The following is a 57,671-nucleotide window of genomic DNA, read 5'->3' on the forward strand; positions in this document are numbered from 1 at the left end:
CGGTTCAACATATTGCTGAAGCATCCACTACCGGACATGCCACCAATATTATTGCCGGCATGGGCGTTTCAATGCGCTCAACCGCAGCGCCGGTTCTGGCTGTTTGTATCAGTATTTTGCTGGCGTATGCACTGGCTGGCTTGTACGGTATCGCGATCGCCGCAACATCAATGCTGTCGATGACCGGCATCATTGTTGCACTGGATGCGTACGGCCCGATTACTGATAACGCAGGTGGCATTGCAGAAATGGCAGAAATGCCCGACTCAGTTCGAGCTATCACTGATCCTCTGGATGCAGTTGGTAATACGACTAAAGCAGTTACCAAAGGTTATGCGATCGGCTCAGCCGGATTAGCAGCATTAGTGCTGTTTGCCGACTACACCCATGCATTGGAACATGCCGGCTTTGAAATATCCTTTGATTTATCCAATCACATGGTGATTATCGGGTTGTTTATCGGCGGTATGATTCCTTACTTGTTTGGTGCCATGTCGATGGAAGCTGTCGGACGTGCCGCCGGATCGGTGGTGATCGAAGTTCGTCGCCAATTCAAGGAAATTCCGGGCATCATGGAAGGCACAGCCAAGCCAGATTATTCGCGTGCCGTGGATATGCTGACCAAATCGGCAATCAAGGAAATGATGATTCCTTCATTATTACCTGTGCTGATTCCTTTGTTGGTCGGTGTGATCCTAGGACCGCAAGCCCTAGGCGGCGTATTGATGGGTTCGATCGTAACTGGTTTGTTCGTAGCGATTTCGATGACAACCGGCGGCGGTGCTTGGGATAATGCCAAAAAACATATTGAAGACGGACATTTTGGCGGCAAAGGCAGTGAAGCCCACAAAGCCTCAGTAACAGGGGATACCGTAGGTGATCCTTATAAGGACACGGCTGGCCCTGCGATTAATCCATTGATCAAAATTATCAACATTGTGGCACTGCTGATTATTCCTCTGCTATAAATAGCATTGATTAATTAACCAATCAACTTAAGCACATCAGGCAACTGATGTGCTTTTTTTATGGGGAGATGTAAATTTATTTTGTGTCCGAGACAGACATGAATGATCCGATTTTGACAAGAAATCTCGTTACAGAAATGTACAGGATAGTTGTACCAGAGACTTTATAAAACCTTTTTCTCAAATTCTATCAATCGGTATCGATCACCTATCGTTGTATGGCTGTATGAGCAAACCGAGCTCTATAGGTTCCTATAGAGAATCATAATCACCCATACAACTGTCTTCTCAGTCCACACCTGTTCAATATAACCGCACTGATTTCCTCAATTGAAATGCGCGTGGTCTCTAAATAGGGAATATCGAATTGATGAAACAGCGATTCCTGCCATTGTAATTCTCGCTGACATTGCGCGAGCGATGCATATTCGCTATTTGGGCGGCGTTGCTGCCGAATGAAATGTAATTGCGCTGAGGTTAGTGTTAAACCAAACAATTTTTTTCTGACATTTTCCAATACCTTCGGGATCTGCTGTACCGTCATGTCATCCGGGGTTAGCGGATAATTCGCGGCAGCGATACCATACTGCAACCCTAAGTAAAGACAAGTCGGTGTTTTACCGGAACGTGAAACGCCGATCAGGATAATATCGGCTTCGTCAAAATGCTTGGGATTGACGCCATCATCATGCGCCAGCACATAATTAACTGCGGCAATGCGCTTGAAATACGACAGTTGATCCTGACCGTGGGAACGCCCGGCCATACGCGCAAACGGCTGCTCCAGTTCTTCTTCAATCGAACGAATGAAGGTCTCAAAAAAGTCATAAATACGGCAATTCGCCTGTTTGATGACTTCGAGAATTTCCGGTTTCAGCAAGGTACTAAACACCAAAGGACGGTGACCATCGTTTTCAGCAGCTTGATTAATCTGTGTTAATACAGTTCTGGCTTGTTCGATATCGTCCAGAAACGGCATGTTGACGATGCTCCATTGGATACCATCAAATTGCGTTAGCAGGCTGTGTCCAAGCGTTTCCGCCGTGATGCCAGTACGGTCGGATAAGTAGAAAACAGTGCGTTTTTGCTGCGTCATTATTTGTCCAGTTTTGCCAGATCAAGCCAAGTCTGCATAACCGAATCGGGATTTAACGATAGGCTGCTGATGCCCTGCTCAAAAAGCCAGGCGGCAAAATCCGGAAAATCAGAAGGGCCTTGCCCACAGATACCAATATACTTTCCTTGCTTATGGCAAGCATCGATGGCCATTTTCAGCAGTTTCTTGACCGCCGGGTTACGTTCGTCAAACACATGAGAAACCAGACTTGAATCGCGATCAATTCCCAGTGTCAATTGCGTCATATCATTGGAGCCAATGGAAAAACCATCAAAGAACTGCAAAAACTCTTCCGCCAATACTGCATTGGAAGGAATCTCGCACATCATGATCAGCCGCAAACCATTTTGGCCTCGCGCCAATCCTTGCGATGCAAGCAACAAGGTTACTTGTTCGGCTTCTTCCACCGTACGGCAAAACGGGATCATGATCTCGACATTGGTCAACCCCATTTCATCGCGCACTTTGCGTAACGCTTGACACTCGAGCTCAAAACAATCACGAAAATCATCCGACACATACCGCGAGGCGCCGCGAAAACCGATCATCGGGTTTTCTTCGTGGGGCTCATAAAGATCCCCTGCAACCAGATTCGCATACTCATTTGATTTGAAGTCGGACGTGCGCACAATCACGGTATGCGGATAAAATGCCGCCGCCAGCATAGCAATGCCCTCAACCAATTTCTCGACATAAAAGCCAATGGGACTTTGATAACCCGCAATACGGTTACTGATTTTCTGTTTCAAATCATTGGGCAACCGATCGAATTCCAACAACGCCTTGGGGTGAATACCGATCATGTTGTTGATGACAAATTCCAACCGGGCCAATCCAACACCTTGATTCGGCATGCGTGAGAAAGAAAAAGCGTGCGACGGATTGCCTACATTCAGCATCATTTTGACCGGCAAATCCGGCAACTGACCGGTATCGGACGTGGTATGTTCGAATGGCAGCAAACCTTCATAGACAAATCCAGCATCGCCTTCCGCGCAGGAAACCGTCACATCCACTCCGTCTTTGATCGACTCGGTTGCATCGCCACAACCGACCACCGCCGGAATACCCATTTCCCTGGCGATAATCGCCGCATGGCAGGTGCGTCCGCCACGGTTGGTGACAATTGCCGACGCACGCTTCATGATCGGTTCCCAATCGGGGTCGGTCATATCCGTCACGAGGACATCGCCCGGCTGTATGACATGCATCTGATCGACCCCCGCGATCAAACGCGCTGTTCCCTGACCGATCTTGCTCCCAATTGATCGGCCTTCGGTCAGTACCGTTCCTTTACCATTGAGTTGGTATCGATCCAGAACCGTTGTGGATCGGCTTTCTACGGTTTCCGGGCGCGCCTGCACAATGTACAACTGCTCATCCAGTCCGTCTAATGCCCATTCGATATCCATCGGACGACCATAGTGTTGCTCGATGATCACAGCTTGACGCGCCAATGCTTCCACTTGTACATCCGATAGAGAAAAACGCGTTTGGCGCTCATTTTCAACATCGCGCGTCAGCGTGAATGAATCTGCCGCATCTTTATTATCGCCATAAATCATTTCTATCGCTTTGGTGCCTAGACGTCGCGATAGAATGGCTGGCTTTCCGGCTGCGAGTCCACGCTTGTAGACATAGAATTCATCCGGATTGACAATGCCTTGCACGATGGTTTCACCCAGCCCATACGCTGATGTGATGAAAACTGTATCGCGAAAACCGGATTCAGTATCCAAGGTAAACATCACGCCGCTCGCGCCCAGATCGCTCCGCACCATTTTCTGAATTCCGGCAGACAAATACACCTTATCGTGAGGAAAATTCTGATGCACGCGATACGCAATCGCCCGATCGTTATATAGTGAAGCAAACACAATCTTGATTGCTGCCATGATTTGTTCCAGCCCGCGAACATTCAGCAATGTTTCCTGCTGGCCGGCAAATGAGGCATCGGCCAAGTCCTCAGCAGTCGCTGAAGAACGCACAGCAAATGAAACCTCATCGCGATTTGCGTCATCCGTAACCAGTTTTTCGTAAGCTTGCGCCACTGCCTGTGAAATAGAAGCTGGCAACGTGGCATTTAGCACCCAGCCGCGAATAGTTCTGCCGACGGTAGTCAGCGCATTAATGTCTTCAACATCCAGTCCATTCAGTAAATGATTGATACGGTCAGCCAATCCATTACTGGTCAAAAATTCACGGTACGCTTCGGTCGTAGTTGCAAAGCCTATCGGCACATTAACACCTGCTTGTGCAAGATGACTGATCATTTCTCCCAAAGAGGCATTCTTACCGCCCACCAAGCCTACATCTTTCATCGTCAATTGATCAAACCAGGCAATATATTGTGTCATTATGAAATTCCTATCAGCAAATATATTAATAAGTAATCTTTCAATTACGCTGACGCGACCCGCCGGGCCTTACGTTTGTCTCATTCTTTAATAATGGGCAATGTCCAGAAGTCACGTGACGGCATGTCAAATTATCGAGCAAATCGTCAGCCTGCCGTAAATAGCTCAAGAATGTCTGCGCCACAATCGACAACTGCTTGCCGGATGAATAAGCAAAATACCAATGACGTTCAATCGGAAATCCTTCAACATCCAATATCGCAAGCTGCCCAATCTGCGCATCAAGCGCCAGTGTATGTTGCGACAATACGGCAATACCCAATCGGCCCGCGACGGTTTGCTTAATCGCCTCGTTGCTACCTAACTCCATGCGAACTTTTAACTTTTTATTATGTTCCGAAAAAAAATGTTCGGTAGCTATTCTTGTTCCGGAACCTGGCTCACGCATAATAAAAGGCTCATCACAAATACGCTCTATGGTGATCTTTTTTTTAGTTGCCAGTGGATGATCCGCAGATGCAAGAACAACCAACGGGTTATCCAAAAAAACCTCGGCCACTGCATCAACACCATCTGGAATTTGACCTAAGATATAGAGGTCATCTTGATTATTCGTTAATCGCTCCAGGATATGCTCTCGGTTCGTCACTTTCAATGCAACGTCTATACCAGGGTATTTCTGGCAAAACATGCCCAATAATCGCGGCACGAAGTATTTCGCAGTGGTCACTACCGCAAGCCGAAGTTTCCCTGATTTCAGCCCCTTCATGTCGGAAGCAATCATCTCGAAACGGGAGAAATGATCGAAAATACCCAGGCAGGTTTTATATAACTCATTTCCCGCATCAGTCAGATAGATTTTTTTACCAACTTGCTCAAACAAAGGCAAACCGATTTCTTCGGTCAATTTTTTGATTTGCATCGATACTGTCGGTTGCGTCAGAAATAATTCCTCAGCCGCTCGGGTAAAACTCTTCAATCGAGCAATCGCCTCAAAAACCTCAAGTTGCCGCAATGTGCTATGGCGCATGAAGCCTCCTTTTATTCCGGATATATAGATAGGAGTCTATTATAACTATCGAAACAATTGATTGTTATTTATCATTTAGCGATTCTACACTATATGTGACCCGCTGTTAGCACACCTCCTAACTAGAAGTATATAGCGTGGTTTTTTATAAATTACTTGGAGAATATTATGGCTTCACAAACGATGAAAGAAGGTAAAGAACGTTACACATCAGGGGTTATTCCTTACAAAAAAATGGGTTATTGGGAACCTGCTTATGTACCCAAAGATACGGATATTGTCGCCATGTTCCGTATTACACCACAGCCCGGTGTGGATCATGAAGAGGCGGCGGCTGCAGTTGCAGGTGAATCTTCCACCGCGACCTGGACTGTAGTATGGACTGACCGACTAACCGCTTGTGAGCTATATCGTGCTAAAGCATATAAATCTGAACTTGTTCCAAACACAGGTCCGGGCACTGATAACGAAGCCCAATATTTTGCTTATATCGCCTATGATCTAGATTTGTTCGAAGAAGGCTCGATCGCAAATTTAACCGCCTCCATTATTGGTAACGTATTTGGTTTCAAAGCAGTTAAAGCACTGCGCCTTGAAGATATGCGCATTCCAGTAGCTTACCTCAAAACTTTCCAAGGCCCTGCAACAGGTATTGTGGTTGAGCGTGAACGCTTGGATAAATTCGGTCGCCCATTACTCGGCGCCACCACCAAACCAAAACTGGGCCTCTCGGGCAGAAACTATGGTCGCGTGGTATATGAAGGTCTTAAAGGTGGCTTGGATTTCATGAAAGATGATGAGAATATTAACTCACAGCCTTTTATGCATTGGCGCGATCGCTTCCTGTATTGCATGGAAGCAGTAAACAAAGCAGCTGCCGCTACAGGTGAAGTGAAAGGTCATTATTTGAATGTTACCGCCGGCACCATGGAAGACATGTATGAAAGAGCGGAATTTGCAAAATCCTTGGGCTCAGTCATCATCATGATCGATTTGGTGGTCGGTTATACCGCGATTCAGTCGATGGCAAAATGGGCACGCAGAAACGACATGATATTGCATTTGCATCGCGCGGGTAATTCGACTTATTCACGTCAAAAAAATCACGGCATGAATTTCCGTGTGATATGTAAGTGGATGCGTATGGCAGGTGTCGATCATATTCACGCAGGCACGGTTGTTGGTAAGCTTGAGGGCGATCCGCTTATGATCAAGGGCTTTTACGATACCTTGCGTGAAACACGTACTGAAAAAAGTCTGGAACATGGATTGTTCTTTGATCAAGACTGGGCATCATTGAATAAATGTATGCCGGTTGCTTCAGGTGGTATCCATGCAGGCCAGATGCATCAATTGATCGATTATCTCGGCGAAGATGTGATACTGCAGTTCGGTGGCGGCACCATTGGACACCCTCAAGGCATTCAGGCTGGTGCAGTAGCGAACCGTGTAGCACTCGAAGCTATGGTTATGGCGCGCAATGAAGGTCGGGATTACGTGAAAGAAGGCCCACAAATTCTTGCAGATGCTGCGAAATGGTGCACACCGCTCAAACAAGCATTAGATACGTGGAAAGATATCACCTTTAACTACGACTCCACAGATACGGCTGACTTCGTGCCGTCCACAACTGCAAACGTTTAACTATTTCAGGAGTAGCAATTATGATGACCAATGTAGGTAATATAGTTACACAGGGGCAATTTTCTTTCCTGCCCCCGCTGACCGACAAGCAAATTTCAGCACAGCTCAAATATGCGCTGAACAATGGTTGGGCCATCGGGATTGAATATACTGATGATCCGCATCCCCGCAATACCTATTGGGAAATGTTCGGCAATCCAATGTTTGATTTAAAAGATCCAGCAGGAATTTTGCTGGAAATCAATAGTTGCCGCAAAACTTTTCCAAACCACTACATTCGCGTAACTGCATTTAACTCGGTACGCGGAGTAGAGAGTCCAACCATGTCTTATATTGTCAACAGACCTAAGAAAGAGCCAGGGTTTAGTTTAGTGCGTCAAGAAGGTGCTGGACGGAGTGTTAGTTATACTATTCATTCCTATGCAACCGATAAACCGGAAGCCGAGCGCTACTAGCCGTAAAGCGTAGAATTTCTCTCTCTTCTTTAAGAAGAGAGAGAAATAGTTAAAATGCAAACATTGTTAGCATTAGAATTTAATGCTGTTAAGTATTAAACAGAAGTCATCTAAAGGATTTAATTAATATTGATTGTGATTATGTCAATATTTATCCCATGAGCCATCAATGAGTGATTAAACATGCCTAAGCAATCTAAAAACTTAACTTCATCTAAAGACGCATCGATTGATTTGGATGCAGAGTTCCGAAATACTAATATCCAGGAAGTTCTGGATAAGCTAGATCGTGAGTTGATTGGCTTAATCCCTGTGAAGACTCGTATTCGTGAGACTGCATCGTTGCTGCTGGTAGATCGTGTTCGCAAACAACTAGGATTATCTGCGGGCGCCCCCAGTTTGCATATGTGTTTTACTGGCAATCCGGGTACGGGAAAAACGACAGTAGCTCTACGCATGGCAGAAATCTTGCATCGCTTGGGTTATGTGCGTGAGGGACACTTGGTTTCGGTGACCCGGGACGATTTAGTCGGTCAATATATCGGTCACACTGCCCCCAAAACAAAAGAAGTGATAAAAAAAGCGATGGGCGGTGTTCTTTTCATCGATGAGGCTTATTATCTTTATAAACCAGAAAACGAGCGCGATTATGGCGCAGAATCCATAGAAATTCTGCTGCAAACGATGGAAAACAATCGCGATGACTTGGTTGTAATCCTGGCAGGTTATAAAGATCGCATGGATAAATTCTTCCATAGCAACCCCGGGATGCGCTCCCGTGTCGCGCATCACATCGACTTTCCGGATTACGGCGCAGAAGAGTTAGTTGCGATCGCAAAGTTGATGCTAGAAAGCCAAAATTATTGTTTCAGCAAAGCTGGAGAAGAGGCCTTTGGAAAATATATTCGCTTGCGTATGAAATCGGAGCATTTTGCCAACGCTCGCTCGGTTCGTAACGCTCTTGATCGCGCTCGACTGCGTCAGGCAAATCGATTATTTTCTGGAACCAAGAAATCATTATCCAAAAATGATCTTGTTACAATTGAAGCAGAAGATATACTCGCCAGTCGCGTTTTTCTTGAGGCGTCGCCTGATAGTAAATCCAAGGTCAAAAAAACAGACTGATAATAATTTGAAACAAAATCTTGATAAGATGGAGACGTTAACTCGACCCTGGCGCATTTTCCCCAAAAAGATAGATGCAGCTTGTTATAACCGTGGACGACTTGCATTGCTTCGATTAGGCTATCCACTGCGCGTCACATTGCAACAGCATCGTGGATTAGAAGTCATTTTGGATCGTACCGAGTGGTTATGTGTCGACAGTAATGCAGAGGATCAGCCTGTCCTGGCATGGCGTGATTTCAAGATTCATGGACGTAATAATCTACACCGGCCTATTGCCTGCGAGTTATGGCTATATCATAGTTGTGCCGGTCTTATCATGGGATCTGCTCTGGATGATTTAAACACAGCGCTCGAAACACTCACGATTGATTTAAGATAAATGCACACCCCTTAAAATAGAGGATATAAATGCCACTCGTAGATATGCGCGATATGTTGCATCATGCTTATCAGAATAACTACGCAATTGGTGGTTTTGGATTGGTAAGCCTGGATTTCCTGGAAGCCATTATCGCGGCAGCCGAGTTGTGCCGCTCACCTGTCATTCTCAATCTTTCCGAGCCGCTTTTCGGCCAGCAGGACTTCAGATTAATCCTACCGGCAATTGAACGTGCAGCACATCAAGCTAAAGTTCCGGTTGCAATCCACTTTGATCACGCAAAACGGCACGAATCCATCGTAGAGGCGATTAATTTGGGCTGCAATAGCGTCATGCTGGATGTATCTTCTCAAGCATTTACTGTGAATATAGCCCAAACCAGCCATGCGACAGAAACGGCTCACGCATGTGGCGCCGCAATTGAAGGAATGCTTGGTTTTGTCGGCGGCACGGAAGGTGAAAATGCTATCAACCACTTAGGTGAGGCGATTTATACCTCGGCTGAAGAAGCCAAAGTGTATGTTGATCGTACTCACGTTGATTTTTTAGCTGTTTCCATTGGCACTGTCCATGGTCGTCAGAACAGTCGAACCAAACTGGACTTCAAACGCTTAAAACGAATTAATGATGAACTTGGGATTCCGTTAGTATTGCATGGCGGTAGTGGATTAATCGAAGATCAATACCATAAGGTAATTTTAAATGGTGTTGCTAAAATCAACTGCTACACAGAGCTTTCCGATATTGCTGCTGCCACCATTCGCTCCAACGTTCAATCACGCACTAAAAAAGGTTATATCGAAGCGATGCAAGATGTTAAGAACAACCTCCTCGAACGAATCAGCCTATACATGCATCGCTGGGGTTCGGCTGGCCGTGCCGCAGAAGTACTAATCCAATGCCGCGCTTGGCAGCCTGTAGAACAGACTATTGTTTACAATGTCCAAAAGCGCTACTTGCAACAAATTCACGCCTTAATCGAACAGGGCCGAGAAACATTAAGCGCCATCCCTGGCGTACGTCAAGTTTTCGCAGGCTGGGCATTATCGGTATCGGATCAATATCATCTATGCTGGCGTATTCAATTTGCTACTACTGATGCCAGCAATAATTTCCAATCCCATGCGGAATATATTGCTTTTATTCATCAACTATCGCGCATATCAGAGCCCGATAAAATCAATATCACATTTGCCGCAACCTCACTCGGAACAAATTCCTGTTTAGAAGAAATCAAAATTCCTCAAGCACAGCATTTAGCATAAAAGCGGATGCCACTAAGCAATATGTGGCAGCAATGGTCCGATTTAAGAGCTTATTTGGATTTCCATGTACAATCTCATCGTATTTACTAATAGGCTATTCATTTTTGCCTATGGAATATCAGGATAGATGGTTTTATCCTATAGATCCTATAGCAATAGTCGTCTGAAATTTGCTTCTGCTATAGCACAACGAAATAACATAGAAAGGAGATGCTCATGAAAACTGTTACAATTCTTATCGTTACAGCCATAATCCTGGCGCTGACCGGTTGCGCAACCATGACGGACACGCAACGTGGCACAGCACAGGGAACCGTGATTGGTGCAGGTACAGGAGCTGCGATTGGGGCACTTATTGGTGGTGGAAAAGGTGCTGCCATTGGAGCAAGCTCAGGAGCCCTGCTTGGTGCAGGTGCCGGTTATATGTGGTCACAACGCATGGAAGAGCAAAAAAGGGAAATGGAGACAGCCACCGCAGGCACTGGCGTGCAAGTCACACAAACCGAAGACAATCGCCTCAAGCTGAATATTCCCAGCGATATCTCTTTTGACACCGGCCGGGCTGACATCAAGCCAGGGTTCAGGCCCATTCTCGATAACTTTGCAACCAGCTTAGTCGGTAATGAAGGCGCGACCGTCAAGATCATTGGGCATACTGACAACACCGGCAGCGATGCAGTCAACAATCCATTATCGGTTAACCGGGCCGCCAGCACACGCGATTATCTGGTAAGCCGAGGCGTATCCATCAACCGCATCCAAATTGATGGTCACGGTTCCCGCGAACCTCTAGTCGAAAATAACACATCAGAAAATAGAGCGGAAAATCGCCGCGTGGAAATTTTTGTGGCAGAAAAGCAACCAACGCCAGAAGCAGCGCCTGCACCATCTAAACAGTAAAATCCGTTAAGTGCCGCCAGATTAGTCGGTGGCACCACCAATAAATCTTGGGTTATTTTTTGAAAAATCCCGACAAATGATTTAACAATTCTTCTTCTTTGTAAGGCTTGCCAAGAAATATATGAACGCCTAAATCCTTGGCAATCTTACGATGTTTCTCAGCGGTTCGTGAGGAGATGATGATCATTGGGATATGCGCTGTTTCCGGGTTCGAGCGCACCTTTTCGATCAATTCAAAACCGTTCATTTTAGGCATTTCCAGATCAATCAGCATGACGTCAGGGATGATTTCCTGAAGACTTTCGATCGCTTCGACACCGTTTTTCGCAATCACCACGTCGCAACCTTCACGTTCCAAAAGACGGCAGGTTACTTTGCGTACAGTCAGTGAATCGTCCACTACCATGATAGTAGGCGATTTGACTGATTTTTTGTGTATGGCGGGAGTTAATTCAGGTACCGGAGTGCTGAGCGTCTTTTGCACATCGCTGCGTTGCATCAATTTGACTGGATTCAGGATCAGAATAATTTCACCATCACCGGTGATGGTGGCACCTTCGATACCTGGCGCTTGAGCGAGCTGTGAGCCGGTACTTTTGATCACCACTTCGGTATCGCCTAGAAATTCATCAGCGTGGATTGCCAGATATTGGGTGCCGCTATGCAGAAATAATACTGGGTTGTGCTGAGCAATCTCCGGACTATGATCGGTTTCGCCTAATAAATGCGATAGATGGGAAAATGGATATTTCTTTCCGTTAAATTCAACACAATGTTCCTGATAGGTTTTCTTTAATTCATCGTGATCAAATTCCCGATGATGCTCCACAATGAAAGCCGGAATCGCATAGATTTGTTTTCCGGCGCGGATCATGAATGTCTGTGCCACGGACAGCGTAAGCGGCAGATAGATCGTGAAGCTTGTGCCTTGATAAGGAACGAAATCGACGCTGATACGGCCGTTCAGCATCAAAATTTCATTCTGGACGATATCCAGCCCAATGCCGCGACCGGAAATTCCGGTGATGGAATCGGAGGTTGACAAACCTTGCGCGAAAATCAATGACATGGTGGTATCGCCGTCAATAGCTTCCTTCTCCTGAACCAATCCAAGCCGCTGCGCTTCCTCCCGGATACGCGGAAGATTCAGGCCACGGCCATCGTCACTGAGCGTGATGATCACCTCATTGCCTTCTTGACGCAATTGCAGGGTTATTTTCCCGGCATCGGGCTTGCCTGCCTGTTGTCTCTGCTTCGGTTCTTCGATGCCATGTGCGATGGCATTACGTAGCAGGTGCTCGAGCGGGGGGTTAATTTTCTCTAACACATTGCGGTCAATCTCAACTTCCGCGCCGAAGATTTCCAGATCTACTTCTTTTCCCATATCTTCGGCCACTTGCCTGGCAATGCGGTAATAACGCTCGGCATAATTGCTAAACGGTATGGTACGAATCTGCAGCAAGGATTGCTGCAGCTGGCGGTTGATAACGGATTGCTGTGCAACGGATTCTTCAGCAACATGATGTGTGGTACGCAAGCTTTTTTGCACGGTGATTATGTCATCAACACTCTCCGCCATTAGTCGCGTCAATTCCTGAAAACGGGAGAAGCGATCGAATTCGAGCGGATCAAACGTGTGTTCGCTTTCATGTTGTTGCGCAAGGTGCGATTGCATTTGAGTTTCCGCCTGAATTTCCACTTCGCGCATCTGATCGTGTAAGCGGTGTGTACTTTCGGCAAGATCCTGCAAAGACTGTTTAAAACTGTTGAGTTGCGCTTCAACTTTAGATCGTAGAATACTGGCTTCACCGGAATCATTCATCAGTCGATCAATAAGCTCAGAATTGATGCGTAAAATGGCCTTGGATTGAAGTAGCTCAGCTTTCTCAGGCAAAGCCTGATTTTGTGCTGATGTATCCACTGCACTATTGATATTAACTTGCTCCGAGACCCCTGGGGTGCCAATACTTTGCAGCTGTTCAATCTGGCTACTGATGATGTCAAATTCACTTTCTAGCTGATCCAACGCAGAATCCGACATATCATGCTCATGGAAAGCCGTTTCGACATGGCTTTCCATAGCATGAATCAAGTCGCCCAGCACTACAGCTCCCGTCATGCGGGCACTGCCCTTCAGGGTATGCAATAACCGTAACATCGCACGGTGAATGTCGTCATCCCTCGGCAACATGCGCCAAGCTCGTAATTTGCTGCCGATTTGCGGAATGATGTCATAAGTCTCTTCAAGAAATGCTTGCAGCAGTTCCGGGTTGATCTGCTCGACGGCATCGAGAAGCGGCACAGATTCAGCTGACGTGGAGAGCAATGATGACTCCGGCAATGCCGCCAACTCTTCGGGTTTCACTGCGGGTTCATCGGTATTGGCTGCAAAACCAATGACCTCAGCTTCAGCTCTTTGAACCAGCAATTCTTTTGCTGTCAGTAATAATTCTTTGGCATCAACATGGGTAGTGCCCTGTTCGCGCAAATCTCTGCACCATCCGGCATAAGCCTGGCGCGCACGGGTAATCAAGTCTACTAATTGATCGCTAATCGGTATTTTCTCATTCAACCAATGATTCAGCACTTGCTCCAGATTCCACGCGACATCACTCATTTCCTCCAGCTTGACCATGCGGCCGCTGCCTTTAAGTGTATGAAACCCACGTTGCAAACTGGTAAGCGCATCATGATCGTAAGCACCAATGCGGCACTTCTGCAGATCATTACCGAGTTCTGCCAACAGCTGATTCGCTTCTTCAAGGAAAATTTCGAGCAACTCCGAGTCAACATCTGTGCTTGCCACTTCGCTGCACACTGTTTCCAATTGCGCTTCGGTGACAGGCGAAACTTGTATTGCTGGTGTCGATTGCGATGCTCTAGTGCGGCGCATTGCCACCATTTGGAATAATGCAAGTGCTTCCTCGACAATCTGGATACTATCGGATTGCCCACTTCTGAGCGCTTCAATAAAGAAACCCAAGCTACTTAATCCATCCACAAGCAAAATCTGTTCTGACTCAACGATTTCATAATCTGGCTGCAACAGTTTTTCAACCAAATTCTGACAAAGCCTCAATAACGTTTGAGCACGCTCCAATTCCAGCATAACCAAAGCACCTGCAATTTGCTTGAATAAGCTTGAAAGCAAAACTAGTCCGGATCGTTCGCTTGGCTCAAAAAAGAATTTATCCAGAATACTCTCGATTTGCGCAAGATTGGTCAGCATTTCTTGCGCAACTTGCGCCAGTAAATCTTTGTCCTGCGTGCTATTTTCTGACGCATCAAAAAAAGGAACAGCAGGTAATTCGTTAATGTTGACATCACCGGCAGTAACGCCATGCAAACGCAAAACCAGAATATCGATCTGGCGTGGCAGTTCTGGCGACAACTTGTAAAAATCATCGAGGATGCTCTCAATCATCAATAAAGCAGTAGCCATTTCCATGGCCAATTCCTCGTCCATATCTTGCGGCTGTGCATGCAAATATGCGGCGGTATCACTCATTGCATCAATCAGCTTGATTAACGGCGCACACTCCGTTTGCTGCGCTTGGTGCAAGAGCCAATCAATATACTCTGACAACGCAACTAAACTCTCTTGATGCCCCGCACAAAACTCCCGCCAAATATCATTGGTTTGCATCAACGTACCACGCAATCTTTCCAATAATGGATTTAGAAATTCCGACTGCTCAAATGTCAGCGCATCGGTAGCTGATAGGCTTGGCCAAGCAAAGCTGCGCTTGATATCATCAATACGCTGCCCGGTCGATTCACTATGAATAAGGTGATACAGCAATTCACGCATTAACACCGCAGTGTTACCCAGTGTTCCAGCAGCCAGATGACGAATCGCTTGCTCGATCTTTCCGCACAACCTCCGGATCATGAGGTCAATTTGACTGTCATCCAAATACAGCAAGTCTTCTAAGAAACCAGCCGTCACCCACCAAAAAACACGTTGTTCTGCCGTTCCTGGAAATGCCTCGATCTGATTCACGGCTGCTGCCATTTGTTGCAATCCCTGTTGATTCGAAGGATCACGCAACCACTTCAGCAAACCGGCTTGATATTCAGCACCCAACTGCTTGGCCAAAGTTTTGGCGGATATGGCATCAATATGCGCAGCTGGGTCTTTTAGCACTGGATCTACGGTTAAGCGCGGGAAAAACAAATCACTTTCGGGTGCATTCTCGAAACCATACACTTGCATTAACGAGCGATAAACTGGGAACAATCGCAACGCGTTTTCTGCGGCACCATCGATAAGTTCGTTGAGATAGAACAATAAAGCTTTGGTGGATTGTTTCAGTGCATCAATAACCGGCGGACTCAGTTCAATTTTTTTATAAATCAGCGCATCAACCACTTGCTCCATTTTCTCGGTAACGGTGGTGATACTCGTCAGATTTAGCATCTCCAACAAACCATCCAGCTGATGGATATAATTCCGACAGTCTTTGATCAGCTTGTCATTATCGGGATGCTGGCTATACACCTCCAGATTCTGATCTATCAATGCAAATACCTGATAAATTCCATCCTTAATGCCGATAATTGCCGAAATGTTAAGTTTAGGTTGAGCGCTCATTTTTCCGTACCATCAGTTCATAGTGGGACCGAAAATACCCTCACACCTTGAAATTAGACACCGATGCTTTCAGCTCGGATGCAAATCCGGTAATCTGTTTAATCGATCCGGTGGTTTTCAGGGTTCCTTGGGTATTCTGTCGGGTAATATGAAGAATTTCTTCCATATTAGCAACCACCTTGTGCGCGGCTCGTGTTTGCGTATTAGTCACATCAAAAATATTCGATACTAATTGAGCGAGCTGCTTGGATACTTGTTCGATCTCCTCCAAGGCCCTTCCGGCCGCATCGGAGCGCTTTGCGCCTTTTGCCACACCCAGTGTGCTGCGCTCCATCGCGGCGATAGCGTCCTGGGTGTCACCTTGAATCGTAACGATCAATTCGCTAATTTGTTTGCTGGCCTCCGTTGACCGCTCAGCAAGGCGCTGCACTTCCTGCGCGATCACAGTAAAACCATGTCCCGCCTCACCGGCGGCAGTAGCTTGCAGTGCCGCATTCAAAGCCAGAACATTGGTTTGATCGGTGATATCAGTAATCAATGCGACAATATCGCCAATTTCCTGTGAACTTTCACCTAGGCGCTTAATCCGCTTCGAGGTATCCTGAATATAGGTACGAATCTCATTCATCCCGGTAATCGATTCACGCACCGCCGATGTGCCTTTTTCCGCCGTAGCCAACGATTGTTTCGCCACTCTTGCGGATTCCATCGCCATATCCGATATTTCGCTGATTGATTCGGTCATGCCTAAAACCGCAATCGTTGTCTGTTCGATTTTTGCCGTTTGATGTTGCGCTGCGGTTAATAACCCGGATGAAACTTGTTGCGCCTGATTGGATGCTCTCACCACTAATGCGCTGGCCTGATTAACCTGCTCCACCAGGGCATGCAATTCCTCAATCGTACAATTGATGGCATCAGCAATAGCACCGGTTGTGCGGTTAGTGATATCGGTGCGAACCGTTAAGTCGCCGTCGGCAATTCTTTTCATGTTATCCAGCAAAGTCACAATGGCTTTTTGTGTTTTAGCCACTTCGTTGCGGCTGGCTAAATCTTGATAGCGCGCATTCTGAAGCACTGTCCGGATAAAAAAAATCAACGCAAGCAACACACAAGTACCGAGCATCATCATCAGTCTATTTAGCCGCGATATCGTGTACGAGGCTTGCTCCTGAATCTGATTGCTCAGCTCACGCGAGATATTCAGCATTACATCACTCTTGCTTACCATATCATCAATAGCCGACTGCACCGTTGCTGCTGCAGAAATCTCTTTCTGTATCACATGCAGGTGATCGTCGAGCCTTCTCACCAATGCATAAACATGCGAAAGCAGATCCTGAATCAATTCATCCCGACTTGAAGCTACGCCCAAACCGTTATCGCCTTGACTTAACGCGTGCGTAATCGCCGAAATATGTGCGTGATCCTGTGTCAATTGCGCAGTAATTTCTGCCAATGGCAATTCGATTGGCAGTAGCGTTTTTACATTTCTCGCGACGTTGCGTGCATGCATTCTTATGACTTCCACCGTACGAACTTCATTCGACAGATTGCCAATTTGTACCATACGGCTGATTAATTCTTCACTGCGCCTATTCAGTTGACTATGTGCAATATGGATCGCCTTGATACTGCTAATGAGTTGCAACAACGATTCTTGCTGACTCAAAATCAGATGGATATTTCCTTCCTCAATTTGCCAGTTTTTAAGATAGGCATCCAAACTCTGCGACGATGCGTCATCAACGGCGGAGATGGCCTTGCCATGATACAAACCACCTTGCAATAACAGCATAATATAGCGATTCAGTTGATTCTGGCCATCTTGCAATGGTGTAAAAGCTGATACATTGCCGGTGATTATTTGCTGGGCAGCATTGGATACACGCAAATGCTGCAACTGTAACTGTGAAACAAGTTCTGGTTGTAGCGCATTGTTTCTGGCTTGCTGTACACTGAAAATCAGTGTACTCAGCAGCAGCGCAGTGAAAAACATCACGATGCCACCCAGAATCCAACTATGGTTGAGCAAGGTGGTTTTTTTCGAAACATTTTTTTTCGCTGGCAGCACAATAACCGGCAGCTTCTTTCCTATCGCAACCAGACTGGTTGTTAATCCAAATTTAGAAAAATTGTTTTCCATTGTTTTCTCCAGCTTTAAGTTCAGCTTGCCTGAATATTCAGGCACATTGAAGGCAAAATCATCCGACATAACCGATGTCAGCTGCTAGCTTAACCTTAGGAGTGTGTGATCAAAAACAGAATAAGACCTGGAAAACAAGGTCTTTTAGATGTGAGATTGTGGATCGATTATGCGAGGAATAATTTATACGCCGGATTCTTGGTTTCGTCCCAATAACGATAACCCAATTGATCCAGGAAAGCGTTGAAATCGGATTTTTCTGTAGGGGGTACTTGGATGCCGATCAACACGCGGCCATAGTCGGCGCCATGATTACGATAGTGGAATAAACTGATGTTCCAGTTATGGCTCATGCTGTTCAGGAAATTCATCAGCGCACCTGGGCGATCGGGAAATTCAAAACGATACAAAATCTCGTTTTTCACATCGCGTGCCCGCCCGCCGACCAAATGTCGGATATGCAGTTTGGCCATTTCATTGCTGCTCAAGTCTTCGGTCGCCAGACCGCTTTGCTTCAATTCGCTGATCAGTTTTTGAGTTTCCTCCTGATTGCGTACCGATACGCCAACAAAAATATGCGCCACTTTCGGATCCGCATAACGGTAATTAAATTCGGTAATGCTTTTGGCACCAAGCAAATTACAGAATTTTTTGAAACTGCCAGGTTGTTCCGGAATCGTCACTGATATCACTGCTTCACGTTGCTCACCAATTTCCGCGCGTTCGGAAATATGCCTCAGACGGTCAAAATTCATATTGGCTCCAGATGCGATTGCAACCAGTGTCTTGTGCATGATTTTTTCACGCGCGACATACGCCTTGATTCCGGCAATCGAAAGCGCGCCGGATGGTTCCATAATCGTGCGCGTATCTTCAAATACATCTTTGATCGCCGCACAGATGGAATCAGTATCAACCAACATCACTTCATCGACCAATTCGCGACATAAACGAAAGGTTTCCTTGCCCACATGCCGCACCGCCACCCCATCCGCAAACAACCCCACCTGTGCCAATTTAACACGACGACCACTCTGCAGCGAGCGGTACATGGCATCGGCATCTACTGGCTCAACACCGATGATCTTGACTTTCGGATACAACCGTTTCACATACGCGGCAATTCCGGCGATCAAACCGCCCCCACCAATCGGCACAAAAATAGCATGAATCGTGCCGGTATGCTGGCGCAGAATTTCCATGCCGATCGTTCCCTGTCCGGCAATGACATCCGGGTCATCATAAGGATGCACAAATGTAGCCTGTTCTTCCTTCGCTAGTTGTATCGCGTGCTCATACGCATCGTTATATGAATCGCCATGCAATGTCACCGTAGCACCCAACGCCATGACCGCATGCACCTTGATTTGCGGCGTCGTTTCTGGCATCACGATGGTTGCGGAACACTTGAGTTTCTTGGCAGCCAATGCTACCCCTTGCGCATGATTACCCGCAGAAGCGGCAATCACGCCGCGATTACGCACTGCAGGCGGCAGCTTGATCATCTTGTTATAGGCGCCGCGCAACTTAAAAGAAAAAACCTGCTGTAAATCTTCCCTTTTCAACAAAACCTGATTATGGATCCGCGCGGATAAATTGGCGACAAGTTCCAGCGGACTCTCAATCGCCACATCATAAACCTGTGCGGTCAGTATTCTTTCAAGGTAATTGTTTTTCATAACGAGAAGTGGATAAATTCGAGCGCTATTGTAATCCGGAACCAGAAGGGGATTTTAGCACGATCAAGGATAGCATGAGCTTTCTTGCGGTTATGGGATACTGAATAAAAATGAAGAAGATATTATGTGCATTACACGGATTGATATGCTTTCTAATGCAATATATCGCATCATCTCGGAAAATTAAATTAACAAAGACTGCTTTATCTATTGGGAAAGTGATCGAATGAGCCTGGAAAAGACATTGAAGAAATCCGACTTGGTATCAAAGCCGGACGTTTCATAAATGAAACCTCCGTCTCTCAAGGTATAGTTCTGCGCTTACTGCATGCACTTTCATGGCCAGCCTACGACACGCAGGTTATATGCCCTGAGTATTCTTTAGAAGGTCGACGTGTTGACTATGCGCTGTGTCATCCACCAGGTAAGCCAATTGCCTTCGTGGAGGTAAAGCAAATTGGCCAAAGCGAAGGTACGGAAAGGCAATTATTTGAGTATGCGTTTCACATTGGTGTGCCGTTGGCCATCCTTACTGACGGGCAGGAATGGAATTTCTTCCTACCCGGAGAGCAAGGTGATTACGGCGAGCGTAGAGTATACAAGCTCGACATTGTAGAACGAGATATTTCCGAGTGCATGGCACGACTAATCCGCTATCTCAAGTACGATGCGATTGTCTCTGGCGCCGCAATTGATGCCGAACGTGAAGACTACCGCAATGTTTCACGCGACAGACTGATGAAGTCGACTTTACCCAAAGCATTGACACGATTGTTGGAAGAAGAAGACGAACTCCTGCTCGAGCTAGTAGCCGATCGCGTTGAGAGTCTTTGTGGCTATAAACCAGATCCTGATACTGTTGCCAGATTTCTCAAAGAGAACGTTGTGTTTAAATCCACTCCAACAACCATCCTGAAACAATCTTCACGTTCACCAACTGCGAAATCTGTTGCTGCATCAGATTCAGCGCGCATTTCCTCAACTCACAAATTTCCCTCAATAGGCTTTGTAATTGAAGGCAGACAATATACGACACGTAGCGCTCGCGAAGTTCTGGAAGGAGTCTTTGAAGCACTTCACGAGCGCGATGCAACAATCCTTGAGCGTTTTGCCGCACTACCACAGCATGGGCGCACTCGTCGCTATCTCGCAAAAAACCCGAACGACCTTTATCCTGGTCGTCCAGACTTAGTTCGCGATCACTCCATGCAATTGACTTCCGGCTGGTGGCTCAGTACCAATCATAGTCGCGCAACAATCAAGCGAATTATTGAAATGGCCTGTGATGTCGCTCATTTAAAATATGGCAAAGATCTACAGGTAAGTGTAGGCGAGTAAAAATCATAGGCTATCAGTGATGTGAATAATATTATTTCAAACTCACAATAGCACATAATTGCTTAATCGAGACTAGGCTTGAGAAGTCTGCTTCATTTACTAGTTGTAGAATTGATTCATAAGGTATTGGACGGCTAAAAAAGTACCCCTGCTGTAAGTGACAGTGATTTTCCAGGAGAATCCGAGCTTGCCGCTCGGATTCAACGCCTTCGGCGATGATCGTAAGTCCTAAATTAGCTCCTAATCCGATAATCGCTTGCGTAATAGTTAAATCATTGAGATTTTGATCCAGTGCGCGGATAAAAGACTTATCGATTTTCAGAATATCGATCGGTAATTCACGCAATAATGTAAGTGAGGAATAACCGGTACCAAAATCATCAAGCGCAATGAGGGCACCAAGTCCTTTAATTTGCTGCAATATCACCGCGGCTCGTGCCATATCGCTTACGACAGCACTCTCGGTAATTTCGAGAGTGAGTGAAGTCGCCGGTAGCCTGGTTTCAGTTAAAACCCGAGAAAGTGTGGGCAAGAAATTTTCATTCAGCAATTGACGCGGATGCACATTGACTGATACGTGAATAGGCTTACTGCTCTGAATAAGTCTATGTGCTGCAACGCATGCGGTTTTTAACACTTCTCTCCCTAGCTGTTCCATTAGTCCAACGCTTTCTGCCAATGGAATAAATTCGCTTGGTGATAAGTATCCTCGTGTCGGATGAGGCCAACGAACCAACGCTTCCATGCGCACGATGCTTTGTTGATGGACATCAACAATAGGTTGGTATAGCACTTGTAAATGACCCTCATTTAAAGCAATGCGTAATTCTTTCTCAAATTTAAGCCTATCGCGCGTCCAAGCGACAGAGGACTCAGTTGAATAAAATCCGAAACTATTACCACCTTCATTTTTTATGCGATGCATAGCGGTACTTGCTCGTTCTAAAACAATCTCATTGCCTTTCCCATCTTCAGAGAAAAAACTAATACCAATGCTAACTGTCACAAAAACTTCCTGGCCATGCAGAAAAAATTGATGCTCGATTAAATCTAAAGCTTCTTGAGCTCTTTGCGCAGCAATATCTTTATCATGCAAATCATTAAATAGAACAACAAATTCATCACCTCCCCAGCGTGCTAAAAAATTAGCATTTGAAATTATCTTACTGAGTCGCTGTGATACCATTTTCAGCAGCTCGTCACCTGCGCGGTGACCTAATGCATCGTTAATTTTTTTAAAATTATCTAAACTAACAAAAAATACAGCAATAATTTTTCCGTATTTTTGCGGTAATGATGTCATTGCTTCAAATCGCTTTAGCAGCAATGCCCGGTTTGGTAAGTTGGTTAATGTATCGTAACTTGCTTGATATTCAACTTGCTTTGTCAGTTCAATGGTATCGGTGATATCAGCAAGCGCAAATACAAATCCCATCAACGCTTCATGTTCATCACGCAGCATATGGCGCGTAATCCGTACAGCGCGCTTCTCGCTACCAGCGGTTCTCAGATAACACTGGATAGTGCCAATGCTGGATACAGGTATCGGTATTTCTGAGTCTATTAACCCAGTAAAAGCAGTCCTATCTTGAATCTTACTAAGATGCACAAGTTTGAGTAACGAGACTCCTTGAGCTTGATTGAGAGTTACGTCAAGGATACGCTCAGCGCCTTTGTTCATATAAATAATGTGATTATGCGTATCGGTCGTTATAACGCCATCGCCTACAGATTCCAAAGCTGCATTTGAGCCTGCTTTAGCAACAAAGAGTGATTGCATGAATTCATTAATGCGTTGCCAATTCAGTAGAGGATAAATCGCCATCGTTCCAATCAGTGCGGCGCCGGGTGGAAGCCAGATATGCAGAAATCGCAAGATGATCCATATAGCACACAAGCCACAACCTATTAATACAAGAAGTAAGGGCATTGTGATGTTTCGCTGAAAAATACTGAATAAAAATAAAATAGCGAATACCCAAGTCGCAGAAATCAAACTCATTGAATAATGAGAAATTGGAAGTATCGCGCGGTTATGAAGTAGCATGGAAAGAACATTGGCATGCCATTCAACACCGCTCATCGGCTGCCGGTTAATCGGAGAAACAGGCGTGGCAAATCGGGTTCCGATTCCGGTTGCTGTCATTCCAACGAGGATAAATTTGTTCCTTAGACTGGCTAAAATTTGGTCATTCGACAATACCTGACCGTACGATACTTGCTGGAAACTTCCGGATTTACCGGCATAAGGAATCAACACCTCATGCGAACGCACCCAACGCCCCCAGAATTTGATATTGTCATCAGAAAAGCTATTAATCGAATTTGTTGTGTTTTGGTGAGTCAACGCAGCTAACACAAGCGCAAATGCAGACCATCTGGGTTCTTCGATGCCGGCCGTTAAAAAAACCCGCCGGGCTATACCATCGCTATCCAGCTCGATATCAACGTGACCTAGCTTCGCATGCTGACGGTAGATAGGAAGTGGTTCGACCAGATAAACATAATCTCTATTTTCATCAGCAACCGGAGCAACGGGGAGAATGACCATGCCATGAGATGCAATAGCCGCTGCCAGGGAATGATCCGCCTCAGGGTCGTTGGTTTGTGGTTCTGAGAATATCAGATCAAACGCAACTGCGTGGTTGCCAATACTTTCTAATCGCCTGATTAATTCGGCATGCACACTTCTTGACCAAGGCCAACGCCCTAGCGTCTTTATACTTTCTTCATCAATTGCGACAATAACAATATCATCATCGGGTGGATAATGTTGTATGGTGGAAATTTGATCGTATATAACAGCGTCAATGCGTTCCAGTACTGCAAAAAAGGACAACAACCCCACACTTACTATTAGCAGGATCGCACGCAAAACAAATGTGTTGCGGAATGCTCGGCCTACCCACTGGATCATAAAAGAAGATCAATCAGCGGTGCAAATGGTAACAACAACCAATAGGGATTAGCGTAAGGGATATCGATCTTTTGTGGCGGCCCCCAAGGCCCTTCAAAACCATCGGCTTCGATCGTTTTCGTGCGCAAGAAGTACTGACCTCCGTCAGGCCGTGTAACTGTCAATTGGGTTGCTGAGGTTTTCTCATCGTATAAAATTTGATTAAATGTCTCGTCGCGCGCTAACTGGAAATGAAAACTTTGATCATCGCCACCGGCTCGCCATGCAAATGTCATCTGCGTTTTATCGAACTTTGCTTCTTCCATGGTTGGTCCTGGAAAGGGCAGCCGAAATGACATGGCATCTGTAAACGGCCCGGCACCTTCAGTCGCGGAAACTGATGCAATACGCCAGAAATAATGGCCCGGCGGCAAGGGATCCGTCAACAGGAAGGTGTTGTTCGTAACCTCGGCATTATCCATCGTAGTTGTTGTAAATCCGGAGTCCTGACTAATCATCACACGGTAATACGCCGCTTCCGGCTGAATCGACCATTGGAATTCGCGCTTGATTGGGTCAACCACGCCATCAGGTAATGGCGCAATGATAAAAGGGGGTTCGGGGCGAGCATTGAGCGTGAAAGCTATTGTGGCGTCATGTCCCTCAATACCGGCAGCATCGATGCCCCGAACTCTTAGCCAGTAATTACCATCTGGAATATCACCATCACGAAAAGGTAATTTGTCTGTAGTAAACTCAGTCCATAAATTCTGGAAATTTTGATCATTAGCAATTTGAGCGCGATAAGTCGCTGCTCCCGCAAGCGGATTCAATGTAATCACCAAAGGTAAGTGCTCATAAAGCACAGGGGTATTGCTCAAATCCGGCGCTGGCAGCAATTTTACCGGTGCGACTGGTGGAGCACCAAGCGCTGTGATGGTTCCAAAACCCGCCGAAACGGCAATTTCCTTTTCTCCACCTTCGACCTGCACCAAACCGGATAACACTTCACTGCTCGTATGTTCACCCTTGGTTGTTGTTCCGACGCGAAAATCAGTGCCTCGCACGGAACTGACGGCAGAAGGCGTTTTAATTCTAAAGCGGGTACCGGTCCCTGATTTTTGTGGTACGGCATTCTCGGTTCGACCCTGCTGCAATTCGATGAGCGTATCCACCGCTCCATAATCACCCAATACCTTCATTTCATCGATACGTATCTGGCTATTTTCTTGTAATCGAAGTCGCGAATTATCGAAGAACTTGAGCGTGACAAAAGAGTCATTTTCGCTGCGCACTTCATCGCCTGTATTTAACTTCATTCCTGTTTCAGCGGGAAACTCTGCAGCATTTTTACGTTTTATCAGTACACTGCCGCGCACATGAACCACTTGAGCATAAACTCCGCTAGTTTGTGTTTTTGACCATGCAACGGGTACTCTGATTTTGGTGCCGGGAGGAATGGTATAGGCATCGGATATTTTATTGAGCTGCTGCAAGCGAGTTACATACTGTGTACTGATCAAGTGCTGCTCGGAAATACTCCAGAGATTGTCTCCTGCGTTTACGGTATAAATCCATTCATCCGCGACCACCCGAGTGGAAAATAAAAGCAAACTGACTAATAAAAACATGCAGTGAGCCAATCTGAAGCTTTTAAGGATTAATAGCGACTCCATTTTCCCTCCCAATTGCAATAGCTTATTCCGAATGTTATGGGAAAATCAATTTATTTTCTATGCAATTATCTCTACCTGTGTTCCTGCGCCCACCAGATCAAACAATTCCACCAAATCGCTATTGCGCATACGGATGCATCCGATGGATCCGGGCTTACCCATCGCCACGCTATCCGGCGTACCATGTATGTAGATATAACGACGCATGGTATCCACCGAACCCAGGCGGTTTAAACCCGGCTCGCAGCCGGATAACCATAAAATACGTGTCAAAATCCAATCGCGCTTAGGAAATTGTGCAGCCAGTTTCGATGAATAAATTTCACCGGTAGGACGCCGCTTGATAAAAACCGTATTGACGGGTTGGCCAGTGCCAATTTTAGCGCGAATGATATGTTTCCCCAGCGGTGTGCAGAAGCTGCCATTTTTCTGGCCCGTACCGTTCTTTGCCGAAGAAATGAGATATTGCCGGACGATTTCTCCCTGTTCATCGATTACATCCATTTGCTGGGTAGCGATATAGATATTAATTTTCATGTTTGTTCCGTTTCGTTGCATTGCGCCTTTGTGCAAAAAACTGCTTTAACAATGCGCCAGCTTCAGGTGCCATGATTCCTGTGTCAACCAACAAGTGATGATTCAATCGCGCTTCCGCAGGCAAGTCTATAACACTGCCACAGGCACCGGTTTTGGGATCCGCTGCAGCGTAGACCAGGCGTTGAATACGCGCGTGAAAAATCGCACCGATGCACATTACACAAGGTTCCAAAGTGACATATAGCGTACAGTCCGGCAAACGGTAATTAGCCATCCAATTGGCAGCATCACGCATTGCAATGATTTCGGCATGTGCAGTAGGATCGGCAGCAGAAATCGGACGATTGGAGCCACGTCCGACAATGGCATCGCGCCGCACCACTACAGCACCAACCGGAACTTCACCGAACTCTTGTGCTTGTTGCGCCAGTTCCAAAGCAACCCGCATGAAATAATTGTCTGTGTCAGTATTCAATGTGATGCATTCAAAATAATTAACAAGTGTGATTCCTTCACATCGCGGTTTTTATGCTACATTTCGGTTTCGTATCAATAAAACCAGTCACTTCAGCTTCTCAGTTAATTTAATACTCATGATTACCCAAGTTCAATCGCAACTGCACACCCTCCGCGATCTGCTACGTTTCGCGGTCAGTCAATTCAACAAGGCCGGCTTGTATTTTGGTCATGGATCGGCGAATGCGTATGATGAAGCGGCGTATCTTATTCTGAAAAGCTTATATTTACCACTAGACCAACTGGATTCATTTCTGGACGCGCGCGTCACAACGGACGAATGCGAACACGTACTGAAAATAATTGAACGCCGCGTTAAAGATAGAATTCCCGCGGCTTATCTGATGCATGAAGCCTGGCTCGGGGAATACAGCTTTTATGTCGATGAGCGTGTAATCATTCCGCGCTCCTTCATTGCCGAATTACTACAGACGCAGCTATCCCCGTGGATCATCGACCCGGATGTCGTAACCACAGCACTCGATCTCTGCACCGGCTCCGGCTGTCTCGCCATTTTGATGGCGCATAGCTTCCCCAACGCCACGATTGATGCCGCCGACATTTCCGTTCAGGCGCTTGCTGTAGCGCACAAAAATACACAGGATTACGGGCTGGAAGAACGAGTTGATCTGATTGAATCCAATCTGTTCTCAGCGTTACAGAAAAAGCGCTACGATCTGATTATCAGCAATCCGCCCTATGTCAACGCTAAATCAATGGCGCAATTACCCCTGGAATACCGGCATGAACCAGAAAATGCGCTGGCAAGCGGTATGGACGGACTGGATGCGACGCGCCAAATCCTACAACAGGCCGCCAAGCATTTAACTGACGATGGAATTCTGGTAGTTGAAATCGGGCATAATCACGCAGCACTGGAACAGGCCTATCCGAAATTACCTTTTACCTGGCTAGAAACCAGTGCTGGAGATGAATTTGTGTTTTTGTTACAGCGTGACCAGTTGCCTCTTGCGTAATCAAGTCCTTACAATCAAATTTTCTCAGCACGCAAGCAACAACGATAGAGCTAGCATTTAACTTGCAAAGTCCCCGACATAACTGGTTTCCTCGATAGGGATAAAATTCCAAGCGATTGGTCTTAAAGGCAAATAAAACGCATAGTTTCTCTTGCATTTTGAATGACAATTCGGAACTTACGCTCGTTTAGGAGAAATTTCTGTATTTTTTACTGGACAAGATTACTTGATTCTGGTATCAAGAAGACGGTCTTTCTCGTTTTTTTGAATGGCCAAAGAGTTGTTTCACTTAACTCATATATCATAGGTATTTAATTTTATAGGAGATAATGGACATGAAATACTCACTATTAATTGCTGCTATTTTTGCATTCTTCTTAGTTGGATGCAGTGATCCGAAGCCAGGTCAATATCCACCAAGCCTCTATGATGGCAATAAGCAAGGGGATTCTCAGTAAATCACTACTATGGACTTTTAGAGATTTACCGATAACCTCGTTGAAATTGATGTAGCAGCAAGAGAGCTTAGCGTGATAACAAGCTGTTAAGTTTTATTTTCTGATTAGAGAATCGTTAAAGAACGATATCTTGATAGCCATGGGGTCCTGGAATTTCACCAGGCTCCATTCTATCCAAGGATAACTGTTGTGAGTTCTCTAGCATCGTTCTCGTCTAGTTGAAAGGATATCGACTTATTACACACGCAAAAAGAAGCGTTTAACGTAACCCGACCAATAACAGGGCCGGCAAGAACTATGCATGAAGCCAAGAAATAAATTATCGTGGCACGGGCACAATAAATTGACGTATCCTGACCGACCATCTATAAAGCAACCGATAAGTCAGAAAGCCGTGAATTTGCGCCAATAAAATCAACCAGAAAACACTTTCATAAGCAAAATATCTTGTAGAACACGTAGCATGAAAAAATCTCCCCTTTTTCTCGATCACAGCATATTATCAGCCTTGCAAGTTCACTATTTTCATATTACTGCTAACCTCACACCACTATCAATGATATGTCGCCGTTTAAAGCACTCCATAGAAAGGAAACCCATACCAGCCTGATCGACTTATCCACAGCTGCGTAGTATCATGCTATGCAATCATTCCGTCTAGTTAACTTTTAACCGATATCAGCAGCACTATCATTCAATATCTCGAATCAATTTCTTATAAATTTTTTGTAATTTGTATGTAAGGAACAATCATGAATATTAGAACCTTGGTAACCATAAGCCTCTTGGCAGTAGGTTTCTTGATCAGCAATATCGTATTGGCGGAAAAAATATTACTCAACGTTTCTTACGACCCAACACGGGAGTTATATCAAGAATTTAATCGGGCATTTGCACGGCACTGGCTAGCAGAAACCGATGAAACAATCACAATCAAGCAATCTCACGGCGGTTCCGGCAAGCAAGCACGCTCCGTTATTGAAGGGTTGGAAGCCGATGTCGTATCATTGGCTTTAGCCAATGATATCAACGAAATCTCAAATAAAACTCAATTACTACCGGAAGATTGGCAAAAACGCCTAAGTCATAACAGCACACCCTATACATCGACCATCATTTTTTTGGTACGAAAAGGAAATCCCAAAGGAATTAAGGACTGGGCAGATCTGGCACATCCTGACGTATCGGTCATTACACCAAACCCAAAAACATCCGGTGGAGCGCAATGGAACTACCTGGCAGCTTGGGAATATGGCAAACGGCACTATGGCGAAGATAAAGCGAAAGATTTCGTCAGCAAAATTTATAAGAATGTTCCAGTATTAGATTCTAGCGCCCGCGGCTCAACTGCCTCGTTCGTAGAACGTGAAACCGGAGATGTTTTGATATCATGGGAAAATGAGGCGTTTCAGGTGCTTAAAGAATATGGTACAAGGAAATTTGAGATCGTCATCCCTTCTCTAAGTATCCTGGCTGAACCAGCCGTCGCATTAATTGACAAAATTGTCGATAAGAAAGGTTCACGAAAAGCTGCCGAAGCCTATCTCCAGTATCTCTATTCAGAAGAGGGGCAAGAAATCGCAGCCAAGCATTTTTTCAGACCTACCAGTGCTAAAGTCGCTGAAAAATACGCAGCGCAGTTTCCCAAAATAGAATTATTCAATATCAATGACGCCTTTGGCGACTGGAAAACCACACACAATACTCACTTCTCCGATGGCGGAACATTCGATCAAATCTTTTTGGAATAGTAGCAATTCTAATCAGAGTCGAATTCAAGTAATAAGTGCAATTAAGTTACGCAGCAAGTAAATCAACTTGCAATCCTAAAAATAATTCGCTCGACGACAATTCGTTAATTCATGATGATTGATCTGTCTCCAAAAAAGTGGTACTCGATGAAAAGCCTTGTATAATTGACCGACGGAAGAAACTGATCCAGTAGAAATGAAAGAAAATAGCAGCAAAGGGAAATTTATAAGCGAACAGCGCCAAAAGGCAATTTGAGAGCTGTCGTGATCAGCCACGAATAGAATCTGTTTGGCAGTCATGCTGTACCGGAGATATTAGCAAGTGGCTGCCCCAATTGATCAGGGATTAAATCGAGGAAACCGAAATCTAGAGTAACATCCAAATAATTGACTGTTGCCATCCAGCGATTAAGTCGATTCATTCCCCAGGATATTTCAAGCCGATTTTTCCCCTTATCTGATCCATCGTTTCCATCATAGCTAAGGATTCAGCAAGAGTAACTGTTTCGCTTTCCATTTTTCCCTCTCGAATACACTGATTGACTGCTGCGGCTTCATGCTGGTATCCGGCACTCCCCCATGTGATACGAGGCAATTTTCTCGAACGCCAAAGAACAGCCAGGCGGGCACGCCAAAACATGGGAATCCAAATCATTCCTTTGGTACCCATAATAAAAGCATTATGCGGAGTGCGCGTTTGAATGGCACTTGATAGCAAAGCAAGCTGCCCCTGTGGATATTGCAGCATGATACCCGCTTGCTCGTCGACACCGGTTGCACCCAGAAATGCCAGCGCTTGAATTTCTGAAGGCTTCGGGCCAAAAAGATGAGAGGTCAAAGCAAGCGGATAAATACCGACATCCAGAATTGACCCACCGGCAAGAGCGGGATTAAGCAATCTATGCTCGGGTTCCCACGATGCCCTGAATCCGAGGTCGGCTTTGAGCATCCGAACTTCCCCGATCAACCCGTCCTTAACCCACTGCATCGCACACTTATACGCAGGATTAAACCTCGACCACATGGCTTCCATAAGAAAAATCCGCTTTTCACCTGCACAAGCAATCATTTGACGTGCTTCTATCGCATTAAGCGCCAATGGTTTCTCACATAACACATGCTTTCCATTTTCCAGACACAGAAGCGTATGGCTCTTGTGGAAATTATGAGTTGTAGCTACATAGATAACGTCAATATCCGGATCTTTGGCTAGCACCTCATATGAGTCATACGCGCGGGAAATGCGATGCTTTGCTGCGAATGCCTCCGCTCGCTGGATTGATCGTGCAGCCACGGCAACAACTTCAGTACCAGGGGTCCCCCTGAGATCAGCGGCAAAGCGATCGGCCATTCGTCCCGCGCTTAATATCCCCCACCGGACCAATGCGACCATAGAAAAAGCCCTTTTAGTAAATTAACTGAAATTGTTTTTATTTCTTGTCGCATCATAGGATGATTCAAGTATGTCAAATTCATCCATAAAGCGAGCTTCAGATTCTTCTCTCATATCTGCTGATAATTCTATCGCAATATCATTCAGATAAAGTGTGATCTTCTTGATCAAGATGAATCCTCAACTTAAATGGTTTTTATTGCTGAGAATTGAATATAATCTCAACATAAAAATAATGCCCAGTTAAAGCATCAACCTATGGCAAGAGCCTCTGGATTTAAATTGCGTTGCTGCTCAGTTCACTTCGACCCACTACTTTCAATTCCAAAACAAAGGAATCTTTAGCCGTGCTTTACCATACCAAAAAAGTAGAGATTAATTTGGGCTATGCGTGCAATGCTAAATGCCCTTTTTGCTATTACTATGATTCCGTCATCACGAAATCCAATGAAAACACGCTGACAACAGAACAAGCGAAAAAACAGCTCAAGCAAGCCAAAATGCTTGGGATACAAGAAATCGAGTTTACCGGAGGAGAAGTGACGCTACGCAAAGATCTGCTCGAATTGATCACGTATGCTAAAAAAGAACTTGGCTTTTCCATTGTCTGCCTGATTACAAACGGCATTAGGTTATCTAAGCGGGATTACGTCGCCGGTCTCGTCGCTGCAGGTGTCGATGATATATTGTTCAGTATCCACGGTCATGATGCGCCAACTCATGATGATCTGACAAAGGTTCCACGCAGCTTTGATCACATTCTGGAAGCTATCGATCACGCAAATGAGTTTGGTTTAAGGGTGCGAACCAATACCGTTGTCTGCAAAACAAATTTCATGTATCTGACTGAAATTATGCAGCTACTCATTAGAAAGAAGGTCGATAACATCAATTTTGTGATGTTCAATCCGGTGCTGCAAGCAAAGAATATTGATATCGTTAAAGAAGTATATGTCAATTACGCAGACGCAGGCCGAGAGATTATTAGAGCAATCAAGTCGTACGAAGCTGAACTCCCTCATTTCAATGTAAGGTACATGCCATTTTGCTTCCTTCCCGGTTACGAGCAATATGTGACGAACATGGATCAAATGACCTTTGATCCGGACGAATGGGACAATTTCACAAGTTTCCTGATCAGAAAAGGCAGTTTCATTACCTGGCTCTGCCTGATACTCGGCATTCTAAAAATACCGTATCTTACTTTTATTACCAAATATGGCTTCAGAGCGGTGTGTACAGCAGGACTCAGCCGCTTCTATGTATTCAAAGATAGAATTAAAACCAAAAATTGCAAAAAATGTGCTTATGAAAATGTATGTGACTACCTTTATCGACATTATCACGACATCTATGGTGAAGCAGACGTAATCCCCATACCTGGAAAAAAAGTATGTAACCCGGCATGGGTTATGAATGCGGCAAAGATGCGCAAACCGGGTGAGCTGCCTAAAAAGATAAACTAAGTCGCATATGAATCTAGGTGAATCTCTATACCGTATCAGGAGACGGGCGTCACTTGTCGGCATGTGGATTAAGTTGTGTACAGGTCATGGCTTACCCTTCTACAAGACTGTCAATTCGGAGAACTTCACGTTTTGCCGCAGTAAACTGTCTTGCCTTCCTCTGCTTCCTTGGGATTGCGCGGACTTGAAGCTATCGAATCTTACTATTCAAGATGACAAACAGGTTTACGTCATTCCCAATTCGGCGAGTCAGGCAATCTCCGCACACGATCTGTGCTGGCATAAAGCACCGGACTCCGAACGCTACTGGCCCCTAAAATTCTTTGCACGAATCCCTTTTGCACCGGGCAATCCGATTGGAGATATTCAACTGGCTTGGGCTCGCTCCCGATTACAAAATTTGGTCACCTTCAGTTTGATTGGCAATCTAACGGATGATCTTTACATCAAACGCCAAGTTACCCGGCAGATGGAAAAAATAATATTGTCGTGGATCAGTGCAAATCCATGGTTAAAGGGCGTAAACTATATTTCTACAATGGAATGCGCACTCAGACTGATAAGTATCTGCCATGCATTTGATAGAGTAAGAAATGAGAAAATTAGCCCGCAAACCTGGCAGGCGCTTGTGTACCTTGTACACAGCCATGCCTACTTCATCCGGCGCAGGCTTTGTCTTTTTGCTTACGCCGGAAATCATACCCTCGGAGAATGTGCTGGGCTTATTTATGCCGGCATTCTCTTTCCCGAGCTGCCCGACGCGAAAGAATGGCTGGCTGTTGGCTTAAAAATCATGGCGAAAGAAGCAAATGTTCAAATTCTTCCAGATGGAGGAAATCGCGAACAATCGTTCCGATATCTGGCGATGATGGTTGATTTGTGCGGACTGGTCACCTGCCTGCTCAAACATCATGGTAGATCCACTCCCAGCGGTATCGAACAAGCCTGGATTCGTGGTAGAAATTTTTTACAAGCATTTGCCTCATCGCCCGATAATTTACCCGCGGTAGGGGATAGCGACGATGGTTATGCATTGTCGCCGTATCTCCGATTATCATGGAAAAATTGCTTTTATAAATCCGAATTACCAGACCAGTCACTACAAATTTTTGCAGCATCCGGGTACTCGAAAATTCTAGGGGCGGAAAATCATGGCGATATGCGATTCAGTCACGGCAAACTTGGATTAGCCAACACGTTCGGGCATGGGCACGCCGATGCTTTATCTATTTGTTGGGATCTTGACAGAAAATCATTATTAGTCGACCCAGGCACATATCTATATGACGGAGATTCGCATTTCAGGCATTACTTTCGCGGCACATCGGCTCATAACACAATTGTGGTGGATGATACTGATCAGGCATTACAGAATAAGGAAACCGCATTTGGCTGGTCGCGCGCTTATACTGCAAAACTAATATGGCACAGTGAAAATCTTAATGGCAAGACTGTAATTCTGGCCAATCATAATGGCTACGCTGATAGTGGAGTGATGCACTGGCGAGCACTTGTTTACGACCATCACTTCGGAAGGTGGATGATTTGGGACCGCATAGATGGCACGAGCGAACACGCCCTGGCAATGCACTGGCATGTTGATGCACATGTCGAAATGACAAGTGATGGAATCGTCATAGATTGCGCGGGTAAGTCGTGGCTCGTTAGCGTACAAGGCGGAAAATCCTATTTATATCGTGGCAACGAGCAGTTGCCACTGGGCTGGATTTCCAGAAAATATGGTGCAAAAGAACCTCTTAACACCCTAAGGACAGAAATCCGCACTTGCTTGCCACATGAATTTCTGACTCTTATTAACCCAATCGAAGAAAATCAAACTGAATTTTCCATTGATGACAACTTAGTCAATATGCTACGAAGCAAATGTGTAGAAACTTAATAAACAGCTCAGTTCAGATTGCAATGATGCTTTGTGTAAAGATCAAAGTAATCGACGCACACAATTAAAATTAATAATTACGCCAATTTATAAAATGCTTTCGCAAAGCTTGGACAATACGCTCACCCACTCCGATGTCACCATAGACTGGTGGAAACTGCTGATGGCCAAAGCTTTTTTGCGAACATATCTTATCCTGGATCACTCCAGGGGAAAAACCAGTTAACACATTGGCGCCCACTTTTATGGTTTCCGGTCGCTCGGTGTTATTTCGCACGGTCACGCATGGGACACCAAAAATATAAGCCTCTTCCTGAATGCAGCCACTGTCCGTAATGATTAACGCCGCAAATTTCTCATAAGAAAGCGATGTAAATGGATCGACCGGATCAATAACCATTATCCGTGACAACAGATCAAAGCTGAGGCCATAATTTTGCATAGCATCCCGTGTCCGCGGATGTATGGGGAAAATCATGGCATCGAATTCATCTACCAACGAATTAAGCGTTGTAAAAACGTCAATCATTCTTTTGCGGCTGTCGGTAAATTCCTTTCGATGCAGGGTAATGTATGCATAAGTATCCAAGCGTGGTTTAACCAATTCAGCAGAGAAGTCATGAATTAAATCTACAGTGGTATTGCCAACATTGAAAATTCGGCCGCGCAAATCCGGAATCCTTTTCAAATAGTCAGCATGATGCTGCGTATACGTAAACAAATAATGCGCCGCACTATCGACCATGATACGGTTGCGTTCCTCATACATGCGATTATCATAAGCACGCAGACCTGCTTCGACATGAGCTAATCCAACATCAGAATAGACAGCAGCAACGGCACCAACAATTGATGCCGCAGTGTCGCCATTCACCAAGATCAGATCAATCTGCTGCGTGCGAATGATTTCGCATACCCAATCAATCGCCGCACCAATACTATAAGATCGAGGATAAATAAAATCTGGCACATAGCCCATTTCGGCAAATACCACCTCTCGGAGCAATGGATCTTGGTGCTGATTAGTATGCAAAACAACAAAATCCAAATTCGCTTCGCGCAGAGCCTTAACAATGGCATAATTTTTCATGACCTCGGGACGAGTACCAATTACAATCCCGACTTTCAACGTTCTAGAATAGCCTTAGCAAATGTCTCAGCGACAACTCGATTTCCTTGCTCGTTGAAGTGAACAGAATCCACGTAGCAATCACGACCTAATCCGTTAATCGGTACGCAATGAATTTTTTTATTTTCGGTTGAAATTTTCCTGATCGCGTCATTATATTGATTACGCCGCTCTACTGTTTCTTTGCGGAAAAAAATATGACCATCAGGAAAAATAGGAGGAATTTCAGCACAAAATATAGCTTTGTATTTTTTGATCAGAAATGCTCGAACAATTTGCCGGTAATATTCTTCAAAAAGATCCAGCGGCGTTTCATTTCCCACGTCATTTGTACCTATGAGCACGCATACTTGATAAGTATCGCTGATAACTTCGATCTCATGACCGAGCAAAAACCATAATTCCCGAGCTGTATACCCATTAACGCTTCGATTAATCGTACGCCATTGATAAGGTGTTTGTTGAGTGAGCATTTGGGCCAGATATAACGGATAACAACCATAAGTCCGCGCGCCAAAAGTTTGGCTATCGCCAATACAAAGCAGGTTCTGATAATGCATATCGCTATTGCTCTAATTATCGAAACTTACCAAGAATGGGATGGATATTAATATGATGTGCATCCGAAAAAAATAATGGAAGAGTGAACACGCGAATTTAGTTTCAGACCATTCTCTCGAAAGAAGAAACTTTTTGGTTCTAGAGTAAATAATTTTATTTTCATCGATTATCTTTTTGCTTCGCAGAATGTTGCCAATCACAATAAATTATAATAAAGCACCCCGCCGCAAGCAGCGAGGTATTAAAAGCGCTCTTCAGACTGCTGGTTTTCAACCAGCCTTCGCCCCAAGGGGCGAGGAATTAAACCCGGAAGAGATTAAATAAATAAAAGACGATGAATTCTTTTCCAAATCCGAGCATATCAGATTTTACTTCACTTATCATTTCCTCGATACCAAACGTTTAATAGGCCTACACGAGCATCCTCAAAAAATCAGATCAGGCCCGGCAGCAGCATGGTGTAAATTTCTGGTTCAGAAACAGGTCTGACTTCCAGATGCACAAGCCCAATAGCGAAACTTGTAGTCACATTAAATAGAAATATAGGGCTATGAGTGTAAATCAAAATCAAATATGAATCGACCCGTGTCTCGGATCCACTGTGCAATTACCATAGCCGAGTCAATGAAATCATATGAGATCCCTTTCCAAATGAACTAATAACTTGCACATGCTCATAATCATTCTGAATTCGTAGTATTTCAACATCAAAGAATGATATTAGAGCTGCATCCGCCTGAAACGAATAAAAAAACAGATACTATTCACGAGCCTACTGGAATTTTTTTGAATACTTCTAGTGGTTCATATCTATTCTCTCCCTATTACACCGAAGTAGCACCTTTCTAGAAAACAGGGTACATTACTTTTGCGATTCTCAAAATTCGTCTTGTAGCAGTATCTAATAATTGCCAATATAGTTTTCACTAATTTGATTTCCTATGCCAAGAAAGCAAAAAAAGAAGATTTTTGTTCTCGATACTTCAGTTATCTTATATAACCACAACGCAATTTACAGCTTTGAAGATAATGATGTAGCCATTCCGATTACCGTGCTGGAAGAACTTGATCATTTCAAAAAGGGCAATGACATCAAGAACTTTGAGGCAAGAGAATTCATACGGATTATGGACAAATTGTCGGCAAGCCATTCGCTGCAAAACTGGATTCCCATTGATTATCCGAATCATGGCCAGTTCAAGGTATGCATGCAGGAAAAGACCATCGGGCTGGACGCTACCGAGATATTTAGAGAAAACACCGCCGATCACCGTATTCTAAATGTAGTAATTTCGCTGGGCCAGGAATATCCGGAAAGAAAAGTAGTCTTGGTATCCAAGGATATCAACCTAAGACTCAAAGCAAAATCCCTGAATATTCCAGCGGAAGATTTTGAAACCGGAAAAATCAAAGATATCGAATCTTTGTATACGGGTAAAACCGTGATTGAGGGGTTATCGAAAGAGATTATCGATAGCGTTTATACCCAGAATTTTTGTATGTCCGCCGACATAGGCATACAAAACCCCATACCTAACCATTATTTTATTCTAAAAAACAACCGGGCTTCTGTTCTGGTGTTTTATAATCCTGTAACACACCGAATTGAACGTATTGAAAAAGAATCCGCCTTCCGGATTACCCCCAGAAATGCCGAACAAGTATTCGCTTTGCATGCGATTACAAACCCAAATATCAAACTCGTTACCTTGCAAGGTGTTGCAGGGACAGGAAAAACATTGCTTGCACTCGCCGGCGCACTCGACCAGAAAAGACATTTCAAACAAATATATTTAGCACGCCCAATTGTGCCCTTAAGCAATAAAGATATTGGCTTCTTGCCAGGCGATATTATCTCAAAACTTAATCCCTATATGGAACCGCTGTGGGATAATCTAAAATTCATTAAGAGTTTGTTTACCGAGAAAGATAAAGAATATAAACAGATTACAGATGCTGTTGATCAAGAGAAGCTGAAAATTACTCCGCTCGCTTATATCCGCGGGCGCAGTATTTCAAATGTGTTTTTTATTGTGGATGAAGCACAAAATCTCACGCCGCATGAGGTAAAAACCATCATCACGCGTGCAGGTGAAAATACAAAAATTGTCTTTACCGGCGATATTTATCAAATCGATACTCCTTATCTAGATTCCCAGAGTAATGGATTGTCCTATCTGATCGACAAAATCAGGCATCACGAAATTTATGCGCATGTGCGACTGGAAAAAGGCGAACGATCAAACCTTGCGAATTTGGCTAATCAGCTGCTGTAAGACTAAAAGTTATTGATATCGTAACCTGTAAAAGCATGGGCGCTGATCCGCACTCGATAATAAGACTTTATTATCAAGTCAACGTTAGCTGGGACAGGATGCAGCACCTTTGCGATCGAATAATTGCACGGCCATTTACTGCAAAAAAAAGTCTATATTGGATACTGGAGTAAGTATCTTGGGTCTGTCTCGTGCTGTCTCATTAAATGATGGCAAAACTGTTTCTTGGAATGGCGCTATTAAATTTGTAGATTCATTGGTCTGCGTAAATCCTCGATTGCGCAATACTTTCTTTAAACTAAACGAAGACAAATTAGGATTAAATTCCATGATGAGCGTGTTTGTAAGTGCAAACACAGAACTCGTAGTAAAAGGCAAAAATGGATTGCTTCTCGCGCTCAAGTCAGTATACATTGAACTGATAACAATCATTAATTCTTTACCGTTAAAATAGGCTGTGGCATCAATGAATTCCAGTTGGCGTGGCAAACCGTCAATCGCAGGAATTCCCGAATATCCAATTGCCGTTGTACTATCAATACACACATTCTGATTATTATTGACAAAACGCGGGATACCACCTGTTAGGCTTAAACGATATATGCCTTCTCCGGCATCTTCAATGACCTCAAACTTACTTTGTATCGGTGTGATAGTGGGGGTCGGATCATTGGAATCAACTGCACTCAGACAGCTAAACCCATCGTACACAATACTTAATCCCAGAGCATGGCTTTGCAAAAGAAAAGAAAATAATATTAAAACCAATCCTTGCATTATTTTCATCGTAGGACCTCAAGTATGAATTAAGAATTATATCCAACTCAATGTGCGATTCAGGAGCCAAGTTCTGCTTGCCAGCCTATTCTTTACCAGCCCAACTAAAGATTGGCAAACGTGCTAAATATACATCAAAACAGGAAGTAGTTTATGCCTGCGTATTTATCGCATCGTACAGCTTAACAAAAGTATCCCCTACATATCTAATTTCTTCCGTTGTATGTGCAGCATTAACGCTGCACCGCACTAGTGATTTACCTTCGGGTGCAGCTGGCGGCAAAATAAGGTTTACATAAATATTATGTTCAAGTAATTGTTGCCAGAGTAGCAGTGCTTGTTGTGGCGTTGCAACAACAGCCGCAATGACTGGACCCGGATCCGGGCCTAGCTGATAGCCTACTTCTTGAAGCTGCGAATAGAGTTGTCGACAGTTGCTCCATAATTTGTCACGCAAATGACTGCCTTTCCGAAGCAATTCTAAGGCTGCGCGTGTTGAAGCAATTGTTGCCGGTGATGGCGATGCAGTAAAAATATAGGGATGACTGACATACCGCAATTGTTCCAGTTGGGGGTGATTACTTACGCAAAATCCGCCAATACTGCACAAACTTTTGCTAAAAGTCCCTGTTATAAAATCAACCTCATTTAACAAACCTGTTGTTTCAACAAGGCCTTGACCTGTTTTACCTAAAACGCCGAGTGAATGAGCCTCATCAAGGAGCAATATACCACCATATTTATTTTTCAATTGCACGATATCGGCTAAAGGAGCCTGATCTCCAAGCATACTATATATACCTTCAGCGATAATGAGCGTGGTTTCAATATTATCACCCAAGCGACGCAATCGTTTTTCCATGTCGGCCATATCATTATGTTTGAAGCGAATAATATTCGCACCACTAAGAATACAACCATCAAAAATACTTGCGTGAGAATCGCCATCAATCAGAACCGTATCGCCTGGACCAACCAGACCAGAGATGGTGCCTAAGTTCGCTTGATAACCGGTTGTAAAAACAATTCCAGAGCCACATTGATAAAAATCGGCAAATTCCTTCTCTAATGCGCGGTGACCAAAATAACTACCATTCGCCATTCGTGAGCCTGTGGTACCCGTTCCTTCTTTATCAATCGCCTCATGCGCCGCACGAATGCATTCAGGAGAAAAAGTTAGACCCAGATAATTATTCGTACCCATCAGAAGTACGCGACGACTCCCAATTCGAGCTTCAGTAGCCGAGAAAACTTCTTCGATTGGAATACCAAAAGCACCCACACCATCAGGTAAAAGCGCTTTTCTTGCAGCCGCAGCAGCATCTAGCTTTTCAAGTAAATTCATTATGATGATGTTATTTTAATTTTATGTACCAAATCAGCTAACTCACGAACTGTCTGAACATCTGTTAATGCATTGATAGGAATAGAAATATCAAAAGCATCTTCAATTTCCATAATCAGATTGAGCAGTTTGATGGAATCAATCGACAATTGGTTGATCAAGTTCGTTTCAGGGGCAATCAAGACATCAGCATTGGTCAAGTCGCTTAGCCGATCACAAAGCAGCTTCATGATCTCATCATAATTACTTTCAGTCATAAGTTATTTCAGTATGGTTAATTTTGAAGTTAGATTACTTCAGATAATACATCTTGTAAACGAATTCTCGGATGCCAACCAGGTAATACGTTAATCAAGGGAGCATTATTGCATACCCAGTCTTCATGCTGTAATTCATTGATCTTTCCTGGAGTCAGCATGGGTGAATACAGAAACAAGCGGGCAAACCAAAGATTGGTTAATGCAATGCACCGGATAAACAGATTTGGAATCGCAATACAATGTATCCGATGCTTCCATACTTGTTGCGCCATGACCTTAAGACTCTCATAACTATATCCACCAGGCGTACCATCATCGAGTTCAAAAATTCCATTGATTGTTTTTTCAGAATTTATCCAGACCTGAATAGCCGCAACCAAATCATATACATGAATTAGCCCAAATCGATTTTGCACTTTTCCAACAACAGGAAAAAATCCACGATACATAGATTGAAAAAGCGGTTTCATTTCTTTATCACCTGGACCATAAACAGCTGTAGGGCGGAAGATTGTCCATTGCAGATGGTCTGAGTATTCAATAAGTTTTTGCTCTGATAAATACTTGCTTTGAGCATACCAAGATAACTCTGGTTGACGTGCAGCTAATGAAGAAATAAGTAAAAAACGGGGAGAGTGTTTTTGTTTAGCCAGGACACACAAGATATTTTCTGTACCGGTAATATTGGTGCGTTCAAACTCTTGAAAAGAACTTCCTCTTACCGTTGCAGCACAATGAATCACACACGCCACACCATCAACCAGGCGATGCAACGCATTAAAATCATCTAAGTTACCTTGGACCCACTGAATTGATTCAGTATCTGGGAAGCGGATAGTCCGAGCAAGTGCACGCACTATCCATCCATCTTGAATTAGTCTTTGAATTAGTACACTGCCAATAAAACCAGTAGCACCTGTTACAGCTACTAATTTTTGCATACCTTTTATCTGTCGCCTGACTCTACAAAAGATAATTGATCAACTAATTTGGTTCTTTGAATATATCCTTGCCTGGCCGCAAAGCGTGAAAGTTTACCCGATGAAGTCCTAGGCAAAGTATGTGGTGGAACAAGCTCAACAACACAATTGACTCCAAATGCCATATAAACAAGTTGCTGCAATCTAGTTGTCAGCGATTGACGCTCTGTTGGAGAGGTAAGCCTGCACTCAATTACCAGCACAATAGTCGTTGCGCCATCTTCACCATTAATTCCAAATGCAGATGCCTCTCGTGATCTAACTTCCGGTTGCTGCTCAGCCAACTCTTCGATATCTTGCGCTCGAATATTGCGGCCATTAACGATAATCACATCGGTGCGACGTCCCGTTATAAACAAATCACCTTCAAACAGAAAACCAATATCACCGGTATCCAGCCAGTTTCCGGGCTTTAGTGCCTTGCTCGTCTCTTCTGGGTTATTATAATAGCCGGTCATTACGCTATCACCTTGCACCAGCACACTACCAACCATCATCTCAGATAATTGGTGTCCATCTTCATCAACTATCTTAACGATATGTCCGGGCAGTGGACGTCCACAGTTTACAAATTCATTTTGTTTTCGACCATCAGCCTGCAGTCTCGCAGCCATTTTTTTATCAATCAGCGTCTTACTATCTACTTGCAGACTATTGCATCCTGTATTGATTTTTGAAAATGTAACAGCAAGTGTTGATTCTGCAAGACCATAGCATGGCAAAAAGGCATTCGCATCGAAACCAGCTGATGAAAATTTCTCAGCGAAGTTTCTTAAAGTATCGGGACGAATCATTTCTGCACCTATACCAGCTGCTCTCCAGCAACTTAAATCCAATTCTTTAAGATCAGATTCCCGCACACGAAGAGTGCATAGTTTAAGGCCAAATGGTTGACTGAATGCAACCGTACAACGATTTCGGCTAATTAGGCGCAACCACTGCATCGGACGAATTGCAAAATCCCTGGTTGCTAAATAATCGACTGAAATCTGCGTAACCATTGGAGCCAGAACGAGTCCAACCAATCCCATATCATGGTAAAAAGGCAGCCACGATGCGGAACGATCATCAGGTTTTATTTCCAAACCATTACGTACGATACCTTGCAAATTACACATCAAGGCCCGTTCGGTTATAACTACACCTCGCGGAGTACGTGTACTACCGGACGTAAATTGCAAATACGCGGTTTCATCGGGATGATTAGACTGCAATTCTGAGTCATTGACAGGAAGCTCATTTAATTTTCCTGGTGTCCCTGCCCAGCGTATGCTGGCAACGCCTATTACAGCTTCTTCAAGAAAATTAATATAATCAATATTAGCTAGTGCAATACTAGCCTGACTACTTTCAAGCATCCCTCTCAATTGCTGAACATATATCACATGGCTTCCAAGATTAACTGGAACCGGCATTGCAAATGGAACTAACCCAGCATAGCGGCATGCAAAAAACAACTCAACAAATTCCGGGGAGGTATCAGCGATGATCGCTACCCGGCTACCACGGGGCAAATCAAAGCCAGACAAACGCTGAGCTAAAGTACGAGCATTCTGCCTAAGTGTTTTGTATGGCAGAACTGAACGAACATTTCCTTTCGCGTCATAAAAGTTATACCCCGTTACACCCTTTGCTGCATATTCTAAAGCACTTGTTAGTGTATCAAAACCAGCTAACTGCTGAACTAGCGTATTGAGTGTCGGTGTCGGTGTTAGATGCAATTCGCTTGAAGGCTGAAAATCAAACGCTTGCGTTAGCGGAGCGTTCAACTTGATTATTGTCGAACTCAAGATCTTCCCCTCGAAGTAATTGTACTTGTCATCTTGCTTATTTTTTGCAAGAAATTCTGGTTGAGCGTGCCAATTTTTATATTCAATTTTAAATAATGCATTTTGCTGGCTGGAAAATTTTCATTCAAACGCTTACCGCTGACATTGCTTAACAAATATAAGTGTGTCATATTTGACCACTCAGCAGCTTATATAAGGTGCTTTTTCCTGTCAAGGCAATATTAGATTGGTGTTGTATCAAAACAACATTTGCGTAAATGGTGCCATGAGAGCTCCGAACAAATCACGTTCTGCATCTGCTCCCTTTGATCGATAATTTTATTTCTGCTTCCCTTTTTACTTGAATTCAGTTTTCCTTTATTCGACGCATTCTAAAGTCGAATTGCGAAGCTGCACAAAAAGTTAAGCTCAGATGTTTTTCAGAATTGACTATAAAAATTTATAATATTCATTTATTTCACCTGTGTCGGCGACTGATATATAAACTATTTGTTTGGCACATTACCCTACCAACAACACCCTTTTCCGTAATATCAGTACAATTCGATAGGCAGCATACGCAGCAATCAGGTGTTTTAACGTATGTCCGCTAATCCAACCGTCCGTCCAAACAAAAATTGATTCATCCAATAATTCCACTAACTTCGCAAATGCGTACAACGCAATGATCTGATAGATATCGTTACCATGACTGTAGCGCGATGGAAAGCACAAGCTGACCCAGACAATCAGCAGAATCAAATAAAACTGCATTACGATATAAAAATTCAGGTTACCAGCGCCTTGCTGTTCAGTCCAATACCAATATAACACGCTCAGCACCGCAAAAATTATCAATAGAGGTAGCGCTCTTAAACCTATAGTCGAACTTACGCGTTCGATCAGTGCCGCCGACAGCAACGCTGCTATGGTCATGACAATAGGTATTCTATCCCACAACAAACGATCAGTATTTGGCGTCCAGTGATAATAGATAGAACCCAATGCAACAATAACTACGCTGAAAAACAACACCCAGTATGGCAGGCTTTCTTTACGGTTATGAAATGTGGTTTGCGTTGTCATTCCCTGAACTCGCCACAAGAACACCAAGCCTGCGCCACCACTAAGCAAAAAAGCCAAATTGGATATTACATCGTTGAAATTAGGAATGCCAATGAAACTACGCTGATCGGCGAAGTAGTGATATTCGACGGATTGTGGAGTGGGCGGCAGCAACATAGCCGCTATAATGACCGCAACTGACAGTCCGCCCATTATCCAAAGCTGTCGTTGCAAACTCATCCAATCAGACCCGATACCACTTTGAATTCCTTATTAAAATAGAAAGAAGTTATCCGCACCGGATCCATGCTGCACATCAATTTATTAATCGCAGCTATCGTGTGTGGATGCCCACTAACCATTACCAATTCTTTCATGAAGAAAAGACGGATAATCACATGAGATAATGCAATTATTAGCTAATATCCGATTTTCCAAATACGCATGAGTATCCCCCAGAATATTGGCTGCATCACACGATTTTTTATGCATGCTGGATTTTACAATAATTACACATTTCAATGTTACCCGCTTGATTATCAGCTGAATATTATTTCAATACATCTGCGCAACAGCTTCTCCGATGCGACCAACGGCGATGATGTCGATGCCTGGAATGACCTGCTTAGGTTTATTGGCTAATGGAATAATGGCCTGCTTAAAACCAAGTTTTGTGGCTTCCTTGAGTCGCTCCTGTCCACGTTGCACGGGACGTATTTCTCCAGCCAAACCAATCTCGCCGATCACAATCATTTTTTCCGCTACGGGTCTATTTTTTAGAGACGAAACCACTGCCAGCATAACCGCAAGATCCGCAGCTGGTTCAGTAATTTTTACACCGCCCACGGCATTGACAAAAACATCCTGATCAAAGCAGGGAATGCCTGCATGACGATGTAATACCGCCAACAACATAGCCAGCCTGTTTTGCTCTAATCCAACACAGAGTCGTCGCGGATTGGGTGAGCGTGCTTCATCGACCAAAGCTTGAATCTCCACCAATAGTGGGCGCGTACCTTCTTGCGTTACCATAATGCATGATCCCGGCACTTGCTTATCATGATGTGAAAGAAACAATGCCGATGGATTCTTCACTTCGCGCAATCCCTTATCGCTCATCGCAAAAACACCTAATTCGTTAACCGCACCAAAACGATTTTTAAATGCGCGAATCATGCGAAAACTAGAATGCATATCACCCTCGAAATACAACACGGTGTCGACCATATGTTCCAGCACGCGCGGACCTGCCAGAGCCCCTTCTTTGGTCACATGACCAACCAAAATAATACAGGTGCCGCTCGATTTGGCCAAACGAGTCAATTGCGCTGCGCATTCACGTACTTGTGCAACCGAACCCGGCGCGGATTGCAACATCTCGGAATAGATAGTTTGAATCGAATCGATCACCGCCACCGACGGTTTACGCTCAGCCAGCACAGCCTGGATTTTCTCCAATTGAATTTCTGCATACAAATCGACTGACTGCACATTCAATGCCAGTCGTTTAGCACGCAGCGCCACCTGTTGCGCAGATTCCTCACCGCTGACATACAATACTGAATGCTGCACCGACATAAAAGATAGCGCTTGCAACAACAAGGTTGATTTACCGATTCCTGGATCTCCGCCCAGCAGCAGAACACCGCCATGCACTAATCCACCACCCAGAACACGATCCAGCTCTTCGATACCGGTTGGGTAACGCGACTCTTCTCGTGCATCAATAGTGCTTAAGTTCTGCACCTGACCAATTTCCGACACTGGACTAAAACGCGACACATTCTTCTCTGCGAGCGTTTCCACCAGAGTATTCCATTCCTGGCAATGCGGACATTGACCTTGCCATTTCAGAGTTTGCCCGCCACACTCGGTGCAAGAATAAATGGTTTTTTGTTTGGCCATTATTCAATAAATTCGATTAGGCTTGCAATTTCCGCACTAAAATTATCAATTAATCATATACCTCAGCATTTCCGAACGTTACGCCACATGCATCTTTGTCAGACAATACTGGCAACCCGGTAATCGGCCAGTTAATGGCCAAAACTGGATCATTCCAAACAATGCAGCGTTCGTGCTCGGGCGCCCAGTAATCAGTAGTGTTATACAAAAACTCAGCGTAATCGGACAATACAACGAAGCCATGCGCGAAGCCGGGTGGAATCCATAATTGATTCTTGTTCTCGGCGCTCAATACTCCACCCACCCATTTTCCAAAAGTGGGTGAAGATCGGCGAATATCCACAGCCACGTCGAATACTTCTCCCACTACCACGCGCGCGAGTTTTCCCTGTGCTTGTTTGATTTGATAATGCAAACCACGCAAAACATTGCGCGCAGAGCGCGAATGGTTGCTTTGCACAAACTGCACCGACTCTCCAATAACCGACTCAAAACTGCGTTGATTGAAGCTCTCATAGAAAAATCCACGTTCATCGCCGAAAACCCTGGGTTCGATCAGCAGAACATCTGGAACTGCAAGTGGTGTCGACTTCATCCGATATGCGCCTTAGTCAAAATTCACGTTTCCATACATGCAACAGATACTGACCATAGCCATTCTTCGCCAATGGCATTGCCAGCGCCTCCAGCTGAGCGGCGCTAATCCAGCCACGCAAGAATGCGATTTCTTCCGGACAAGCAATTTTCAATCCCTGCCGACGTTCGATCGTCGCAACAAATTGGCTTGCATCAAGCAAGGACTCATGCGTACCTGTATCCAGCCAAGCATAACCGCGCCGCATGATTTCAACGCTGAGCTCGGAATGTTCAAGATAAATGCGGTTCAAATCAGTAATTTCCAGTTCGTTACGATGAGAAGGCTTCAAGCTTTTGGCATAATCAACGACGTGCTGATCATAAAAATAGAGCCCCGTTACCGCATAATTCGACTTGGGATGCTGGGGCTTTTCTTCCAGATTCACCACCTTGCCCGTAGCATCAAACTCGACCACGCCATATCGTTCCGGATCGTGTACGTGATAGGCAAAAACACTGGCTCCTTTGGTACGCTGCATTGCGTTCAACAGCAAATGATGAAAATCATGTCCATAAAAAATGTTATCGCCTAACACCAGTGCTGAACAATCATTGCCGATGAACGATTCGCCGATCAAGAAGGCTTGCGCCAGGCCGTCTGGCGAAGGTTGTTCAGCGTAGGTAATACTCAATCCCCATTGACTTCCATCACGCAATAATTGTTGATAATTAGCAACGTCACGCGGCGTAGAAATCACTAGAATCTCTCGAATACCCGCCAACATCAGAGTACTAAGCGGGTAATAAATCATGGGCTTATCGAATACCGGCAACAATTGCTTAGATACTGTTTGTGTGACTGGATAAAGCCGTGTCCCGGAACCGCCCGCAAGAACAATGCCCTTGCGTCGAGGAACAACTGCTCCTGGGAAGTCTCTTGTTTTATCAGAAGTATACAATATTGGCATTCATTACATCGTGATGCTCACAAACCTGTTAAAGCTCGTTTCATCCAGACTCGTTCACTAGAAAGAACGACGATTGTACTATATCTGGTTCAGATTCCAGCAAATTACATGATGCAATAATCACAGTATGTTGATGTAGAATTACACATTATGATCTTTCCGCAACTCTACCTCCGCTTGCTCAAAAAAACTGCGCTTTATGGGAAATTACTCATATGCGTATTAATTGCCATGTTAATCTTGGCAGCAAGCATGGCTTATCTACCCATACTGATTGAACAAATGCTAGCAAGCATGTTTCTTCTGAAAGATTTATTATTGATACAAACGACATCAATAGCAATCATTGCACTATTTGCCGTACGTTGGATTTTTGGTTACATAAGTCTCTATTTTGTCAGTACGGTCAGCGGGAAACTGGGCGCTGATTTGCGCATGGATCTTTTTGATAAGCTTCTGTCGCTACCGGTGGATTACTACGCTTCTCTTAATCAGAATAATCAAATCGACACATTGATATCTCACATCAATCGAATCACTCAGACCACAGTTCGTTACATCGCCCTGCTGGCACAAGATTGTCTTTCTATCATTGGATTATTAATTTGCACGCTATATCTCAATCAGGAATTCTCGTTACTACTGCTGTTGGCAACCCCATTCATCGTATTAATGCACGAGATGATCCACAGCCATTTCGACAGAAATAATCAAAATAACTCATTGACTTTCGAAGAACTGACCAAACATCTGACACAGTCAGTGAAACATTACCGAAAAATCAGACTAGATGGCGGGCAAGCTGACGAAAGCCAACGCCTTGGAAGCATTTCCGAGAGGCTGTTTCACACCGAAATGCAATTTGCAAAGATCAGGGCCATGGCTATTCCTTCAAGCCAGTTTATGACTGTACTAATGCTAATCGCTGTTACTTACCTTATGGCATTACAGGTTACGAATGATGCGCTAAGTCTATCTGAAGCAGGCGCATTGATAACCGTTGCATTACTGCTTATTTTCCCGCTTTGCCGTATCGTTGGCATTCCCAGGCAACTTGAACATGACCGGAAAATGATAGAAACCGTTTTTTCGTTTCTTGATTTGGCTCCCGAACAGGATACAGGTACTCTCAGTATTCAACAGATCCGCGGCAAACTGAGATTTGAACAAGTACGCCTCAATGGCCAATTTCCAATAAAGCCCATTCTGAATCATATAAACTTAACAATCAAGTCATCTGAAGCTATTGTTTTTACTGGGTATAATCAAGCAGAAAAAACTGCACTCATTGATTTAATACTCCGTCTGCGACAACCCTCCAGCGGAAAAATACTGCTGGATGAATATCCACTTAACGAAATCAAGATAAATCATATATATACCAATATCGCCCTGGTATCTGCCGACCCTTTCCTGCTCGATGAAAGAATTGCCGGCAACATCGCCTACGGTGCAATGCGATGCGCCAATGAAGCAAAAATCACCACTGCAGCACATGCTTCCCATGCTATGGAATTTATCCGGAACATGCCTGAAGGCTTACAAACTCAAATTAACAAGAATGACAATGAAATCAGCAGTAAACAATTAATTCAGCTGGCAATCGCACGAGCATTTCTAAAAAGCGCTCCCATATTGATTCTGGATGAAGTATTTGTAACACAAGAACCTGATTCCGCAAACCTGCTCTTTGTTTTAGAAAAATTGATGCAAAATCGCACCACGTTAATTTTCAATCAGCAGGTTCCACCATTAAAAAAGATCGATCGAATTGTAGTTCTGGAAAATGGATGTATCACAGAAAACTTGAAAACCTTCGGTCATTCTCAGTTATTGCAAGAACATCGGCTTACCAATCATTAGTATCTATTCTTCAGAAATCTCACCGCGAATAAAAAATCGAATATTTTTAACAGATCAATGCTCCATTCCTTTAGGGGTATACTCAGGCACCCATTTAGTCAGCTGCTCACGAACCTCCTGATCGCTTAATACGGTCACTTTATTCAGCCAAGTCGTTAACTCCGACAACCACTGTTCATCCATCTGACATGCCTGCGCAATGCGTAATTTTTGATGCGGTGTCGAGAGCGTACTTTCGCTTGTCGCTAATAACTCCTCATGTAGCTTCTCACCTGGACGCAGCCCCGTAAATTCAACAGGAATATCACCTTCCGCTAAACCGGACAAATGGATCAAATCATTGGCCAGATCAACAATTTTAACCGGATCCCCCATATCCAGCACAAATATTTCACCGCCACTTTGCGTACCACCCATCAATCCGGCTTGTAAAACCAGTTGCGCAGCTTCCGGAATGGACATGAAATAACGTGTCATTTCTGGATGAGTGATGGTAATCGGACCGCCTTTTGAAATCTGTTCACGGAATTTTGGAATGACACTGCCGGCACTACCCAGTACATTGCCGAACCGCACCATAACAAAACAGGTCTGGTGCGACGGATGATCCTGATCAAAATTTACATGCTTTGAGATAGATTGCTGCAGAGCTTGGCATACCATTTCTGCCAGGCGCTTGCTGGCTCCCATGACGCTCACAGGATTGACCGCCTTGTCGGTGGAAATCAATACAAATTTTTCCACCGAAAAATCAATCGCCACCCGGGCCAGCACATGAGTACCCAGCACATTATTCAAAATAGCCTGACACGCATTCTCTTGCTCCATCAGTGGTACATGCTTATACGCAGCGGCATGAAAAACCACTGTAGGATGAAATTGCGTGAATAATTGTGTCATCCGGGCATGATCTTTGATGTCGCCAATTACAAATGACATAGTCATGGCAGGATAACGAGTCAAGAATTCTTCTTGAATAGTGTAGAGCGAGAACTCACTTAGCTCAACAAAAACAATATTTTTTGGATCAAACGCAACAAGTTGGCGACACAACTCTGCACCAATCGAACCACCGGCTCCTGTCACCAGAATCACCTTTCCTGTCAGCAAATCATGTAAACCATCGTCATCCAAAACTACGGGCGCTCTACCTAACAGATCATCCAGTTGGATTTCACGAATCTGTGACACCGTCGTCTTGCCGTTGATCAGATCCGCATAGGAAGGCACTGTCATCGCTTTCACGCCGATTTCCGAACACATCTCTAAAGCTTGTCGGTGTATCCGGCGAGAAACGGATGGTATAGCGATAATCACATGCCCAACATTCAGTTTCTGCACCCATTGCGGCAATTCGCTGATCGTCCCACGCACACGCACGCCCTGTAAGCGAGTACCTAATTTTCTGGGATCATCATCCAACATACCCACCACATGCCACTCACGGCTTCCTGTTAAAGCTTTCATCAGATTCACGGCCGTTCTGCCAGCACCCAAAATCAATACCAGCTTCGCTTCATAACTTTCCAGGCTATATAGACGGCGTTCTTTCCACGCCCGGTATATCAAACGACTACCACCCATAATTAGCAGCAATAACAATGGAGCCAGCATCATTACTGCACCGGGAACATTGCCCAACAAGCCAAATAACCACAATGTCAAGGTGACCGCTACTGAGCCGACAGCCACCGCCACAACAATTCTTTTTAAATCAGGCAAACTGGCATAACGCCATAACCCTCGATAAAGCCCCAACCACAAAAATAAACTGCCCTGGATCAATACAATCCAAGGCATGGTTTGTAGTAGGAATATTACTGAGGAAGGCGGGATTTCAAAATTAAAACGGCACAAATAAGCCACCCACCAAGCCGAAGCAACTGCGATAAAGTCATGGGTAAAAGCAATAAAAGTACGGATTCCGTATCGGTTGGAAAACATTTATCTTATCCTCGATCGGAGTGAGTTTTGTAATACCAATCAGAAATAACCATCAATACCAAATACCCCCCCCCAAAAACCATCGCCATCCAGATTTGTAACGCCACATCTTGCGTATTAGCCCATACCGCACTTGCTCCGGTTGTCAGCATCAATCCATAAAACACTAACGCTGTATTCCGATGCCCCAAACTGCTTTGAACCATGCGTTGATAATAGTGTTCACGATGCGCTTGCCAGATTATTTCTCCTTGAAATAATCGTTTTATCAGTGTTACCGTTGCATCTGCGATAAAAGGTGAGAAAATAAGCACGGGCACCCATATTGACCAAAGTCGATCAAGCCACCCCAACAAGCCTATGACAACCGCCAGATATCCCAGAGGAATCGATCCCACATCACCCATAAAAATACGTGCCGGATAAAAATTATGTATTAAAAAAGCCGTTGCCGCCGCAGCTATCGAGAAATTTATCACAGCAAAATTGTTACTGCCTGCCACGTAAGCAAGCCATCCGTAGACTCCGAATCCAATCACCGTCATTCCACCCGCCAGACCATCAGAACCATCCATGAAATTGTAAAGATTCGACATCCAGACAACTGCTGCAACCGCGAAAATCACACCCCCCCAGCCATAAGCATCCAGTAAAAATGCGGTTGAAAACCCAATGGCAACAGCCGTGTGAACCATCAGCCGACACCAAACCGGGATTCGCCAAACATCATCAGCCAATGATATTACCATCAACAACCCGATGCCAATTAATACTGCATTAGGTATCGTAATCGAGAAACACAACCAAGTTGCAACTACTCCAAGAAGCAGGCCTAAACCCCCGATACGAGAAACGGGCGCAGAATGAAGCGAACGTTCATTAGGTCGATCCAAAACCCAATCCGCTTTAACTTTAATCAACCATAAAATGAAGAAGAATGATAACAAAAATGACAACAGTGGTGCTGCCACAGCTATCGATAAAGGAAAACCCAAAACCATAATGACCGGATTATCCATGCTTGATTACAAAAAATTAACCACTTCCCCATCGCACCCGACAAAAAAGTGGTTCAAATTGTCCTATTGCAACTAACTTAATATGGTCTTATAGCATAGGATTTGCAGCATAGCTCTTATGCGCCGCAGCTGCAGCAGCACCGCGCTCTACTTCCAATCCCATATCAGATAAGATCGTTTCCAGCGCATTCAGGCAGAAAATCACCTTATCTATCCGGCTGGATGTGCCCATCAATCCGAAACGCCATACTTTCCCGGCGAAATCGCCTAATCCAGCACCTATTTCAAGGCTATATTCAGCCAACAGGCGGCGGCGCACCTCTTTCTCATCAACACCAGCCGGTACAAAAACGGAGTTCAATTGCGGCAGACGATATTGCTCAGCAACCACATAACTCATTCCCAATGCCGCAAAACCGTCTTTGAGTGCCTCATAATTATTGCGATGACGCGCCCAAGAATGCTCCAAACCCTCTTCCGCCAGCATCAGCAGGGATTCATGCAATGCATACAATGCATTGGTCGGCGCAGTATGGTGATAAGTACGCGCAGCCGATCCCCAGTAATTCAACAACAGACTGATATCCATAAACCAGCTATGCACTTTGGTTTTGCGATTTTTAACCAGCTCCGTCACACGATCGGAGAAACTCACCGGCGACAGGCCCGGGGGGCAGGACAAACATTTCTGACTACCGGAATAGATCGCATCAATTCCCCATTCGTCAACCTTGATGGGTGTTCCGCCAAGCGATGTAACCGTGTCAACAATAGTCATGCAATCATACTTATGTGCAAGCTCGCACAGCGTCTTGGCATCCGATGAAGCACCGGTTGAGGTTTCAGCATGCACAAACGCGATAATCTTGGTATCGGGATTTTTTTTCAGTGCATCTTCAACTTTCTGTGGGTCAACCGGCTCTCCCCACTTGTCCATCACCGCTACCGCAACACCACCATGTCGTTCGACGTTCTCGATCATACGGCCGCCAAATACCCCATTGCTGCAAACAATCACCTTGTCACCCGGCTCGATCATATTGACAAAACACATCTCCATACCCACCGATCCAGGCCCCGAAACCGGGAAAGTCATGCGATTTTTGGTTTGGAAGGCATAGCGCATCAGGCCTTTGATTTCTTCCATCATCTCGGTAAAAACGGGATCCAAGTGTCCCAAGGTTGGACGAGCCATGGCATTCAACACACGCGGATGCGTATCCGATGGTCCGGGCCCCATCAAAACCCGTTGCGGTGGATAAAAAACTTTAATTTCTTTTTCTGGACGAAAATCTTCGGTATTCATGAACAATCCTAAGTAAATAATAGAGTCTGATTAATTTTTGAAAAATATTAATTTTAACAAGTGAAACGAGAGTTTACTATAAACCAAGGTATGCTCAAAAAATTATCCGTATGGATAACCCAGGAATATTTCATAACAATATGGAAAATAGCGTTATTATCTGCAGAGCACATAAAATCTCTCCCTGCATTACCTAACCGACCTTTGAAAAATTTCGGTCCTCGTCCGAGTGTGCAATACAAATTATCTGATACCATTCGATTTTCCCATCAAGTGCGAATCCTCAGCAACCTCGACAACTGCAGAACCGGATAAAAATACTTCCAATTTGATATGCACTCCTTCTCGTATAGACTGATCACATTTCTGCTATGCGGGCTTCTGTTGCCCGCTTGCATGACAGCGCCTGCACGAGAAGTATTACTAAGCCAGAAGGTTATTTATAACCACAGCAGCGGTAAAAACTACATAGAAATTGCAGAATGCTTAAAAAGCGATGATGGATTTCATTTGCCGAAATGGCATCGTCATACCTGGCGTGATATCACGACATATTTCATCTATCATGAATCACTGCAAGTCCACGGATACCCGCAAATGCACGATAATGCTGCAAAAACATATTACATCACAGAAATTCATGACCCAAGGTATTCCGGGAAAATCAACGAAACGATTACCCATGGCAATGGAAACTGGATCATGACCATCAAAGACGCCAGCAATCCACAGCACACTCAATCCGAAATCGAAATCCGCAGCAATCAAGATCTGCTGAGTGATTATCCATCGGATGCGTACACTCCAGATCAAAATGCGTCACTGTCCCAGCGCTTATATAAAGTGGAAAAAATTGATCATTGCTTCTGACTTCAGACTTGTTTCCGGTATGTTAGTCTACCGGTAAACATAGACTGAAAATTCCCGAGCACATAAAAAGATGACTTTATGAGCGACTTGCGTGTGGACTCTAATATTCGTTTTTCAAATCTGGATAAGTTGCGCGCATTTGCAGCGATCAGTGTTGTCGTTTATCACGTAATCGAGCACACGGGCTGGTCGTCTTTTCCAGTGACAGGACCCAACTTATGGTGGAGAACCGGGTGGTTAGGTGTTGATTTATTTTTTGTGATCAGTGGATTTGTCATTTATTTTAGTGCATTCTCACTGGGAAAATCTTATGGATCTGCATGGAAATCAGTCTATGCCTCCCATCGCTTTTTTAGAATCGCACCCCTATATTTCTTTACCTGCATTATTTTTGTTTTCCTCATTCAGCCACAAATTCTATTTACGCCTGTATCCAATATTTCCTTTCAATTCATTTCACATCTTTTGTTTTTTCATAATTTTTTTCCCAGCACTCAAGGCGCAATCAATGGCGTAAATTGGTCTATCGGTGTAGAAATGCAGTTTTATCTTCTCATTCTTATTTTCTGGGATTGGATCAAACGTGCTTCGCCACTGAAAATTCTGTTGGTGTTTAGCGCAATCGCCTGCATGTGGAAGATAGCGGCATTTTACATGCTCCACTCAGCAGGCGCGCATAAGCTATGGTTTGCAACTGCTCAATTGCCCGGTTCACTGGATGTGTTCGGATTTGGCATTGCCGCATGCAAATGGGTTCTGGCCAAAGGCAATCGCAATGATTTGGCTCACTTAGGAATCAAAGCGCTGATTGCTATCAGCGCAGGCTTTATCATGATCAAGCTTTTGTGGATGACGCCTAATTACTGGGGTTCTGTGTATTATGTGGGTTTTTTCAGAATCCTGACTGGCTTAAGCGCCGCAGCGCTAATAATCTTCCTGATTGCGCTACCGAATACGACGCTTGGGTGGTTTTCCGGAATTATCGATTATCTGGGAAAAATTAGTTATGGCATTTATCTATGGCATCTGCCCATCATCTTGAGTCTAAAAAATTTAAATATCAATGCCGGCTTGATCTTTCTTCTCGCAACCTTAGCATGTACCGTGATACTCGCATCTGTTACCTACCACTTGATTGAGAAAAGCTGGATTCAGCAGGGAAAAAGTGACCTAATGTGCTCTAAAATCGGCGCAATTCTTAAATCGATCAAGTTAAATTAGAAACTGCAACATAATAAAACACCTAACCCCGCCGTCCGACTCTTTGTTTCTGCCATTATATTCGGGCTGATAGTGTAAATTTAAATTAGGGTTTTATTATGGTGATATTAGTTGTTGCAAGTAGCTACGCCATCCCCCAAATTGACTGATATCTATTGTATTCTCGACGGCGTAACGCTCGCAGACAAAGCCTAGCAGCGCCTCACCACTTGCCAATATAATCGTGCCGATCCCTAGCGGTGCTGGAATATTGGCTACAAAATCTCCTAATTCGCGTACTGGTAGCTCCCAAACTTCCACTTCAATCGCAAAGCCCTGTTCATTCTTGTTGACTCGAACCAAGCCAGGACGTTGCGGAGGATTGCCTGGTAATGCGTAAAGTCTGTAGTTAGGTGCAGTAGTGGTACTTGTCACCAATCGGCCTCGACGGCTGGTTAATTGCTCATTCAATGGCAAACCAGATAAATGTGCGCCACAAACAGCTATCCACACCTGTCCCGATTCGGACACAGCGGGAAAATGCGTAACCTGACGCAATGCAATGCCAGTTGCGCCCAGAGGTAGTGATTGAGCTTGCTGCAATCGGTGGGCAAGATGCAGCAATGGTTCATCTTGGTGGGTCGGCGCTGCCAATGTTATACCAAAAGGCAGTCCATTACTCTGAAAACCAGCAGGAACGGCGACTGCCGCATAGTCAAGCAAATTCATGAAATTGGTATAGTAGCCCAGATTGCTGTTGAGATGGATGGGATCCTGCTGCATGGCTTGAATGGGGTAGATCGTCCCAGCAGTGGGTGTTAACAAACAATCAACGTTGGCCCAAATCTGATCTGCCTGTTGCTTGATGCGGCGTAATTGATAAAAACCATTAAATGCATCAGCAGCTGAGCGTTGTTTCGCGGTTGCGATAATTTCACGAACCGGTGCAATGACTTGATCGCCATGCAACTCGAAAAACGATTGAATCGCTGCATAACGTTCAGCTACCCAAGGACCTTCGTAAAGCAGTCGCGCAGCTTCAAGAAAGGGTTCAAAATCAATCTCGACGGCCTCTCCGCCCTGTGCTTGCATACGCGTTATTGTTGCACTAAATAATCGCTCGCTCTCGCGATTATCGAAAAATTCAAGTTGTTGCTTGCGTGGAATGCCAAAACGAAAATGGAAAGCGGTGCCAAAATTAAAACCATGCTCTTTTCTTTCCTCAGAATAGATATCGGCTTCGTCGTAGCCGGCAGAAATTGCCAGGATGCGTGCCACGTCAACAGCA

44 protein-coding genes (1 of these 44 running past the window's edge) are annotated in these 57,671 nt (G+C 44.6%); 17 read left to right on the forward strand and 27 right to left on the reverse strand.

All coding sequences use genetic code 11. The features are described 5' to 3' along the window. Positions 1-968, forward strand: a 968-nt coding sequence (locus tag K2Q13_RS00315; RefSeq protein WP_292918653.1) for a sodium/proton-translocating pyrophosphatase, incomplete at its 5' end; no start/stop codon positions are given. 268 nt (positions 969-1,236) lie between these two features. Here K2Q13_RS00315 and K2Q13_RS00320 read toward each other — a convergent pair. From K2Q13_RS00320 to K2Q13_RS00330, 3 genes are read right to left on the reverse strand one after another with little or no spacing between them, the layout of a single operon-like run. Further along, positions 1,237-2,064, reverse strand: a complete 828-nt coding sequence (locus K2Q13_RS00320; protein ID WP_292918654.1) for a pyruvate, water dikinase regulatory protein — start codon at positions 2,062-2,064, stop codon at positions 1,237-1,239. Continuing rightward, on the reverse strand, positions 2,064-4,442 hold the full coding sequence (gene ppsA / locus K2Q13_RS00325) for a phosphoenolpyruvate synthase (protein WP_292918655.1): 2,379 nt from the start codon (positions 4,440-4,442) through the stop codon (positions 2,064-2,066). The genes K2Q13_RS00320 and ppsA overlap by 1 nt, the downstream gene beginning before the upstream one ends. 40 nt (positions 4,443-4,482) lie before the next feature. Further along, a complete protein-coding gene (locus tag K2Q13_RS00330; protein ID WP_292918656.1) occupies positions 4,483-5,472 on the reverse strand; it encodes a LysR family transcriptional regulator in 990 nt (329 codons plus the stop codon). 183 nt (positions 5,473-5,655) lie between these two features. Between K2Q13_RS00330 and K2Q13_RS00335 the strand changes: the two genes are divergently transcribed. The 6 genes from K2Q13_RS00335 to K2Q13_RS00360 all read left to right on the forward strand — a co-directional run bounded on the left by K2Q13_RS00335 (position 5,656) and on the right by K2Q13_RS00360 (position 11,243). Beyond that, complete coding sequence (locus tag K2Q13_RS00335) at positions 5,656-7,116, forward strand: ribulose-bisphosphate carboxylase large subunit (RefSeq protein WP_365725008.1); 1,461 nt, start codon at positions 5,656-5,658, stop codon at positions 7,114-7,116. A gap of 20 nt (positions 7,117-7,136) precedes the next feature. Beyond that, on the forward strand, positions 7,137-7,571 hold the full coding sequence (locus K2Q13_RS00340; RefSeq protein WP_292918658.1) for a ribulose bisphosphate carboxylase small subunit: 435 nt from the start codon (positions 7,137-7,139) through the stop codon (positions 7,569-7,571). Positions 7,572-7,754: 183 nt separating this feature from the next. After that, on the forward strand, positions 7,755-8,696 hold the full coding sequence (cbbX, locus tag K2Q13_RS00345; protein WP_292918659.1) for a CbbX protein: 942 nt from the start codon (positions 7,755-7,757) through the stop codon (positions 8,694-8,696). Positions 8,697-8,703: 7 nt separating this feature from the next. Continuing rightward, on the forward strand, positions 8,704-9,078 hold the full coding sequence (locus K2Q13_RS00350; protein ID WP_292918660.1) for a hypothetical protein: 375 nt from the start codon (positions 8,704-8,706) through the stop codon (positions 9,076-9,078). A 29-nt stretch (positions 9,079-9,107) separates the two neighbouring features. Further along, a complete protein-coding gene (locus tag K2Q13_RS00355) occupies positions 9,108-10,343 on the forward strand; it encodes a class II fructose-bisphosphate aldolase (protein WP_292918661.1) in 1,236 nt (411 codons plus the stop codon). Positions 10,344-10,559: 216 nt separating this feature from the next. Continuing rightward, on the forward strand, positions 10,560-11,243 hold the full coding sequence (locus tag K2Q13_RS00360) for an OmpA family protein (RefSeq protein ID WP_292918662.1): 684 nt from the start codon (positions 10,560-10,562) through the stop codon (positions 11,241-11,243). 52 nt (positions 11,244-11,295) lie between these two features. On the opposite strand, the gene K2Q13_RS00365 is transcribed toward K2Q13_RS00360, so the two are convergent. The 3 genes from K2Q13_RS00365 to ilvA all read right to left on the reverse strand — a co-directional run bounded on the left by K2Q13_RS00365 (position 11,296) and on the right by ilvA (position 19,662). Then, positions 11,296-15,837: an Hpt domain-containing protein gene (locus K2Q13_RS00365; RefSeq protein WP_292918663.1), complete on the reverse strand. Its 4,542-nt coding sequence runs from the start codon at positions 15,835-15,837 to the stop codon at positions 11,296-11,298. 40 nt (positions 15,838-15,877) lie between these two features. Continuing rightward, entirely contained in the window at positions 15,878-18,052 is a 2,175-nt protein-coding gene (locus tag K2Q13_RS00370; protein ID WP_292918664.1) for a methyl-accepting chemotaxis protein, read from the reverse strand. Between the two features lie 98 nt (positions 18,053-18,150). Then, a complete protein-coding gene (ilvA, locus tag K2Q13_RS00375) occupies positions 18,151-19,662 on the reverse strand; it encodes a threonine ammonia-lyase, biosynthetic (RefSeq protein ID WP_292918665.1) in 1,512 nt (503 codons plus the stop codon). A gap of 363 nt (positions 19,663-20,025) precedes the next feature. On the opposite strand from ilvA, the gene K2Q13_RS00380 reads away from it, so the two are divergent. After that, on the forward strand, positions 20,026-21,000 hold the full coding sequence (locus tag K2Q13_RS00380; protein WP_292918927.1) for a type I restriction endonuclease: 975 nt from the start codon (positions 20,026-20,028) through the stop codon (positions 20,998-21,000). A gap of 31 nt (positions 21,001-21,031) precedes the next feature. On the opposite strand, the gene K2Q13_RS00385 is transcribed toward K2Q13_RS00380, so the two are convergent. The 4 genes from K2Q13_RS00385 to tadA are packed head-to-tail and all read right to left on the reverse strand — an operon-like array spanning position 21,032 to position 26,590. Continuing rightward, entirely contained in the window at positions 21,032-23,917 is a 2,886-nt protein-coding gene (locus tag K2Q13_RS00385; protein ID WP_292918666.1) for an EAL domain-containing protein, read from the reverse strand. Continuing rightward, entirely contained in the window at positions 23,914-25,572 is a 1,659-nt protein-coding gene (locus K2Q13_RS00390) for a FecR domain-containing protein (protein ID WP_292918667.1), read from the reverse strand. Before K2Q13_RS00390 ends, K2Q13_RS00385 begins: the two co-directional genes overlap by 4 nt. A gap of 57 nt (positions 25,573-25,629) precedes the next feature. Then, complete coding sequence (locus K2Q13_RS00395; RefSeq protein WP_292918668.1) at positions 25,630-26,109, reverse strand: L,D-transpeptidase; 480 nt, start codon at positions 26,107-26,109, stop codon at positions 25,630-25,632. Next, the gene (gene tadA, locus K2Q13_RS00400; protein WP_292918928.1) at positions 26,099-26,590 is read right to left on the reverse strand and encodes a tRNA adenosine(34) deaminase TadA; all 492 of its coding nucleotides are present in this window, start codon (positions 26,588-26,590) and stop codon (positions 26,099-26,101) included. Before tadA ends, K2Q13_RS00395 begins: the two co-directional genes overlap by 11 nt. Positions 26,591-26,702: 112 nt before the next feature. Between tadA and prmB the strand changes: the two genes are divergently transcribed. From prmB to K2Q13_RS00415, 3 genes are all read left to right on the forward strand, one after another. Continuing rightward, the gene (gene prmB / locus K2Q13_RS00405; protein ID WP_292918669.1) at positions 26,703-27,602 is read left to right on the forward strand and encodes a 50S ribosomal protein L3 N(5)-glutamine methyltransferase; all 900 of its coding nucleotides are present in this window, start codon (positions 26,703-26,705) and stop codon (positions 27,600-27,602) included. A 335-nt stretch (positions 27,603-27,937) separates the two neighbouring features. Continuing rightward, complete coding sequence (locus K2Q13_RS00410; protein WP_292918670.1) at positions 27,938-28,060, forward strand: hypothetical protein; 123 nt, start codon at positions 27,938-27,940, stop codon at positions 28,058-28,060. A gap of 752 nt (positions 28,061-28,812) precedes the next feature. Continuing rightward, complete coding sequence (locus K2Q13_RS00415; protein WP_292918671.1) at positions 28,813-29,811, forward strand: sulfate ABC transporter substrate-binding protein; 999 nt, start codon at positions 28,813-28,815, stop codon at positions 29,809-29,811. A gap of 296 nt (positions 29,812-30,107) precedes the next feature. Here the strand turns inward: K2Q13_RS00415 and K2Q13_RS00420 are convergent, their stop codons facing one another. Beyond that, the gene (locus tag K2Q13_RS00420) at positions 30,108-30,233 is read right to left on the reverse strand and encodes a hypothetical protein (protein WP_292918672.1); all 126 of its coding nucleotides are present in this window, start codon (positions 30,231-30,233) and stop codon (positions 30,108-30,110) included. Continuing rightward, positions 30,230-31,204, reverse strand: a complete 975-nt coding sequence (locus K2Q13_RS00425) for a Gfo/Idh/MocA family oxidoreductase (protein WP_292918673.1) — start codon at positions 31,202-31,204, stop codon at positions 30,230-30,232. The genes K2Q13_RS00420 and K2Q13_RS00425 overlap by 4 nt, the downstream gene beginning before the upstream one ends. A gap of 347 nt (positions 31,205-31,551) precedes the next feature. On the opposite strand from K2Q13_RS00425, the gene K2Q13_RS00430 reads away from it, so the two are divergent. After that, positions 31,552-32,670: a radical SAM protein gene (locus K2Q13_RS00430; protein WP_292918674.1), complete on the forward strand. Its 1,119-nt coding sequence runs from the start codon at positions 31,552-31,554 to the stop codon at positions 32,668-32,670. Positions 32,671-32,731: 61 nt separating this feature from the next. Next, positions 32,732-34,570, forward strand: coding sequence for an alginate lyase family protein (locus K2Q13_RS00435; protein WP_292918675.1), 1,839 nt, complete (start codon positions 32,732-32,734; stop codon positions 34,568-34,570). Positions 34,571-34,640: 70 nt separating this feature from the next. Here the strand turns inward: K2Q13_RS00435 and wecB are convergent, their stop codons facing one another. Both wecB and K2Q13_RS00445 read right to left on the reverse strand, forming a co-directional pair. After that, positions 34,641-35,699: a UDP-N-acetylglucosamine 2-epimerase (non-hydrolyzing) gene (gene wecB / locus K2Q13_RS00440; protein WP_292918676.1), complete on the reverse strand. Its 1,059-nt coding sequence runs from the start codon at positions 35,697-35,699 to the stop codon at positions 34,641-34,643. Then, positions 35,696-36,259, reverse strand: a complete 564-nt coding sequence (locus K2Q13_RS00445; protein WP_292918677.1) for an SGNH/GDSL hydrolase family protein — start codon at positions 36,257-36,259, stop codon at positions 35,696-35,698. The genes wecB and K2Q13_RS00445 overlap by 4 nt, the downstream gene beginning before the upstream one ends. Before the next feature lie 942 nt (positions 36,260-37,201). Between K2Q13_RS00445 and K2Q13_RS00450 the strand changes: the two genes are divergently transcribed. Beyond that, a complete protein-coding gene (locus tag K2Q13_RS00450; RefSeq protein ID WP_292918678.1) occupies positions 37,202-38,536 on the forward strand; it encodes a PhoH family protein in 1,335 nt (444 codons plus the stop codon). A 135-nt stretch (positions 38,537-38,671) separates the two neighbouring features. On the opposite strand, the gene K2Q13_RS00455 is transcribed toward K2Q13_RS00450, so the two are convergent. The 9 genes from K2Q13_RS00455 to rfbA form a co-directional block, all read right to left on the reverse strand. After that, positions 38,672-39,322 carry a hypothetical protein gene (locus K2Q13_RS00455; protein WP_292918679.1) on the reverse strand — a complete coding sequence of 217 codons (651 nt, stop codon included), beginning with the start codon at positions 39,320-39,322 and terminating at the stop codon, positions 38,672-38,674. A 142-nt stretch (positions 39,323-39,464) separates the two neighbouring features. After that, positions 39,465-40,658 carry an aminotransferase class I/II-fold pyridoxal phosphate-dependent enzyme gene (locus tag K2Q13_RS00460; RefSeq protein WP_292918680.1) on the reverse strand — a complete coding sequence of 398 codons (1,194 nt, stop codon included), beginning with the start codon at positions 40,656-40,658 and terminating at the stop codon, positions 39,465-39,467. Next, positions 40,658-40,915, reverse strand: coding sequence for an acyl carrier protein (locus K2Q13_RS00465; protein WP_292918681.1), 258 nt, complete (start codon positions 40,913-40,915; stop codon positions 40,658-40,660). The genes K2Q13_RS00460 and K2Q13_RS00465 overlap by 1 nt, the downstream gene beginning before the upstream one ends. 29 nt (positions 40,916-40,944) lie before the next feature. Next, entirely contained in the window at positions 40,945-41,859 is a 915-nt protein-coding gene (locus K2Q13_RS00470; protein ID WP_292918682.1) for an NAD(P)-dependent oxidoreductase, read from the reverse strand. A 5-nt stretch (positions 41,860-41,864) separates the two neighbouring features. Beyond that, on the reverse strand, positions 41,865-43,688 hold the full coding sequence (locus K2Q13_RS00475) for a fatty acyl-AMP ligase (protein ID WP_292918683.1): 1,824 nt from the start codon (positions 43,686-43,688) through the stop codon (positions 41,865-41,867). Between the two features lie 501 nt (positions 43,689-44,189). Then, complete coding sequence (locus K2Q13_RS00480; protein ID WP_292918684.1) at positions 44,190-44,972, reverse strand: alkaline phytoceramidase; 783 nt, start codon at positions 44,970-44,972, stop codon at positions 44,190-44,192. A 315-nt stretch (positions 44,973-45,287) separates the two neighbouring features. Next, entirely contained in the window at positions 45,288-46,637 is a 1,350-nt protein-coding gene (gene radA, locus K2Q13_RS00485) for a DNA repair protein RadA (protein WP_292918685.1), read from the reverse strand. Positions 46,638-46,686: 49 nt separating this feature from the next. Beyond that, positions 46,687-47,232 (reverse strand): dTDP-4-dehydrorhamnose 3,5-epimerase, encoded by a 546-nt coding sequence (gene rfbC, locus K2Q13_RS00490; RefSeq protein ID WP_292918686.1) that lies wholly within the window; start codon positions 47,230-47,232, stop codon positions 46,687-46,689. A gap of 16 nt (positions 47,233-47,248) precedes the next feature. Next, entirely contained in the window at positions 47,249-48,181 is a 933-nt protein-coding gene (gene rfbA, locus K2Q13_RS00495; protein ID WP_292918687.1) for a glucose-1-phosphate thymidylyltransferase RfbA, read from the reverse strand. Between the two features lie 150 nt (positions 48,182-48,331). Between rfbA and K2Q13_RS00500 the strand changes: the two genes are divergently transcribed. Next, the gene (locus tag K2Q13_RS00500; RefSeq protein ID WP_292918688.1) at positions 48,332-50,044 is read left to right on the forward strand and encodes an ABC transporter transmembrane domain-containing protein; all 1,713 of its coding nucleotides are present in this window, start codon (positions 48,332-48,334) and stop codon (positions 50,042-50,044) included. A 54-nt stretch (positions 50,045-50,098) separates the two neighbouring features. Here K2Q13_RS00500 and K2Q13_RS00505 read toward each other — a convergent pair whose 3' ends face one another. The 3 genes from K2Q13_RS00505 to K2Q13_RS00515 form a co-directional block, all read right to left on the reverse strand. Next, positions 50,099-51,988, reverse strand: coding sequence for a nucleoside-diphosphate sugar epimerase/dehydratase (locus K2Q13_RS00505; protein WP_292918689.1), 1,890 nt, complete (start codon positions 51,986-51,988; stop codon positions 50,099-50,101). A 5-nt stretch (positions 51,989-51,993) separates the two neighbouring features. Next, entirely contained in the window at positions 51,994-53,007 is a 1,014-nt protein-coding gene (locus K2Q13_RS00510; RefSeq protein WP_292918690.1) for a glycosyltransferase family 4 protein, read from the reverse strand. A gap of 88 nt (positions 53,008-53,095) precedes the next feature. Beyond that, positions 53,096-54,313 (reverse strand): alanine--glyoxylate aminotransferase family protein, encoded by a 1,218-nt coding sequence (locus K2Q13_RS00515; protein ID WP_292918691.1) that lies wholly within the window; start codon positions 54,311-54,313, stop codon positions 53,096-53,098. A 396-nt stretch (positions 54,314-54,709) separates the two neighbouring features. Here K2Q13_RS00515 and K2Q13_RS00520 point away from each other — a divergent pair, with 396 nt between their 5' ends. Further along, entirely contained in the window at positions 54,710-55,183 is a 474-nt protein-coding gene (locus K2Q13_RS00520; RefSeq protein ID WP_292918692.1) for a hypothetical protein, read from the forward strand. A gap of 78 nt (positions 55,184-55,261) precedes the next feature. Further along, a complete protein-coding gene (locus K2Q13_RS00525; protein WP_292918693.1) occupies positions 55,262-56,404 on the forward strand; it encodes an acyltransferase in 1,143 nt (380 codons plus the stop codon). Between the two features lie 96 nt (positions 56,405-56,500). On the opposite strand, the gene atzF is transcribed toward K2Q13_RS00525, so the two are convergent. Continuing rightward, positions 56,501-57,671, reverse strand: the 3' portion of a protein-coding gene (gene atzF, locus K2Q13_RS00530) for an allophanate hydrolase (protein ID WP_292918694.1). 653 nt of this gene lie beyond the right edge of the window; only the last 1,171 of its 1,824 coding nucleotides appear in the window; its start codon lies off the right edge, out of view; the stop codon is at positions 56,501-56,503.

The organism is Nitrosomonas sp., from assembly GCF_019752095.1.
Taxonomy (GTDB): domain Bacteria; phylum Pseudomonadota; class Gammaproteobacteria; order Burkholderiales; family Nitrosomonadaceae; genus Nitrosomonas.

Excerpts from the sequence above, each read along its gene's own strand:
- ilvA (WP_292918665.1), bottom strand. The coding sequence starts at position 19,662 with ATGAAAAACAATTACCTTGAAAGAATACTGACCGCACAGGTTTATGAT.
- K2Q13_RS00370 (WP_292918664.1), bottom strand. The coding sequence starts at position 18,052 with ATGTCGGATGATTTTGCCTTCAATGTGCCTGAATATTCAGGCAAGCTG.
- K2Q13_RS00410 (WP_292918670.1), top strand. The coding sequence starts at position 27,938 with ATGAAATACTCACTATTAATTGCTGCTATTTTTGCATTCTTCTTAGTT.
- ppsA (WP_292918655.1), bottom strand. The coding sequence starts at position 4,442 with ATGACACAATATATTGCCTGGTTTGATCAATTGACGATGAAAGATGTA.
- K2Q13_RS00500 (WP_292918688.1), top strand. The coding sequence starts at position 48,332 with ATGATCTTTCCGCAACTCTACCTCCGCTTGCTCAAAAAAACTGCGCTT.
- K2Q13_RS00445 (WP_292918677.1), bottom strand. The coding sequence starts at position 36,259 with ATGCATTATCAGAACCTGCTTTGTATTGGCGATAGCCAAACTTTTGGC.
- K2Q13_RS00330 (WP_292918656.1), bottom strand. The coding sequence starts at position 5,472 with ATGCGCCATAGCACATTGCGGCAACTTGAGGTTTTTGAGGCGATTGCT.
- rfbA (WP_292918687.1), bottom strand. The coding sequence starts at position 48,181 with ATGCCAATATTGTATACTTCTGATAAAACAAGAGACTTCCCAGGAGCA.
- radA (WP_292918685.1), bottom strand. The coding sequence starts at position 46,637 with ATGGCCAAACAAAAAACCATTTATTCTTGCACCGAGTGTGGCGGGCAA.
- prmB (WP_292918669.1), top strand. The coding sequence starts at position 26,703 with ATGATTACCCAAGTTCAATCGCAACTGCACACCCTCCGCGATCTGCTA.
- K2Q13_RS00395 (WP_292918668.1), bottom strand. The coding sequence starts at position 26,109 with ATGAAAATTAATATCTATATCGCTACCCAGCAAATGGATGTAATCGAT.
- K2Q13_RS00415 (WP_292918671.1), top strand. The coding sequence starts at position 28,813 with ATGAATATTAGAACCTTGGTAACCATAAGCCTCTTGGCAGTAGGTTTC.
- rfbC (WP_292918686.1), bottom strand. The coding sequence starts at position 47,232 with ATGAAGTCGACACCACTTGCAGTTCCAGATGTTCTGCTGATCGAACCC.
- K2Q13_RS00320 (WP_292918654.1), bottom strand. The coding sequence starts at position 2,064 with ATGACGCAGCAAAAACGCACTGTTTTCTACTTATCCGACCGTACTGGC.
- K2Q13_RS00365 (WP_292918663.1), bottom strand. The coding sequence starts at position 15,837 with ATGAGCGCTCAACCTAAACTTAACATTTCGGCAATTATCGGCATTAAG.
- K2Q13_RS00435 (WP_292918675.1), top strand. The coding sequence starts at position 32,732 with ATGTGGATTAAGTTGTGTACAGGTCATGGCTTACCCTTCTACAAGACT.
- K2Q13_RS00450 (WP_292918678.1), top strand. The coding sequence starts at position 37,202 with ATGCCAAGAAAGCAAAAAAAGAAGATTTTTGTTCTCGATACTTCAGTT.
- K2Q13_RS00460 (WP_292918680.1), bottom strand. The coding sequence starts at position 40,658 with ATGAATTTACTTGAAAAGCTAGATGCTGCTGCGGCTGCAAGAAAAGCG.
- K2Q13_RS00420 (WP_292918672.1), bottom strand. The coding sequence starts at position 30,233 with ATGAATCGACTTAATCGCTGGATGGCAACAGTCAATTATTTGGATGTT.
- K2Q13_RS00465 (WP_292918681.1), bottom strand. The coding sequence starts at position 40,915 with ATGACTGAAAGTAATTATGATGAGATCATGAAGCTGCTTTGTGATCGG.
- K2Q13_RS00510 (WP_292918690.1), bottom strand. The coding sequence starts at position 53,007 with ATGGATAATCCGGTCATTATGGTTTTGGGTTTTCCTTTATCGATAGCT.
- K2Q13_RS00425 (WP_292918673.1), bottom strand. The coding sequence starts at position 31,204 with ATGGTCGCATTGGTCCGGTGGGGGATATTAAGCGCGGGACGAATGGCC.
- K2Q13_RS00480 (WP_292918684.1), bottom strand. The coding sequence starts at position 44,972 with ATGAGTTTGCAACGACAGCTTTGGATAATGGGCGGACTGTCAGTTGCG.
- K2Q13_RS00340 (WP_292918658.1), top strand. The coding sequence starts at position 7,137 with ATGATGACCAATGTAGGTAATATAGTTACACAGGGGCAATTTTCTTTC.
- K2Q13_RS00470 (WP_292918682.1), bottom strand. The coding sequence starts at position 41,859 with ATGCAAAAATTAGTAGCTGTAACAGGTGCTACTGGTTTTATTGGCAGT.
- cbbX (WP_292918659.1), top strand. The coding sequence starts at position 7,755 with ATGCCTAAGCAATCTAAAAACTTAACTTCATCTAAAGACGCATCGATT.
- K2Q13_RS00335 (WP_365725008.1), top strand. The coding sequence starts at position 5,656 with ATGAAAGAAGGTAAAGAACGTTACACATCAGGGGTTATTCCTTACAAA.
- K2Q13_RS00525 (WP_292918693.1), top strand. The coding sequence starts at position 55,262 with ATGAGCGACTTGCGTGTGGACTCTAATATTCGTTTTTCAAATCTGGAT.
- K2Q13_RS00360 (WP_292918662.1), top strand. The coding sequence starts at position 10,560 with ATGAAAACTGTTACAATTCTTATCGTTACAGCCATAATCCTGGCGCTG.
- K2Q13_RS00505 (WP_292918689.1), bottom strand. The coding sequence starts at position 51,988 with ATGTTTTCCAACCGATACGGAATCCGTACTTTTATTGCTTTTACCCAT.
- K2Q13_RS00455 (WP_292918679.1), bottom strand. The coding sequence starts at position 39,322 with ATGAAAATAATGCAAGGATTGGTTTTAATATTATTTTCTTTTCTTTTG.
- K2Q13_RS00390 (WP_292918667.1), bottom strand. The coding sequence starts at position 25,572 with ATGGAGTCGCTATTAATCCTTAAAAGCTTCAGATTGGCTCACTGCATG.
- K2Q13_RS00515 (WP_292918691.1), bottom strand. The coding sequence starts at position 54,313 with ATGAATACCGAAGATTTTCGTCCAGAAAAAGAAATTAAAGTTTTTTAT.
- K2Q13_RS00355 (WP_292918661.1), top strand. The coding sequence starts at position 9,108 with ATGCCACTCGTAGATATGCGCGATATGTTGCATCATGCTTATCAGAAT.
- K2Q13_RS00520 (WP_292918692.1), top strand. The coding sequence starts at position 54,710 with ATGACAGCGCCTGCACGAGAAGTATTACTAAGCCAGAAGGTTATTTAT.
- K2Q13_RS00385 (WP_292918666.1), bottom strand. The coding sequence starts at position 23,917 with ATGATCCAGTGGGTAGGCCGAGCATTCCGCAACACATTTGTTTTGCGT.